Below are 57,671 nucleotides of genomic sequence, written 5' to 3'. Positions count from 1 at the left end.
CGGCATAAATCACGACATCGTCTTCGACAATCGGATGGCGCAAATTTCCTTTTACCAATGCACCGTTCTCATCCACCGGAAAACGTTTCGCACCGAGTGTCACCGCCTGATACAAGCGGACGTTCTGCCCGATGATCGCGGTCTCGCCGATCACCACGCCGGTGCCGTGATCGATAAAAAAACTGCCGCCGATTTGCGCTCCGGGATGTATCTCTATACCGGTCGCCGAATGCGCGATTTCGGAAATCATGCGTGCAATCAACGGCACACCCAAGCCATGCAGAACATGCGCCAGGCGGTAATGCATAATCGCCATAATACCGGGATAGCACACCAGCACCTCGTCGACGTTGCGCGCCGCCGGGTCGCCTTCGTACGCCGCTTTGATATCGCTTTCCAGCAAACCGCGGATTTCCGGTAAGCGCTTGGCAAACGACTGCGTAACCGCAATTGACCGTGCACGATCTGCGTCGCTGAGAACTTCCAGCCCCGAGTTGTAGTGCAATTCATGCTGAATTTGCACCATCAGCTCGCGCAAGGTCATATTCAAAGTATGGCCGACATAATGATCGACGCCTTCATCCGCCAGCTCCGACGACCCCAGCCGGTTCGGAAACATCGCCGCGCTCAAACCTTCCGCGACGCTCGCCAGTATCCTGCGCGACGGCAGCCGGGGCGGACGGTCGTGCCGGTTGCGGCTTTCCAGCGATGCCAACCGCTGCGCACGCAATTCGGTCACGATACTATCCACATCCAAATGGGTGCCGCGCACCAGGAGATCGCGCGTCTTCTTACTCGTGCTCACTATGTGGCCAGACCTTGTTGATCAAACATGCCTTCAAACAGAATACTGCTCAGATAGCGCTCGGCGGAATCGGGCAATATGACCACGATGGTTTTTCCGGCATTCTCGGGACGTTTGGCATGGCGCATCGCCGCCGCCACCGCAGCGCCGCAGGAAATACCAGCCAGAATGCCTTCCTCACGCGCCAGGCGCCGCGCATACAGGATGGCTTCCTCGTTGCTGACCTGCTCAATTTCATCGACTAACGAAAGATCCAGGTTATCCGGCACAAAGCCTGCACCGATCCCTTGAATTTTATGCGGCCCGGGTGCTAAAGAAGCACCGGCGCGCTTTTGCGACAATACCGGACTGGCCGTGGGTTCGACCGCTACGGATGTGATCGCTTTGCCTTTGGTCTGTTTGATATAACGGGAAACACCGGTAATCGTTCCGCCCGTACCGACACCAGCGACAAAAATATCGACCGCACCGTCGGTATCGTTCCAGATTTCCGGGCCGGTGGTTTTCTCATGAATCGCCGGATTGGCCGGGTTTTTGAACTGCTGCAGCAACACATAGCGTCCCGGATCGGAAGCGACGATCTCGTCCGCTTTCGCCAAAGCACCGCTCATGCCGCGCGCGCCTTCGGTCAATTCGAGCTTGGCGCCGAGCGCCACCAGTAATTTGCGCCGCTCCACACTCATTGTTTCCGGCATCGTCAAGGTCAGCGGAATGCCTCGCGCCGCCGCCACAAACGCCAGCGCGATCCCGGTATTGCCGCTGGTCGGTTCGACAATTTCTTTTCCCGGCCCCAGCAAACCCTTGCGCGCGGCATCATCGATCATCGCCGCACCGATGCGGCATTTGACCGAATACGCCGGATTGCGCCCCTCGATTTTCCCCAACACCAAAGCCGCCGCGCCGTCAGTCACCCGATTCAGGCGCACCAACGGAGTGCGCCCGATCGACAATGCGTTATCTTCAAACCAATTTGCCATGATTTTTCCTTTTTGTATGTGATCGCTCGTGCTTACGCATCATAACCAAACTCCGCCCGCGGAACAATTTCACTATAACGCATCCATTCCGCAGCGGAAAGTACAAAACAACCAACTGGTGCTATCGCGAAGCAGCCTAGAATACAATTAGCATGCATGAAAACGACACTTTCTCTTCCGGTCAACGCCGTCAATTTTTCAGAAAATAATCCCCTGGGCTTCCCAAAATGGCGCGATACGGCCGATTCTGGGAAGCTTGGTTAAAAGCTAAATCAATAATGGGGGAGGAGGACTGGAAAAACCTCCCGGATTGCGGGCGCTAACTCAGCACACTGACATCGCCCCAGCTGATTTGGCCGGGTGTGACACCGACCAGCGTGATGGATACATCGGAACCAAAGTTTACGACGAGATCCGAGCCTTCATAATGAGCATCGGTAACAAAACTCTTCAGATGATCCACTGAAGTTAAGCCCAGGCCGGTATCGAACTTCAGCGAATCGTGTTCCGACGAGCTGAAGTCCTGAATACGCAAATGGGCCGCTTCGCGGATGACAAAATCATCGGCACCGTGCCCGCCGGAGCTGTCCTCACCGCCGCGAACCGCGATGTGATCATCGCCATCCGACGGCGAGAATGAGAGATCCCCCTCGAATCTGAAGTGATGCCTGTCATCCGGACTTCCCGTTGCACTCTGCCACTGCTCGGATACGCGCAAATAAAGGCCATCGCCGTCCGCATCCGCGTAGCGGGTTATTTCCGTGCCAAATGGCTTGACCTCGGTACGCACGACCTGGCTGCCATCCACGGTATAGGTTTCGCTACCGTCGTCATCGATCGATTTCGGTTCCAGCACACCGTCTTTAAGCTCAAATACAGCCGTCACTTTGCCACCCTCAATGGTGAATTTGAAGGCTTTGTGATCGTGTGTTGATGAATCATCATTCAATTCGTCATGCCCTGAACTCATTTTTTTCCTTTTTAATAAAAGTACTGTACAGCGTTTAAATTAATACAATATTTCCGACCAATTTCACCAACCCGTGATGCGGTCATTGGATCGGATTTTGTTGCGCCGGGGTCAGCTGACTACGCCATACTGCGGGCAGATTCTGCACCCAGCCATTATAAACCAGCGGAACCGGCAGAATGCCTTGCCCGCCCATGCCGGGATTAGCTGTGATGGCGTCATCCCGCGCTGTGGTGCTTGCGGCAAAAAGCCCGACTTGACCTGCGATCCTGGCGTCGGATGGATCGCCGTCGCCATTGGGATCAGGATCTACGACCAGCATCCGGTTTGAAAATTTACTCGTGACATACGCATAATAGCCGCCGCCTTTCTTGGCGCCATACTGCACGCCATGACAACCGGGATCGCACGGCAGCATGGCAACCACTTCATCGGTTGTCGCCAAATCGGGCCGCGTATCGACGATGGTGATGGTACCAGTCAATGTGTTCGCCGTAACCATATTTTTCCCGTCCGGCGATACCGGGGTTTGAATCGGTAATGCGCCGACAGGCCCGGAAATCGCTCCGGATACGGGATCGTAATGTTCGATCAGGTTGATATGCTTGATAACGGTATGCGTTACCATATCGACCGCCGTGATGGTGCTGTCCAGCAAATTAGCGACGTAATATTTGCTGGCATCCGGCATCATGCCGGTGGCCAACGGATGGCTGAAGGGTCCGCTCACCGGCAAAATGGCTTCGATACGATTGGTTCTGAAATTATATTGCGTGGTATCACCGCTCAGCACATTCGGCGTCACCATGGTTTTGCCGTCATGGCTCATCCAGTGCGCATGCGCGTTGCCTCTCCCGATATCCACCCGGCGCAGCACTTGGGCGGCCAATGGACTCAGCTCCATCACGGAATCCGTGCGGGTATCGCCATTGTTGGTAATATGCAGTCTATCCGTATCGGTCAGCGTCATCACATGCGCGGGCGCTTCACCTACCGATACGTTGCGGATCAGCGCGCCGGTTTTGCGGTCATAAACCGTCAGTTTCTTGTCAAACCATTGCGTCACGTAAATCACATTCTGATCCCTGTCCGTCCACATGTTATGCGGATTGTTCATTTTGATCGAGGGTAGCGCCACTTTGCGCGTGACTTGCCAGGAGTTACCGTCAATCGCCGATACCGTACCTGGTTTTTCTTTTCCCGCCGTCATCTCAAATTGCGTCGCCGCCCAGATTTCTCCAACCGCAGGTACCGCAGGATTTTGCAAAGCGGATAGATTGATGTCATTGCCGTAGCGTGCATTCAATACGGCGGGCAAATTGACAACGCCGATGTCGACACGCACGTCAACGTTCGGATAGGTGACATGCCACGGGGTATTTTTCGCATAATCCTGCCAGTTGGCGGGATTGGTCGCGATGAAGAAAGTACGCAACAAACGTGTGGCCAGATCGCTGCTGCTTGGAACCGTAATACCGTTGATCAAACTGAGCGAAGACCCCAGATCAAGACCGCCGGTCGCCGGATCATCGACAATCACGGCACCGAACATGTACGGGTGAATACTGCACGTAAACACATATAATCCCGGCGTGGTCAGTGTCAGACTGTCACCGCCTTTCTTCGGCTCGGTATTGAACGGCATACCGACGGCCCCGGTGGGATAGATCAAGCTGCTTCTGGTGTGCACGGTGTTCGAATCACCGGAAAAATTGACCCGCACACCCGGTGCAGCAATGGCAATCGAACGGTTACCTGCGATCGCCGCTCCGGTATCAAACCAGCGCCCCGGAATATCGGTCAACGCAAAATTGATCTGACTGCCGCCGGCAAACACGGTGTTTGCCGATAAAACCGAGGCTGCAGCGCAATAAAAAACGGCATTTGTGATCTTTGCGACGATTGATTTTTCAAACATATAAAACCTCTCTTTTGGATTCTCTGAAAACAGTTGATTTCAATACAATCAGTTATTTGTGAAAGCATTCTTGTGTGATATTTTCCCGCACACGCGGCACTATACGTGGGAGAAAATCCCATGTCAATGAATTTGTGTGACATTTTCCCGCATTATGCTAGAATCGCTCGCAATCAATCAGATCCGCATTCATTGACCAGTCAACAGATCTCATGCATGGCGTGCATCCAACCCATTCCACCCCTTCACCTGCGCTGATCACCGCGTTGCGCCGGGTGCTGCGCCCCTTTGTCAAGTTGATGCTGGCGAAAGGAATTACCTATCCGTTCCTGGCAGAAATGCTGAAAGATTTATTTGTCGAAGTCGCGGAAAACGACTTCAAAATTGGCGGAAAACCATCCAGCGACAGTCACTTGAGCTTGCTCACCGGTATCCATCGCAAAGACATCAAACGCTTGCGCCATGATTACTGCGCGGACGCCGAAACCGCCCCGCAAGCGGTATCGCTCGGTGTACGGCTGGTCAATTTGTGGACCACGGATCCGCGTTATCTGGATGAAAACAATCAACCCAAGCGATTGCCCAGGTTCGCTAGAGAAGGCGGTGACATCTCCTTTGAAGGATTGGTAGCCAATATAAGTTGCGATATCCGTTCGCGCGTTGTGCTGGACGAATGGCTCAGGCTCGGTATTGCCCATTTCGATGAGGAAAATCGCGTCTGTCTCAATACGGCAGCGTTCATACCAGCACACGGCTTCGACGAAAAAGTTTTTTATTTTGGCCACAACGTGCATGACCATGCGGCAGCCGCAACCAGCAATCTGCTCGGTCAAGCTCAACCGTTTCTGGAACGCAGCGTGTACTACGACGGATTAAGCGCGGATTCCGTCAAAACACTCGCAGAAAAATCCGAACAACTGGGCATGGAAACGCTGCTCGCCGTCAATAAAATCGCCATGGAACTGGAAAGAAACGATGTGCAAAAGAACGAGCCTAAGCAGCGCATGACTTTCGGCATCTATTATTACAGCGAAGCGGTGGAGCCGGAAAAAAACGGTACGGAAAAAGACCTGACGATCACATGAAAAAAATTCACCAAGAACAATAAGCCGAAGCGGCACCTGGAAACTAGGCATTCTCGCTTTAACATTTCTCTGTACCATCAACGCATTCGCAAAAAACAACTGCGATAGCCACGCTTCGCCGATCAATCCCGCTAGTCTGGCGCCGGCATCAGCGGCACGGGCATCATTGGCGCCAAACATCTGTGTCAACGGTATCGAAATTCACTACGACCGGCATACCGCCATCTCTGTGGACGGACGGCTCACTACATCACGCAAACTCGCGATTGGACAAGTGATTGCGGTACTTTTTGAAACTGCTACGCCGAATTCACAGCAAGCCATCGGCCTTGCGCTTCGCCAGCAAGCAAATCAGATCGCAGGCGATATGCGCGGCGGCGAGCGCCGTGATCTGGCTGTGGTCGTAGGGCGGCGAGACTTCGACGATATCCATGCCGATCAAATTGATCGCGGTAAAGCCGCGAATGATCGCCAATGCTTGCGCAGTGGTCAGTCCGCCGCACACCGGCGTGCCGGTGCCGGGCGCATACGCCGGATCGAGGCAATCGATATCGAAGGTAAAGTACGCCGGACGATCGCCGACGATACGTTCAACTTCGGCGATCACCGCATCGCTGCCATGCCGGTGCACCCAGGTCGCATCCAAGACATGTATGCCCATGAAATCGTCATTCCAGGTGCGAATACCGATTTGCACCGAGTGCCGGGGATCGATCAATCCGTCCTGCACGGCTTTATAAAACATCGAGCCGTGATTCAGCGAACTGGGTGAATTGTCCGGCCAGGTATCGCTATGCGCATCAAAATGAATCAACGCCAGCGGTGCGCCGAACTTTTCCGCATGCGCTTTCAACAATGGATAACTGATGTAGTGATCGCCGCCGAACGTCAGCATGCGCGCACCCGATGCCAGGATATGCCGGGCGTGATCGGCAATCGCCTCATGGATCGTCATCGGATTATGTACATCCAGATAACAATCGCCAAAATCGATCACGGCAAGATTCTCGAATGGATCAAAACCCCACGGATAGGGTTTCAGCGACGCTACTTCCGCCGACGCCAAGCGGATTCCCTGCGGCCCGAAACGCGCGCCGGAACGGTAGGACACCGCCAGGTCCAGCGGCACGCCGCTGATCACCAGCTCGGCTCCGGCGATATCCTTACTGTAATTGCGCCGCATGAAGGAAAGCACCCCCGAGAAAGTCGGTTCGCGCAACATGCCGTGAGGATTCTCGCGTGCTATCGCGCCATTAATTTTGATCTGGCTGTTATCCGTCATCGTTCAATCCCTCTTCCTTTGTCGTTGAATGCGCTGGCGCAGTCTTGCAACTTCAGCACCGGCTTGCGATGATAATATGATCAGCCGGTGCAGATTCAAGATTTTGTGATGCGAACAAAAACTCATGCCATGGATCATAGTTAATGGCCGTTATAATCAACCGCGTTTTGGGAACTTGTGAATGACAGACACCCCGCAACAGTCAACCTATCGCAAGCATATCGGTGTGATGCTATTAACCGCCGGTTTGATCAGCGGCTGCGCTTCGATGTTTTCCGGTACTTCGCCGCGTTCGCCGGACACGGGCAGCCAACGCAACCCCAATCTCACCGCACCTTACAACAAACCCTACACGATAAACGGCGTCACTTATTACCCGATGCGCTCGGCTGCCGGCTACCGGGAGGTTGGCCATGCCTCGTGGTATGGCTCGGAATCGGGCAATCGCACCGCCATGGGAACACGCTTCGTTCCGCACGGCTTAACCGCTGCGCATAAGACTTTGCCATTGCCGTCGCGTGTCCGGGTGACCAATTTGCAAAACGGCCGTCATGTCGACGTTCTGGTCAACGATCGCGGGCCGTTCAAAAAAGGCAGAATCATCGATCTATCGCACGGCGCGGCGAAAAAGATCGGCTTGCACGGCGTGGCCAGAGTCAGAATCGAGCATCTCGACGAGAAAATCAGCCAGAAATAGAGCGTTTGATAATTTGCCAATAACATTCACCGCATTACCGCTATGCCGCACAAATGCCATAACGCGGCAACAGCTCATGAATCACATAAAACCGGTGCAACTGCAATGCGTCGTGGAACAATTTCCAGTTGCTGGTCAGAAAGCTAGACCTGATTTCGAACTTTTCATCCTTACCATCGGTAACTTTGAGCGTACCCAGTGCTTCATATTTCCATGAACCAGGCCCTTTTGCGCTATACGTGAGATTAACCGGCGGGAAATCGAAATAACCGGTGGCGATACGCTCCAGCCATGGCTTGATACCGGGCATTCTCCTCATCGTACTTGATGTTGCGGAAATCGGGACGGAACGTTTCGGCAAAGCCGCAGTGCAGACTGAGCGTAGCCGTGATAGTAATCAAGACCGCTCGTGCGGCTTGTTTCATCATACCAATCGGCCGTTTCTTGGCTATCGGCAGCACCTTTCGGCGATTCTTCCAGGATGAACGTGGTGAATTTACGATTGAGCGCTTCGTCTTTTTTCCAGCCTTCAACCCAATCGGTGATTTCCGGCTAGTGCTGCGCTCCAGCCGTTGCCGTTTGCGCTGCTTCCGGCTTGCTTGAAATGGCTGCCGTTTGCACATATCCCAATTCGCTGAAGCCGATTTCACCCGGACGCGGACGCAATTGCGGAAACGCATCGTCTGCATAAAATGCCTTGGCATAAGCCGGATCGACCATCAGGAAAAACCCGTTATTCTGATAGCCGTATGGATCTTTTTCATCCACCCAGCCCACGGGAAAAATTCGTTTGATATTGTCGATCATCGAACGATAAGGATAGTCATCGCCGATCGATACGACTTGGCCATTCGGCAAGGCAAAGGCTCCCAAGCTGTAATGCTGCATGGCGAACACCAATTGCCCCAGATAAATACCGTCGTCGATGCGAACGATTTCATCGACCAAACGCGTCATGGGATACACCGGACCGAGGTCAGGCCAGCGGTAGTTCAGCTGATACACTTTTTTACCCTGCATTTCCGCAACCACGGAAGTCCCCATGTTACAGAGAAAATAGCCACCCGTTTTACTGTATGGAATCGCTTTCTCTTTAGCCAAATTTTCCGCCCGCAACTCGCCGTCAAATCCGGCCGTATCGAAACGCATCGGACGGTCTTTCAGCTTCCATAATTGGATCAGCGCCGGCAAACCGACGGCTTGCAGCGCGTTGGGATCGGGCGGCTCGCGGAAAAAATTGCGCCCGATACGCACCGTGGCCGGATTATAGTCATCCATTGCTTTGTCATCATTGCGGGTCTTTTTTGCCACCGTCTCACGCGATACCGGCTCAAAGGTTTTTCCCATCCATAAACCGGTATCGGCATAAGTCGCATTCCAGGCGGTCGCCATCCATTCGATAGTGGCCATCCTGGATCTTTCTTTACCGAGCCATTGAGCCGCTTCCTTGAAATAATCGCTGTCGCGGATGGAAACGGGGATGCCGATCATCGGTCCGCTGATGACTTCCGCAGTGCCGCATTTGAATAAGGTATCGAGCTTTTTATGAATCTCCGCCCAGCGCTGACGCTGATGATTATCCGCCAGAATACGCTGGTACATGCCCAGCAATGCAAAGAAATTGCCCTGATAATCGTTTTTAAGAATATCGTCTAAAGCATCGGACAGTGACTGCTGCTCATCACCGGAGCGGGCTGCGAAATTTTTGCTATTCAAAAAGGTTGTCATGAATTTCTTCCTCCCCCTTTTGCATTTTTGCATATCAAGCGAAACGACTGACTCCAACTTAGCAAGCGCCAGCTTATTAAGCCGCTCTTATAATATATTCCAATCTTTTCTTTAATTCAAAATAGCCGGGATGATGAAAAGAATGTTGATCATTATCAACGAATCCTGATTGTTTCCTGCGACACTAACTGAAGTTCTCCTAGTGCCAGCACTGCGACTTTTTGTTTTCACGGACATTACAGAAGTTCTTTATCTGGTTCGACTTTGATATATCATTATCGCCATGAGGGGAAAAACGTTGGCTTAGGGAAACGCTGATTAATTCGGCGGACGAGATGAAGCACGAGGCGCACGGAACGCAGCAACCGAGACATATCAAAACAAGATAGGCGAGGAAGCAAGTACCGCGTAACGAAGTGATTCGCTCGTATAGTCAATTAATCAGCGTTCCTTAGGAAAGATCTGGAAAACTGCTGCTCCCGGCCATGCTGTGTTGAAATCAGGCTCAAAATGCTCACTTACCGTTCGTACACTGCGCTTTTTCACTTGATCTCGCCTTGCCTGACCATCGCTCGCCATCTTTTTCAGAGTTTCCTTAGAAGCTGAAAACAGCAGAAGACTTTTTTACAAGCGGGAGAAAATGAGTACGCGAAACATATCGCCTGAACGCGCCATCGCCATGCTGACGACAATCAAAGAGTTTCAGCACCTGTCAACCGAAGACATGGCAAAGATTGCAGCGGCTTGTCAGTGGCACCGCTATGATGCAGGCAATGAAATTGTGCGCTATCACGATCAAAACAACAGCGTTTTTTTCATTGTGCAAGGAGAAATCCGTATTTTGTATCACGGTCTGTCGGGGCAGGAAGTTATTCTGTGCGACTTACCAACAGGTGAAATGTTCGGCGAATTGACGGCGATCGACGGCCATCCCCGCTCCGCCACGGCAATCGCCAAAACCAGCGCATTGCTGGCATCGATGTCGGCATCGGATTTTCAGCACCTGGTGTACTCCAACCGGCAAATTGCCGAGACCATACTCAAGCGCCTGACCGGACAAGTCCGCCGCCTCACCGAGCGGGTTTACGATTTCAGCACGCTGGCGGTACGCAACCGTATTCAATCGGAGCTGTTGCGCCTGGCCAGAGAGCACATGACTTCGGCAAATGCCGCAATCATTTCACCATCGCCAACCCAGACTGAAATCGCCAATTTGGTCAGCACGCACCGCGAAGCGGTCTCACGCGAACTGAAAAAACTCGTCAAAGACAACCTTATCATGCGCCAAGGACATGATTTGCATGTGCTCGATATCGCCAGATTGACTCAAATGGTCAACGAAGCACGCGGCAGTTTATAGCGGAAATCCTGCGGTCACAATTGCGGCGTACGATGCCTGATTATTTGTTAAGTCCCGCTTAAATGTGGCAAACTTCGCAATTGAACTAATTATGGGTATTTTAATTCGTGTCTCCCTACGAGCTTTTCATCGGCTTGCGTTATACGCGCGCCAAAAAACGCAATCACTTCATCTCGTTTATTTCGCTGATTTCCCTGATGGGGATTACACTGGGAATGACGGCGCTGATTACCGTCATGTCGGTCATGAACGGTTTTCAAAAAGAAGTGCGCACTCGCATTTTGGGTGTGGCGTCGCATGTGCAGATCGCTAGTCCTTATGGCAACCTGAGCCACTGGCAGCAGATCGCCGATGAAGCCAGCAAACATCCGGCCGTCGAAGCCGCCGCGCCATATGTCAGCGCACAAGGTATGCTGTCGCATAACCAGATCGTGCAAGGCGTCATGGTGCGCGGCATTTTGCCGGTGATGGAAGACAAAGTCGCCAATTTCTCCCATTCGATGGTCAGCGGCAAACTGGACAACCTGGTGCCGGGAGAATTTGGTATCGTGATCGGCATGGAACTGGCACGCGTGCTGGGCACTTTCGTCGGCGATAAAATCGTGTTGATCTCACCACAAGGTCAAGTCACGCCGGCGGGCATTCTCCCTCGGCTGAAGCAATTCACCGTGGTCGGTATTTTTGAAGTGGGGCATTTTGAATACGACTCCGGATTGGTCTTGATTCACATGTTCGACGCGCAAAAACTGTATCGCATGGAAAACGACGATGTGTCCGGCGTGCGCCTCAAACTGACTGATTTGTTTCAAGCGCCCAAAGTAGTCCAGGAATTACCTGCATTGCTGACCATCGACAGTCATATCAGCGATTGGACCAAACAGCACGCCAACTACTTCCGCGCCATCCAGATCGAAAAACGCATGCTGTCGCTGATTCTGGCGTTGATCATTGCCGTGGCGGCGTTCAATATCGTCTCGACCTTGGTGATGGCAGTAACCGATAAAGAATCCGACATTGCGATTCTGCGCACATTGGGCGCAAGCCCTCGCAGCATCATGAAGATCTTCATCGTACAGGGAACGTTCATCGGCGTCTTCGGCACCGTTCTCGGCGTTGCCGGCGGCATGCTGCTGGCCTACAACGTCGGCGAAGTGGTGGCGTTTATCGAAAGCTTGTTCAACGTGCAATTCCTGTCGCGCGAAATTTATTACATCAGTAAAATCCCGACCGATCCGCAGATGGCGGACATCACCACCGTCGCTGCAACGTCGTTCGTGCTGAGTCTGCTGGCCACGATTTATCCCAGCTACCGTGCATCCAAAGTAAATCCGGCGGAGGCGCTGCGTTATGAATGATAGCGTCATTTCCTGCCGCAACTTGGTTAAGCAGTTTTCGCAAGGCGATTTAGCGGTTCCGGTACTGAAAGGGGTTAATCTGGATTTGGCCGAAGGCGAGATGCTGGCGATCGTGGGCGCATCCGGCTCGGGCAAAAGCACGCTGCTGCATGTGCTTGGCGGATTGGACGCGCCGAGCAGCGGCGATATCCGGATTCTCGGGCAGAATATCGCGCAGATCGGTGAAGAGGAGCGCTGCCGCTTGCGCAACGGTTCGCTCGGTTTCATTTATCAGTTTCATCATTTGCTGCCGGAATTCAGCGCACTGGAAAATGTGGCCATGCCGTTGCTGATCCGTCGTCTGTCCAATAAAGAAGCGTACGGGCGCGCCGCCGATATGCTGAACCAAGTCGGTTTAAGCCATCGTCTGACGCATACGCCCGGCGAACTGTCCGGCGGCGAACGCCAGCGCGCCGCCGTGGCGCGCGCATTGGTGACACAACCCGCCTGTATTCTGGCGGATGAACCCACCGGCAATTTGGACCGGAAAACCGCCGAGCATGTTTTCGATTTGATGCTGGAGTTAAATCATAAAATTAACGCCAGTCTGGTCATCGTCACGCACGATACGCGTCTGGCCAATCGCGCACAGCGTATCCAGCAGCTGATCGACGGCGTTCTGTGCGGCATCGATCAAGCATCATGAGACTGCAACCGACAATTTCCGATTCATTTTTATAACCGGCTTATGCGGACTTTATTTACGTACATCATGGTTTTCCCCCAGCGCAGCGCCTTTGTGCTGGTTGCACTACTGATTGCCGGTATTGCCGAAGGGTTGAGCCTGACTGCGCTACTGCCTTTGATATCGATTGCCGTCGGCGATGCTGGCGGATCGAATGAATCCGGCATTGGTAAATTCATGGAAAAAATGCTGTTGGATATCGGTATTGATCCGACGCTGGATACGATTTTGATCATCATCGTCGGCGGCATGTTTTTCAAAGGATTGGTGCTGCTGCTGGCCAACCGTCAGGTAGGTTATACCGTCGCGCACGTGGCCACCGCTTTGCGCCTCGATCTGATCGAAGCTTTGCTGGCCAGCCGCTGGCAGTATTATCTGCGCCAGCCGGTCGGTTCACTCGCCAATTCCATTGCCTCGGAAGCTTATCGCGCAGCCAATGGATTCGAGCATAGCGTTAATGTGCTGGCGCTCGTAGTGCAGGTGCTGGTGCACGCCATCGTCGCATTATTCATTTCATGGGAAGCAACCCTCGCTTCGTTGGTTATCGGTTCCTTCCTGCTCTATGCGCTCAACAGCTTGGTCAACGCAACCCGCCGTGCAGGCACGAAGCAAACCTATTTGTTACGCGATCTGCTTGCTTACCTGTCGGATGTGTTGAGTTCGGTGAAATCACTCAAAGCGATGGCGCGCGATAACGTGGCCGATGCCATTTTGCGCGAGCAAACGCAGCAACTGGAAAAAGCCACGCGCCGCGAGGTGATGAACCGGGAAGCGCTAAACTCGCTGCAAGAGCCCATCCTGGCTGCTCTGACAGCCAGCGGCCTATACCTCGCACTGGTCGTTTGGCAGTTATCCCTGCCGGAAGTCATGCTGATGGTATTTTTGCTGACGCGTATCCTGGGTTTGTTAAATAAGACACAACGCCGGCACCAGCAGCTGGCCGCGCAAGAGAGTGCTTACTGGGCTTTGCGCAAAGCCGCCGAAGGTGCGCGCGCGGCAGCGGAGAGAGCGACCGGAACATTGACTCCCACACTGCAAACAGGCATCACGCTGCATCATGTCAAATTCAATTATGAGCGCAAAGTCATCTTCCGCGATTTGCATATCGACATTCCGATCAATACGTTTACCGCCGTCATGGGGCCATCCGGTGTTGGCAAGAGCACCTTGCTGGACCTACTGTGCGGATTAACCGAGCCGCAATCCGGCGAAGTGTGCATCGACGGCATCTCGCTGCACGACCTCAACCTGCGCCAATGGCGCCATATGATCGGCTATGTCTCGCAAGACACCATTTTGCTGCACGATACCGTGCTGAGCAATATTCTGGTCGGTGAACCGACGCTCACCGCCGCCGATGCCGAGCGGGCGCTGCGCCAAGCCGGTGCGTGGGATTTTGTCAGTGCGCTGCCGGATGGATTGCAAACCGTGGTTGGCGAACGCGGTGGCCTGCTGTCCGGCGGACAGCGTCAACGCATTGCGATTGCGCGGGCGCTGGCGCACAAACCGTCGTTCCTGATTCTGGACGAACCCACCAGCGCGCTCGATCCGGAAAGCGAACGCACCATCTGCGAAACGCTGCAAAATCTGGCGCAGGATCTGACGATTATCGCCGTCTCGCACCAGCCGGCGGTCATTAACGCCGCCGATCGCGTATTCATACTTTCCAACGGTGTTGCGGAACCGCTGTCGCAGCAAGTAGCGCACGTGTAATCACACTACCCGAACTGCTGGCGGCGGAAAAATTGCCATCGGCTGCGTTTAGGAGTAAAACAAATCCCTCGGTGACAAGATTCATTGCTTCACTACCGGAGGGATGATCGATGAAAACACCATTCGCGAACGACATTCTGCAACAAGCGCTGCCGCGCAGCGTGCAATCCGATGTACCGTTACCGCGCCGCCAGCATTATTATGCTTCCCCCGCAGACTGGCGCGATGAAGCACTCTATTTTTTGCTGGTCGACCGCTTCAGCGACGGCCGGGAAAACAGCCGGCCGCTACTTGATCGGAACAACCGCGCGGCCGCGCGGCCCCATGGATCGGATGGGCAAAACTGGCGCTGGGACCGCTGGGCGGAATCCGGCGCTTTCCGCTGGCAGGGCGGCACACTCAAAGGTGTCGAATCGAAGCTCGATTATCTGCAAACACTCGGCATTACGACGATCTGGCTCAGCCCGGTTTTCCGCCAGCGCGGGCATCTCGACACCTTCCATGGCTATGGCGTGCAGCACTTCCTCGATGTCGATCCGCACTTCGGTACGCGCACCGACTTGGCCGATCTGGTCGCTGCCGCGCATCAGCACGGCATCCGCATCATTCTGGACATCATCTTCAATCATTCCGGATTCAATTGGGTTTATCCCGGCGGCGTGGAAATGCCGGCATTCAAACCCTTCCCGCAGCGCTACGATTTCGGCTCATGGCTGGGGCAGACCGGGCAGCCGATCGGCACTACAATTCGTGCAACCGACGAAGGCGTTTGGCCGCAGGAATTGCAAGCTCCGGATTGCTACAGCCGCGCCGGATTGGGCGATCTGGGCGGCGGCAGCCTGGACGATCCGCACGCGGAGCATAAACGCACCGATTTCTTCACCTTGCGCGATTTCGACCTGGATTACACCGGCGTGCTGAGCCACCTGGCCGAATGCTACAAATACTGGATCGCGCTGACCGATTGCGACGGCTTTCGCATCGATACGCTGAAGCATGTCTCGTTCGAACAAGCACGCAACTTCTGCGGCGCCATCAAGGAATTCGCCGCCAACCTCGGCAAAGCGAATTTTCTGCTCGCCGGTGAAATCGCCGGAGGCGACTTTGCCGAAGACCGCTACCTCGATGTGCTGGGTCGCAATCTCGACGCCGCGCTCGATATCGGCGGCATGCGCCCGACCCTGCACAATGTCGCCAAAGGCTTGCTGCCCGCGGCAGCGTATTTCACCGGATTCGATCCGGGAAAGGCCGAAATGGGGTCGCACCGCAATCTGGGACAAAAACATGTATCGATTCTGGATGATCACGACCAAGTCAGCGGAGAAAAAGTCCGCTTCAGCAGCGAAGCCGCTTCCGACCGGCAAGTCGCCGCCGCCGTGGCGATTCAACTGTTCACGCTCGGCATTCCCTGCATTTATTACGGCACCGAACAATCCTTCGCCGGGCCGGAAGAATCCGAACGGCGGTTCCTGCCGGGATACAAAAGCGGCGATCATGCCGACCGTTATCTGCGCGAAGCGATGTTCGGGCCGCTGCATCCCCGACGGGCCGGTCTCGCCGGACTCACAGCTGGTGTCAACAGTGAAGATCCCGATTTACCCGGCTTCGGTGCGTTCGGCACCGCCGGAGCGCACTGCTTCCAAAACGATTTCCCGGTTTACCGGCGCATCGCCGCTTTAGCCGCACTGCGCAAACAATTTCCGGTGCTTCGCCAAGGGCGGCAATACCAGCGCCTGATCTCGAATTTTGATGCACCGTTCGAATCCGGCGCAGCCGGTGAAATCATCGCCTGGTCACGCATACTCGACGACGACGAAGCACTCTGCATCGTCAATCCGCACGGCTATGAAATGCGCGGCGGCAACGTGATCGTCGACGCCAACCTCAGCCCGCCCGGAAGTGAACTGACAGTCGTGATCAACACACAGCAAACGGTGGCGGAATCAACCGCTGGTATCACCCATCCGATAAATTCCCGGTTACGCGTTAAACAAACGAGCGACGGCACAGCCTACGTGGAAATCCGCAATGTGCCGCCGTCCGAAACGCTGGTGCTGGTCAATCATCCGTAGCAAAGCTGCATCGCTACCTGCAAAACAAAACGGCGAATCGGAAGCATGAGCTTCGATCCGCCGCTTAACGAAATTACCCTCAACTACGGTTGAGAAACCAATCCGGCAGGGATTTGAGTTTCTCGTGCCACGCTTATTTTGCTTTTTTCAGTTCATCGCATTTAGCAATAAAGGCTTCGCGTGCAGCTTCGTTGTTTTTGAAAGCGGTAAGCGCTGTTTCCATTCCTCTTCCTGAGCAATTCTCCGAACTGGGTTCGGGGACTCCGCCACAGCCGATCAACAAGATACTGAGACCAATAATGCCAACAACGCTATATTTAAAATTCATCGAAAAAATTCCTTTTTAAAATACTTACCATGGCCTGATGTATCGATCTGATTTCTCAATCGCTTGATGCCGGTCCGGCCACACGAACCTAACGTTATAATTCTACCTGAATTCTTACGGTCTTAGTCTTAGTATTGGCGGTATTATTTTTATTTTATGCAGCGATCCCCGGTACTGAATTATCTTCCGCTATTTCGTCTAAAGACGTGGTACGAGCGAATCGAAGCTGCCCTCAGGAGATCACCCTTATGTCATGGAGTTTAACAAACTGGCGCCGGAACCGGATTCTTCAGCACGAAGGTATACCCGATGCCATCTGGCAAAAATTAATTCATTTGCGTTGCCTGAAAGGACTCAATTTGGACGAGTTTGTGCGTCTGCGCGACTGCGTCACGCTTTTTCTCCATGACAAGCAATTTTACGGTGCGCATGAACTGGAAATCACCGAGGAAATGCGCGTGACGATCGCTCTGCAGGCGTGCATCCTGATTCTGAATCTCGATTTTGATTACTACCGCAATTGGAGCCAGATCATTGTGTATCCCGGCGAATTCATGCTGGATTATGATTACGAGGATGAATTCGGCATCGTGCACCACGTGCATCACCCGGCCTCGGGCGAGGCATGGTCTGCCGGGCCGGTGATCCTTTCCTGGCAGGATGCGGCGGAACCGGGTTCACACTGGGGAGAAAACGTCGTAATCCACGAATTCGCGCACAAGATCGACATGCTGTTCGAAGGTTCCAACGGTTGCCCGGAATTGCACACCAACATGAGCGCGTACACCTGGCATGACGTGTTCAGCAAAGCCTACAAAAAATTCTGCCGTCAGGTCGACCGGCAGCAGGAAACCGTGCTCGATCCGTATGCGGCGGAGAGTCCGGCGGAGTTTTTCGCGGTGTTGAGCGAAGCGTTTTTTGAACTGCCGCTCGTTACGCAGGAACATTTCCCCGCCGTTTACGAACAGCTCGCGCTGTTTTACCGCCAGGATCCGGCGCAACGCTGGCGTTGATTCCCGTACCGGTCAATTCATTCCTGAAAATGCAAACTGATTCACTGCGGCAAGGTCGATCTCCGCGTAGGAATCGACGACAAAATCCGCTTGCTGCAATTTCCCTGCATCGTACGTGGTACTGAGCGCGATGCACCGCATCCCGGCCCGTTTTGCCGCATCGATGCCATGCGGCGCATCCTCGATGACCACGCAATTTTCCGGTGATGACCCGAGCTGCTGCGCCGCATACAAAAAAATATCCGGATTCGGCTTGGAGCGGTAGCCGACTTTGTCGAGTGTGTAGATTTTGTTTGCAAATAGGGCCGACAGGTTGAGGTGCCGGTCGACGAGCTTGAACAGATCCTCATCCATCGATGTTGCGATGCAGGTTTTATAGCGGCCGCGCACGGTTGCAAAAAAGGACAGAAAACCGTCGATGAAAGTCGTTTCATGAACAAACAGCTCGCGTACGATGTCGGCACGTTCGTGCGCCAGCGCCTCGGTGTCGCCGTCGAATCGATACGCCTGCTTCATGACCTCCACACCTTCGGCCAGCGTCCGCCCGGTGAGCAGCGGTTTGATCCGCTCCCGGTCGTAGACAAACCCTCGGCGCTGCAGAAAAATCGCCTGCCCTTTGTCCCAGATCGTTTCGGTATCGATGACAATCCCTTCGGCGTCGAAAATGATGGTATCAATCATGCTGCCAACCTCAAATGCACGCTATCGCTTCGCATCGTTCTTTTTCAGCAAACTGCCAACGGTACCGAACAGCTCGCTGAAAGTCTTCTCGCCGATGGCGCCGTACGCCAGCAGCGCCGCCAGCATCATGACGACAAAAAAACTGAATTCCAGCAAACCGAATTTTTCGTTGACCATCAGATAAAAACCCAGCCCGGATAGCAAAGTTACGAACCCGATGATCACCGGACCGGTTTTCCAGCGCCCCGACTCGGTGCGGGATTCCGGTGCGCGCGCCGGAAGGTCAGGATATTCCACGCCCGCATGCTTCTGTAACACGACCAATGCCGGTAGCGCCTTCGATGTGGCCCAGGAAAATAATCGCGGCCCGTAAAAAGCGCCGGTGCTGTCGTCGATCTTGTCCTTGAGGCTATGCATCGCCTCATGCGCCAGCGCGCTCTTTTTGTCATCGATGTTTTCCGACCCCAGCAGCAGCTTCATCAGTAACGTATCGGTCATCACCATGAAACCGTAGCCGCCGGTTTGACCGTCGCCAACATCGGCTTGATCGATTTCCACCCATTCCTCGCGCAGCCGGATAGCCTCATCCGGATTGCGCAGCAGCCATTCGATCGCCTGCTTTTCCTGCTCCAAGTAGCAGCTTAAATTGTTGTTGCGCGCGATTTGCAACACCAGCGCGGCATAAATCGTGTGTATGCCCTGCAGCGAACCCGGCGCGCCGAAAGAACCGCGCACCTCGTTACCGCCGTCATTGTAATAAACCTCCACCAGATGCTGCAGACTTTGCAGGATCTCGCTCTGATACGCACCAGGGTACGCATCGTATGCATCCAGCAAAGCGGTCAGCGCAAAACACGTCGGCATCAGCGCATCGGGTTTGCCGCGCGCATACCCCCAGCCTTTGCTGTTTTCATTTCTGCGGCCCAGCAGCCAAACCAGCGCCAACTGCAGCGGCTGCTCGTCGATGCCTTTGCCGGCTTTGATGAGCGCTTGAATCGCGTAGGTAGTGCGCACCAAATCGGGAATATCGACGGTTTCGCCTTCGTCGGTGGTGAGCTCGCGCGGCCATGAACCCGCATCCGGACCATCCAGCGTCTGATGTTTCAGCAGAAAATCCACCGCGCCGCGGATCGATCCTGTGCCGGCGTTGCAAACGCCGCTGTCGATCAACGCGATCACCGCTTCGGCGGTATTCAGCACGTTGACGTGGCTGCCGCGGCGTTCTCCCCATCCCTTGGATTCTTTATCCTGCTGCTGCTCCAGCCAGCGGCCCGCATGATGGATAATGTCAGTGATCTGCGTCATGGAATCCCTCTCTCTCAATTTCTCACCAGCCGGACATTCCGGGTTCACGAAATCATGGCCGGAATAGTGCGAATACATGAGGTTGCAGTATGGCAGGATGTGCGGATGCTGGGAAGTCCATCGCTGGTTAGAAATTTTTACAGGCAGCCAGTGAAAATGACAGAATACCGGTTTGGCACTTACCGCGACAAAATGAAAAAAACCGCCTGGATACTCACCGTCGCCGTTCTGGCTCTGATCGCGTATCTCTGCATTTGGCCGGTGCCAATCCAACCGGTGAGCTGGCAAGCGCCCTCTGCGCCGGGGTATAGCGGCCCGCATGCCGCGAACAACCGGCTCGCCGGTATCCAACTTATCGCACTGAGCGGTGAAAGCGGGCCGGAGCATGTCGTGCTGGCGCGTGACGGCAAGCTGTACGCCGCGATGGCGAGCGGCAACATCGTGCGCATGAATCCCGACGGCGCGGCGCAGGAAGTATTCGTCAACACCGGCGGACGCGTGCTGGGCTTCGATTTCGATGCCGCTGGTAACTTGATCGCAGCCGATGCCATAAAAGGATTGCTGTCGATCGGGCCGGATCGAGCCGCCAGCGTTCTGGCGAATGCCGTCAATGGCGACCCGATCCGCTACGCCAATGCGGTCACGGTAGCGGCTAACGGCAAAATCTACTTCACCGACGCCTCAACCCGTTTTGCACCGCAGGACTGGGGCGGCACCTTCACCGCCAGCATTCTCGACATCATGGAGCAATCGTCCACCGGCCGTGTGCTCGAATACGATCCCGCTAGCAAAACGGTGCGCATCGTCGCTAAAGGTTTGAGTTTCGCCAACGGAATCGCACTCTCGCAAGATGAGCGAACCTTGTTTGTCAACGAAACGGGCCGGTACCGGATATGGAAAATCGCTGTCCATGCACACCGGCTCGATATTACGCAAGATTCTCCGCAAGCCGCCGTGCTGCTCGACAATCTGCCCGGCTACCCTGACAACCTGATGCGCGGGCTTGACGGCAAGATCTGGCTCGGCTTTGCCAAACCGCGCAATCCGGTGATCGACGCCATGAGTGATAAGCCATTGCTGCGCAAAATCACGCTGCGTCTGCCGCGTGCGCTATGGCCGGTACCCAAGGCTTATGGTCATGTGATCGCTTTTACCGAAGATGGAAAAGTGGTCGCCGATCTGCAAGACCCGGCGGGCGCTTATCCCGAAACCACCGCAGTCACCGAAACGCGCGACCGGCTGTACATCCAAAGCTTGCATGCCGGAAGGCTCGGTTGGCTGGCGCGCGAAGAATAAAAGAATATTAAATCAGCGCGGTACCGTATAACGCCGGTATTCGCAGTTACCGATATGGAGGTCGCGCAACCGCGCATCTTCAATGCCGCCTTCGAAGTAAGCGACAAATACCCGCAGCGTTTCTTCATGAGCAACGACCAGCAATACTTCATCCTGCTGCACTTTCAACCAGTCGATAAAGCGCAGCACGCGTTGTTTGTGATCCAGCAGCGACTCGCCGCCGTTCACGCGCGCCCGCAGCGGATCATGGCTAATCGCCGCAAAATAATCCGATACCGGCTTACCCTCGAATCCCGAGCGGATGTCGGCCAAATCGGCGTGCACCTCGATCGGCACGTCGTGATACCGGTTCACGATCTCCGCCGTTTGGCGCGTACGCGGCAGCGATGAGACGAGGATGCGATTCAATGCCACGGCCCGCAGCTCACGTGCCACCGATTGCGCTTGCGCGATACCGGTCTCCGTTAAATACACATCCCGGTCGGGATCGTCGTTGCACAAACCGAGGTCGTTGTAATTGGTGCGCCCGTGACGCATGCAGTAAAAATCCATGATATTCACTCCTAAATTAGCTTCTGATTCCGAAACCCTGAAATAGCGCCCGGTTCCTTAGCGCAACAGTATTCAAGCGCTATTTTATTGAACAAGCAATATTATTTTCCGGTGTGCATGGACACATCCCTCGATCGATCATATATTTTGCAGCACCATTAAGAATACGATTAATCATGATTACAGCCAACGATTTAAAAACCAAAGGGATCGCCTGCGTGGAAGAAAGCCTGACGGACAAAACGGAAGACATCATCACCGTACGCGGCAAAGAGTGTTACGTCGTAATGAAAATCGAGCAATACCATTATCTGCGGGAAATGGAACTGGAAGCCTCGCTGCACGAAGCACGGCGCGACATGGCAAACGGCCAATTCAGCAAGGATACGATCGATCGGCACGTCGATGATGTTTTCACCCAATGAGCTCACGCTCATTTTCACCGACAGCTACAAGAAGCGCACCCGGTGCTTCGCGCAAAAACACCCGGAATTAAAAGAACCCTACCGCAAAGTGCTGGAATTGCTCAGCTACAACCCTTTTCATCCTTCGCTGAGAATTCATGCGCTCTCAGGCAAACTGCCCGGATTGCATGCGGTATCGATCAATCTCAGTTACCGCATCACGATGGAAATCATGCTGACCGATCATGAAATCATTCTGGTGAATGTCGGGAGTCATGAGAAGGTGTATCGGGTAGGGTGAGAACGCTGCTTTGTCCGGCGTCTGCATGTATTGCAGCAGCCCATTTCTTATTACTTACCATCATTTTTTGTTGTAAATGGTTACCCCCACCCGGTCGATATGCGCGATCAGATCGATGTTCTCCAGTTGGCGATACTGCGACAAATCGACGGTATACGGCAGCATCAGATCGTCAATCTGGTCTTCAATCTGCATAAACTCGGCGAATGGAATTTCATCGCCTTTGATGGTCAGGTCGATATCCGAACCGGCGCGGAAATTTCCCTTGGCGCGCGAACCGTAGATCAGCACCAAATCTATGGCGTCGTGCTGTGCAAACACGTGATTGAGTTTTTCCAATGTCGCGGGCGATAGGCCAAACTGCCATTCTCCGGTCATGGCCGGTATTTTTCCATTTCGGTTTTCAGCGCAACAAACAACGGGTAGTAATCGCAGATAATGACTTGCACCAACTGTTCGGCGGTACGTTCATCATAAGTATGCGATGAAACATTGCGGCTCTGAATCATCGCCATCCACTGCTCGCCGTCGCCGATCAGCTCAACTTTAAATGCTTCCCGCGTTGCATCCTTTGACCCTTTGATATTTTGGTTGCCTTGATCCTGCAAGAAATCCTTCAACATATTCCAGGCTAATTCATGCGTGAATTCGAATGCCTGAATCACCCCCTGTTTTTCCAACAGAGTGAGTGTGCGCTGCGAACTGAGCTCGACAGCCCCTTGCAGTTGCAGCAAGGCTTTTTGGTAACTGGAGAAACACTGCTGCCAGCGGATATCGGGGTTGGTCATTTGAAGTTTATAGATTAATTGGCAGGAAATTCTTTATTGTTAAAATAACTTCGGTGTATCCCTAGTGAATTAGCTCTACTTCACAATTGTTGCTTTGATTCTATTCAATAGCCTTTCTTTTAATTGTTCTTCTGTTTCATAAACGATGTGATTATATTGACGGGTATCAAAATGAACACTTGCTAAATCATTTTGATGAACCGTCCAGATTACGGGAATACCCAGCCCATATGCAAACCCAGCCTCATAGTAAACACCGCCCCGATTACCAGTAAAATCAGCTACTAGATAATTGCTTCTTCTAATTTCCGCAATGATTTCATCGCAAATTTTATTGTTATGTTCGTGAAGATCAATCCTCATACATTTTGTACCGTCGGCTTCAATCGCTAGCTTGATACCATTTTGGTAAAAGCTATCCATCGTTTTATCAAACCACATTGCAACAAAGGCTTGTTTTCTGAATTTATTAAGATTTTTCTGTAACTGAGATAACATTCCACCCACCAGCTTCAATAGTAAATCTTTGTTTTCCTGGCCCATTGAAGGAGAATTTGATGAATCCTAGTTGTTCAAATTGTCGCAGCATATATGAACTAGAATAAAGGTCATATGAATAAAGATACCAAACCTCATTCTCAGTTATAGAGATATCGTCGCTAGGATGTTTTATCAAATAAGAAATATTTATCAGTACCTCATCAAGTATTTCTAAAGGCGATAATGGATATTGAGAGAGCAAGTCATGAAACGATTCCTGGTACCAATCACCATCTCTTCCTTGTTCATTGGATGTTATCCGGACACAAACATTAATTCCTCGACATTTTTTCTGGGCCAGGATATTTGCAATCTTCCTTTTGTCTTCTATATTCGCACTTAATTTGGAAACAGCATCATCAGTAATCGAGTATGTTCCACAGATAGGATCCCAGAAACAATCGGCCCATTTAAGTTTATCTCGATTAAAGTCGCACTCTATATCTGTTAAGTAGGATCTCTTCTTATTCATGGTCTTAGCAGACAAAATTTTAGTTTGCAGTTAAAAAGGATTAACCCGCCTTCCCATCCACTCTCGCCCGCCAATAAATCGGTGCAAACTTGATCGCCCACAATCCAAAACACGTCAACCAAACCAGCGCCGCCAGCACGTAGAACATCGATGCGACCGCTGCTGGGATAATATCGGCCAGAATCCGGATTACGGCAGTTGCCTGGAAGCCCAGGAACAGCAGCCAGGTGAAGCGGTCGAGTTCCAATGGCCGTCCGGAGTGGCCGAGGGTGACGCGCGAGGCCATGGCGAGGATCATGCCGGAGAAGAAGCCAATACCGAGCGCGTGCAGCGGGGCGAGGCCCAGGATCAGGTTGCCGAAGGCGAAATACACCAGGCTTTGCACGGCGTAGAGCAACATGGCGATGCCAAACCAGGCGAACGAGATATGCAGCACCGCCAGCAAGCTCACCTGAAAACTGCGCTGGAGTCCCCAGCGGTACGATAAATACAGCGCGCATCCGGCCAGCGGGAAATCGGCGAGCCACAAATAGGTGGTGAGTTCGAAGCATTGCAACAAACCGTGCGCGGCGATGCAGGCGAGCATCAGCCACAGCATCCAGAACGGTCTTACCATTTCGTAGTTTTCCAGCACACGGCTGGAGAAAAATGGAATCATACGGTGCGACACCGTCAGTACGATCGGCAGCAGGAAAAACCAGAGTCCGGCAACGCGCGCGCAATCGAGTGCCAGCGCAGCGCCGGTAACCAGCCATACCAGGTACGCCAGTACACCGAGCCAACCCATCACCAGCGCAACGCTGGTGACCCGGGCGTGACGCTTATCCTCCACCGGTGCAGTCAACAGGATGCGCAGTAACACGTAAAGCGCGATGCCCCAGCCGGACAGCATCAATTCCACACCGGTGATGCTGATGACTTTATGCGTCAGCAGTCCGGCATAAAACAGTACAACGCCGCTCACCATCAAGATGCAGGTAGTGACATATTCTTGCGGCTTCACTTTTTCACCGTTCATCCAGTTTGGGTAGGTGGTAAACAAAAACCCGAAAATAAAAAACGGGAAAAAACCGTAAACCATCAAAAACGCATGCGCCCAGGTGGGCGCGACGCTCCAAGCGGTCATCGAACCGGCGATACCGTAGCGCCCGGTCAAGTCGAAGATCCACCACAACACGGTCAGCACGCCTTGCAGCGCACCGGCTAGAAAAAGGCTGCGATGCGGCGCAGCGGAAAGATGATCGCGTACAGTCGACAATATATTCATTCGGATTCCTTGTAAAACGTGTTTACTTTCATGGTACTAACAATCTGTTTCATCGTCCGGTACGATAATTTCTCTTCAATGCGGTTATTTGTTATGATGCGTGTCCCGCTTCGCGCAACGAATTTTCATGCTTAATATTGATTTACATTGTCATTCTTCAATTTCTGACGGCGTATTGACACCGGCACAACTGGTCGAACGCGCTGCTGAGCGCGGCGTGGAAATTCTCGCATTAACCGATCACGATGATATCGCAGGCCTCGCCGAAGCGCGTAAGGCCGCTGAGGCGAAAAGTATCACATTTATAAACGGCGTGGAAATATCCGTCAGCTGGCGCGGCCGCACTTTGCATATCGTCGGCTTGGACATCGATCCCGATTATGCGCCGCTGGCTGAAGGCTTGACGGTTGTGCGCGCCGGACGCGCCCAGCGCGCCCGGAACATCGCCGCGGAACTGGAAAAAATCGGCATTCAAGGCAGCCTGGAAGGCGCCTACACTTATGTTGGCGTGCGCAGCTTGATAGGACGCACGCATTTTGCCCGCTTTCTAGTCGCGCAAGGATATGCCAAGGATGTTAAATCGGTATTCAAAAAATATCTGGTCAAAGGTAAACCGGGATATGCGCCGCACGAATGGGCATCGCTCGACGATGCAGTGAGCTGGATCTGCGGCAGCGGCGGACGTGCGGTCATTGCCCATCCCGGGCGTTACGATTTGGGCAAAAACGTGCTGAACGATCTGCTCGATGAATTTTGCGCTCTAGGCGGATCGGCGCTCGAGGTGGTGACTTCGAGCCACACGCCGGAGCAAATGCAGCATTTCGCCCGGCACGCCAACAACAGGAATTTGCTGGCTTCCTGCGGCTCGGATTTTCACGGACCCGGCGAAAGCCATTTCGATCTCGGGCAATTGCCGGAATTTCCGCTGGGTTGCACCCCGGTCTGGCAGCATTGGAAAAACACCGTGAATGCAGAATTGATCGATTGAGACACTGATTTTAACAACCCCTGCCGTGGCGCAATTTTTCTCTATCCACACCGACACGCCGCATCTGCGGTTGATCAAACAAGCAGTTGCCATTGTACGCAGCGGCGGCATTATCGTGTACCCGACCGATTCGTGTTATGCCCTTGGTTGCCATCTCGGCGATAAAGATGCCATGACGCGCATCCGCACCATCCGGCAAGTAGACGAGCGCCATCATTTCACGCTGGTGTGCCGCAATCTGGCGGAAATCGCCAATTACGCCAAAGTCGATAACAGCCAGTACCGTCTGCTGAAAGCGACAACGCCCGGCAGCTACACCTTCATCTTGCAGGCGACCCGCGAAGTGCCGCGGCGCATGCAGCACCCGAAACGCAATACCATCGGCCTGCGCATCCCCGATCATCCGGTAGTGCAAGCGCTGCTGGAAGAACTCGGCGAACCGCTGCTCAGTTCCACGTTGATACTGCCGGAAGACGAGTTTCCGCTGAACGACGCGGAAGAAATCCGCGAACGCCTGGAGCACCAAGTGGAATTGGTGATGGACGCCGGTTCCTGCGGCATCGACATGACCACTGTGATCGATTTGACGACCGATGTGCCAGCGCTGGTACGGCAAGGTAAAGGTAGTCTTGAACCGTTTGGAATCAGCCATGGATGAAATCATTCAAGGCATCGCCATTTACGCGCTACCGGTGATTTTCGCCATTACCATGCACGAAGCGGCGCACGGCTATGTCGCCAAGAAATTCGGCGACCTCACCGCTTACAGCGCTGGCCGTATCAGTCTCAATCCGGCGCGGCATATCGATCCCGTCGGCACGATCCTGGTGCCGCTATCGCTCTTCGTTCTGAGCAAACTAACCGTTGGCGCGGGATTCTTATTCGGCTGGGCCAAACCGGTACCGGTCAATTTCGCCAATCTGCGCCACCCCAAGCGCGATATGCTGTGGGTCGCCGCAGCCGGTCCTGGCGCCAATCTGCTGATGGCATTTTTCTGGGCGCTGATGATCAAGCTGGCCATCGCCTTGCCCGGGAGTGGCTTCGCCAAGCCGCTGGCGCTGATGGGAATCGCCGGAATCGAAATCAATGTCGTTCTGATGGTGCTCAATCTGCTGCCGTTGCCACCCCTGGACGGCGGCCGCATGGTCATGAGTCTGCTGCCGCATCGTTTGGCTTACCAATTTTCCCGGATTGAGCCTTACGGCTTTATGATATTACTGGTATTGTTATTCAGCGGAGTTCTGGGTGCCGTCGCCGGACCGGTTATTCTGGGAGTTAAAATTATCATCGCGTCCATTTTCGGGTTATACATCTAACATCTTACATTTGGAATATCAACATGTTTGCTGATCGCGTTTTGTCCGGTATGCGCCCCACCGGCAGCCTGCATTTAGGGCACTATCACGGCGTGCTAAAAAACTGGGTGAAGTTGCAGCAGCAATACGAATGCCTGTTTTTTGTCGCCGACTGGCATGCCCTGACGACCCATTATGACACACCGGAAATCATCGAGCAGAATGTTTGGGACATGGTGATCGACTGGCTGGCTGCGGGCGTCGACCCATCGCAAGCGACGCTGTTCATACAATCCAAAGTGCCGGCGCACGCCGAACTGTATCTGCTGCTGTCGATGATGACGCCGCTCGGCTGGCTGGAACGCGTACCGACCTATAAAGACCAACAGGAAAAATTATCCGAGAAAGACCTCAGCACCTACGGTTTTCTCGGCTATCCGCTGCTGCAAAGCGCGGATATTCTGATTTACCGCGCCAACCGGGTTCCGGTCGGTGAAGACCAGGCGCCGCATCTGGAATTCACGCGTGAAATTTCGCGCCGCTTCAATCATATCTACGGCAAGGAACCCGGTTTTGAAGAAAAAGCGGAAGCTGCGATCAAAAAGCTGGGATCGAAGAAATCCAAACTGTATACCGAATTGCGCACGCTGTACCAGGAGCAGGGCGACGAAAACGCACTGGAAGAGGCCCGGTCGTTGCTGAACGAGCAGCAGAATTTGAGTCTGGGTGACCGGGAACGTTTATTCGGTTACCTGGAAGGCGGCGGAAAAATGATTCTGACCGAACCGGAAACATTGTTGACCGAAGCCTCCCGAATGCCAGGGCTGGACGGTCAAAAAATGTCCAAGTCGTATAACAACACCATCAGTCTGCGCGAAGACCCGGAAAGCATCCGCAAAAAAGTGCGCACTATGCCGACCGACCCGGCGCGCGTGCGGCGCAGCGATCCGGGCGATCCGGCCAAATGCCCGGTGTGGCAGTTCCATCTGGTGTATTCCGACGACAAAACCCGCGAATGGGTGCAATGGGGTTGCAAGAATGCCGAAATCGGCTGCCTGGATTGCAAAGCGCCGGTGATCGACAAAATCCTCGCGGAACAAGAACCGATGGCCGAACGAATCAAAAAATATGAAGAAGACCCGACGCTGGTACGCAACATCATCGCCGACGGCTGCGAAAAAGCCAACAAGCTGGCGGAAGAAACCATGCGCGATATCCGCGAAGCGATGGGGCTGAGTTATTCCTGATGCATCACCACATTACACGACACGGTGAATTTGGTACCTGATGCAAGTTGAACCTCAGCCGGTCGCTACCATCTGCGGCGAGCCGCTGCTGGAGATCCCACAGGACTTATATATTCCGCCGGATGCGCTGGAAGTTTTTCTGGATACGTTCCAAGGCCCTTTGGATTTGCTGTTGTATTTGATCCGCAAGCATAATCTGAACATTCTGGATATTCCGATGGCCGAGCTCACGCGGCAGTACATGGCCTACGTTGAGATGATGCGCGTGGATCAACTGGAGTTGGCCGCTGAATACCTGCTCATGACTGCGCTACTGATCGAAATCAAATCGCGCATGTTGCTACCGAATCCCAAAACAGAAACGGCAGAAGAGCATGATCCGCGCGCCGAACTGGTGCGGCGCTTGTTGGAATACGAGCAAATGAAAAAAGCCGCCGAACGCCTGAACGACATTCCGCAAGCCGAGCGCGACTTCAATATCGTGCAAGTCTGGATCGAACAAAAAACCGCGACACAATTACCCAATATCAATAGGGACGATTTACGCAACGCGTGGGCTGCCATTCTGATGCGCGCAAAAGTTAACCGGCACCATCAAATCAAGCGCGAAACCCTGTCCGTGCGTGCTTATATGAGCCAAGTGCTGCGTGATTTGCGCGGCCATCAGCAAGTTGAGTTTTATGATTTGTTCAGCCCTGCAGCTACAATCGCGGAAGTCGTCGTGACCTTTCTGGCCGTTCTGGAATTGGCCAAAGAATTGCTGCTGGAAATTTCGCAATCCCCCGATAACGGAATGATTTATGTCCGCACCATTGACATCGCTCAGTCCTAGCCAGTTGGATGCGCCGGATGCCCTGGACTCGCTGAGTCCTGAGAAAACCAAACAGATCCTGGAAGCGGCCTTGCTTACAACCCAAGATCCCTTACCCATCAGCGAATTACGAAAATTGTTCAATAATGAATTAAGCGCTGCAGTTTTGGCGAATTTGCTGCAAGAAATCCGTGACCATTGGCGCGATAGCGGTGTGGAACTGGTAAGAGTGGCCAGCGGCTGGCGCTTCCAAACCAAGGCGGATATGCAACTGTATTTGGAACGTTTGACGCCGCAAAAAGCGCCGCGTTATTCACGCGCGGTTTTGGAAACGCTTGCCATCATCGCTTATCGCCAGCCGGTCACCCGCGGCGATATCGAAGAAATCCGCGGGGTCAGCGTTTCCGGTTCGGTGCTCAAAACACTGATGTCACGCGGCTGGATTGAAACAGTCGGCCATCGTAACGTACCGGGAAAACCGGCACTGTTTGCTACCACAGCTCACTTTCTGGACGACCTGAATCTGCGTTCCTTGGATGAGTTGCCGCCACTGGAAGAAATGAGATCGTTACTTGAATCCGATGGCGATAACCAAGCGTTACCTTTACCGGAGCCGGAGGAATTATCCGGTCATTGAGATTTTGCCGCCTGCTGCGCTTCGATGAGCGCGCGTGTGAGATGCGGCGCGATCACTTGCAGCAACTGTCCGAAAACCCTTGGGTTCCCTGCCACGATCTGGCCGCTTTCCAATTGCGTTTCATTGCCTTCCAAGTCGCCAACCAAACCTCCGGCTTCGGTGATTAGCAAACACCCGGCAGCCATATCCCACGGCGCCAGACCGATTTCCCAAAAACCGTCGTAACGCCCGGCTGCGACATAAGCGAGATCCAGCGCGGCGGATCCCGGCCGGCGGATCCCGGCGATACGCGGCACGAGGTCTTTCAACATGGCAAAATAAGCATCGATATGCGTCAAATCACGAAACGGCAAGCCAGTACCGATCAAACAATCATCCAGCTTGGTGCGTTTGCTGACACGAATGCGGCGGTCGTTCAGAAAAGCGCCGCCACCCCGGCTGGCGGTAAATAATTCATTCAAGTTCGGGTCGTAGACCACTGCGTGCGTGAGCACTCCTTTGTGCTTAACCGCAATCGAAACCGAATACTTGGGAAAACCGTGCAGAAAATTGGTCGTGCCGTCGAGCGGATCGATAATCCACTGATATTCTGATTTTTTCTGATCTCCCTGATGACCGCTTTCTTCCGCCAAGATCGCATGATCCGGATAAGCCGTCAGCAGCACTTTGATAATCGCTGCTTCGGCTGCACCGTCGACCTCGCTGACATAGTCGCTGTGCGACTTCTTCGATACAGTGAGTAAATCCAGATTCTGGGATGCCTGATTAATAATATTACCGGCACGGCGCGCGGCTTTCACCGCAATGGTCAGCATAGGATGCATAGTGTTGATTCAGAATTTACAAAAAGCGCGATTTTAATATGAATCGATCCCGCCCGCTTGATTTTAGATTTAAGAATTGTTGCGACACAGTCAACTCTACTTGCCGCAGAAAAACGAACAGAAAATAAAAAAACCGCATTCCAACAACGGAATGCGGTCCTTCTAGCGAACTAAAGCTATGCTTTAAGCGCTGATACGGCGACGTGCTGAGAAACCGATCAAACCGAGACCAGCCAGCAACATAGCATAGGTTTCTGGTTCTGGAACGGCCAGGATGTACTCGTAGCCGAATGATACAGAATGACCGCTACCAATGGTACCAAGATCGTAAGCCAAGTTGATTGAATTATCAGCAAAACCATAACCTCCAACCGCTTGTCCTGCGGCTAACATAAGAGCTGGATCAACCGGGCTGCAGCAGGTCGATAGATCAATGTAAGGTGCAATTGAAAATGCAGATGCACTGGTTGTATTATGGAGAGTTACATTATAACCGTCCAAACTGGTAGCTCTCACAGCAGAATCGCCACCTAATGCGAGGATTTCGTTCGTAGTGCCAAATCCGAGACCGGCTGGTACACCTTGGTCCGGGTCAAAACCGACACCCCATTGTACGCCCGTAGCAGCCGCTCCAGTGTTGTTCGTAAGAATAATACCGACTGCGATATGACCATCTGTAGGAATGGTAATTGTTTCTGTCAGCGCCCAGCCACCTCCTCCACCACCGAAATTGGTTGTGACAGTCACGCTTCCACCAACTCCAAAAGTGGTAGTAGCTAATGGATTGCTTGAAGTTACTTCATCGGCAACCGCAACAGATCCGCCATTGGCATTCAGTGACCAGTTGGAAGCGAAGGTGCCGAGATTTACAAATTCCCTGCCCGCATAGCTCATTCCCAGAGGTGAAGAAGAAGAAAAATAACCCGCATCATCGATGGTAGCTGATGTCAAACCAGAGCTGATTACGGTAGGCGCAGCGTTCGCTGCGGTAGCAAACGTACCGCACAGAGCTAACGCTACAGCAATGTGGCTTTTTTTCATTTCGAATTTCATAATTATTACTCCTTATTTTAAATTCTAAGACCACTCAATTTAATTAATTTCATATATGTATCCCCCCTTTTTTCAGGGTATGCATATTCTGTCTACAAAATATCCTTATTGCAATAAGGATATTGCTTATTTTTGCAAATTTCTTGCTTTACAAAAATTCCCACTGCCAAAATTAATGGCAAATATTTTATATTCAAATAGTTATAATATTATTACTATAGTAATAATTATCAACTATATTTCATAAATTCTGACATCATATTCATATTTCAGTATGAAAATTTTTTATGTCATCCGGAATTTTTGCAACCTCAATTAACAATCCCCTACCAGCACTAGCAAATAGCACTGTCAATCTGCATCTTTTTAAACAATTAACCGGTCGGACCCCTTCATAGAATGTCGTGCTAAATTTAACGTGCAAGAAATCTCAGTTCAAATTCTTCAAATAATCCTACTGAATCGGGATATTTTGTCAGAGAAAATTTCAAAAATGACACTTCTTCGGGATAAATACCCTCTATTTATCAAAATGTAGATTTGATAAAATTTACGCCAAATTAAATAGATAGAATAATTAATCTTGATAATCTATTTATACATAATAATTCTTGCATGAATGCAAGATGACAACAGCTTCTGATCGGGCTCCGTGAATAATTCAACCCTTCCTACCAAGGGTTTTATACAACTTTATTAAAATACTAAAAACATGGTTGTGGAGTCTCACGTAAAAATACGCCTCTTGGTGGCGGAAAGTTTTGAGCTTGTTCGCATGGGCTTGCGCTCACTGTTCGAGAATCATTCGGCAATTCGTCTTGTCGCCGAGGCCAGCTCAATCGAAGACTTATTCAAATTAGCGATGCATCACAAGCCGGATGTCGTTCTTATGGACCTGCAACTGAGCGGCGGCAACTATGCGGAACATATCGCCAAATTGCTACGCACCTGTCCGCACAGCAAGGTGCTGGCTTTTTCTCACCAAAACAGCGAGCAAACACATCTGCAAACCTTCCGTTCCGGAGCAATGGGCATCATCAGCAAGCACCATTCTTCCGATTTGTTGCTGAAAGCCATCTATGCCATTCATGCAGGGCAAATTTGGTTTGATCGCAACGTGACCAAACTGCTGTGGCAAGCACAGTTCGGTTCCCATTTACCCACTACGGAAATAGCGGCGGAAGGACGCGCATCACAGCAGCAACCTAAGTTAAGTGATAGTGAGCGTCATATCGCCTACTTGGCATGCAAAGGCTTATCGGCGAAAGAAATCAGCGCACAGCTGCTCGTTACGGAAAAAACAGTGCGCAATCAATTATCGGTTATATATAGAAAAATAGGCGTCAAAAAACAAATCGAGCTATGCCTGAAAGCCCCCATGTATAACTATTTCAAAGAATCTTATCTGCTCGGGACATTCATCCCCCAAGATAACGAAAAATAACCAACCTTTAAAACAAATGATATCTATCTAATAACAAATAAATTTGACAAACCCTCCGCATGACAACGGATCGAGAGCGATCATCAATTTCTGCAATTTATTGAACCAGTCCTGCATCACAAAAATATTTGGGATATTTTATCTCATGATAATGAAAAATAGCATAACTTTATCGACAATTAAGGACAAATGACATCTATTTAACAGAAAATAGATTTGATAGACTCCCGCCTGCATTAATAATAAATAGAAAGCGATCATCAACTTCCGCGATCTATTGACCCAATCGTGCATCACAAAAAAATCGTAAGTTACCGGCATTCAATGGCCGGATGTTTCTTATGACTTTTCCATTTGTACTGCACTTTTTCACACAAAGGAGGGTGTTTATAATGATGTTTCAATCCAATCAACTGTGGCATGCCAAGGAATTCCCCGAGGATTCCCCAGCAATGTCAAATAGCGCTTTGTTAAAACAATCGCTTGCTGCAATCTGTCTTGTATCCGCCATGTCGTTTTTACCTATGGTGGAGAGTTCTGCGGCCAATCACATCATACGTTTAACAGCGGAAGAAACGCGCAACGACGGGTTCGGCAACAAATTGATGGCTTACAAAATGCTAAGCCACATAGTTGATGGTGCGGACATCACCGATCGCTACAGTCCCGATGCGACCATTCCCGGACCAACAATCGTGCTGACCGAAGGCGATGTTGTTCATATAACGCTGGAAAACGCAATTCCGGGCGCCTACACAAGCTCACCTAGGACTCCCAGCAAACAAGTCAGCGTGCATGTGCATGGCGTTCACTACGACATACTGAGCGACGGCACACTCAAAGTGATTAACAATCACGACGACGAAGGCTCAGGCGACGGTCTGGAAGCTTCGCACGCCACCTACGAATACAAGTGGAATGTAGCACCCGGAACGGCAGGCACCTGGGCCTATCACGATCACAATTTCGAAACCCATAACGGAGCCGAAACCAAAGGTCTATTTGGCGCCATCATCGTTAATCCCGCCCATTCGGCCGGTTACGCCAAGGAATATGTGCTTTATCTTGGCGATGATGCTTTCTGGGGTATGGAAATCGATGGCGCAAGCAAACAGCAATCGAAACATGGTGTTAATCCATCATTATCCGCTGAAAAAAACAGTAATGTCAGATTTCATCTGATTGCATTGGGTACCGATATCCACAATTTTTCATTAAACGGCTATAAATGGTTCGATCCGGGCACTCAAAACCTTATCGATCAGGCTGCGATCGGCCCGCTCGAGAAGCACGTATTTACCGTCAAGGCTAAAAGCAGCACGCAATACGTTGATAACAACTTCTCCAACAAACTGATGGGTATGGCCGGTCAATTTATCATCAAGTAGGTAATTGAAAAACATACCTGATAAGGAAAAAGACACTATGAATAAAAAGATTTCTTGGATTAAAAATCCATTTCCGATGCTGACAGCTGTAATGCTGATTGCCATTACTGTGTTGGCTTCTCCGGCGGCATTTTCGGCGATGCAAAGTTTTAATGTTACAGCCAAAACCCTGCCGAACGGCCAGCTAGCTTATGCCTTGGGTAGTGACGCGGAAGCTGTCGTTCCGGGTCCGGCTTTGTTTGTAAGACAAGGCGACACGATCAATGTAACGCTGACCAACAACACAGCGGTTGCGGTCGGCTTTAGCGTGCCCGGCTTGCAAGATAAGGGCAAAGGCACTGCGAACGCACTGCCAGGGCAAACGCAAAACTATACTTTTCATGCCAATAAATCCGGCACGTTTGTTTATCATGGCAATGGCAAGGAAATGCTCGGCTTGTTCGGTGCACTGATCGTCGATCCCGCCAGCGGCCCAGTCGATAAATTCGTCGACGACAATGGTGCGATCGTCCCAGTTTCGCATGCGGACATCGATAAGCAATTTGTGCTGTTCATGGTTGGCTCAACCTTCTGGGGCACCGAGATCTCCGGCGATGGCGCAACGCAAAAACCGTTGTGGGCAAATCCGAATCCTGGCGCAGTAGAAAACGACATCGTCCGTTTTCATATTTTATCGGTAGGACCCGGCCATACTTTCCATTTGCACGCGCACCGCTGGCTTAAAACCGGAACCAATGCGACCATCGACGTCAAATTACTGCAAGACGGTACCGATACTCATACCTTCACAGTCAAAGCGGGTAGCGGTGTTGGCGCGGGCGATTGGCAATATCACTGTCACCTGGTTTCACACATGGAAGCCGGTATGCACGGCAGCTTCAAAGTAGCGCCGGCCGGCGGCAGCGGCGCAAGCGTCGTCGGCGCATCGCCCTACGGACGGATTCTGCTTGGTCCTAAAGACGAACCCGGTTTGGTGACATTTGAAGTCAGCGATGAACCTGCCAGCTGGTTTAGAAGTGCGCGTGGAGATGCTATCGTCGGACTACCCTACGATATTAAAACCAAATCTTTGGAAGTTATGTCTCCAGGCAGCAGCGTAAATTTTGTCATGTCGGACACCAATGCTGTGCACACCATAAGCTCTCTGCTCTGGCCTTCAGGAGCGGCTCACATGCCTTTCAACCAAACCACTGCTTACCGGGGCGGCGGTATTGTCAAACTCGACACACCGGGCCTGTATGTCTTTACCTGTAAAGTGCATCCGTTTATGTTTGCCGCAATCATCGTCGACGATCCTAATACCGAAGGTCTTGATTTAGGTAACCCGGACGCCGATTATAAAATCGATCTGGTGACCGGCATCAAAGGGCTACCAACTAGCTCTGATCTGGCAGTTCGCTTGCTGAAAACATTTTTTATCGCCACTGCACCGGACAATTGGCAAGATTATTCAACCGGACATTGGAGCGTGAAGTTTCCAACCCTGCCGGTCAGAATCTCCGGCGCACCTTTTGGCAATATCGCCAGCGGCGGATTGGCGGCACCGTTATCAGCAGTTTTAAATAGTAACCAACCGATTGCGTTCGGCTCTAAACCAACAGTGCCCGGCGTAGGTGAAGTATGGGTTGATACGCAGTTCGAAAAAACCACCGGAAAATATAAACCAGGCACCATTTCAGTAGTCGATACGGCAAACTGGACTGTTAAACGCAAGATCGCATTACCCGAGATCAACATGAATAACCCGCATAATATGTGGACCAACCGGGATCAATCGGTCGTTTATCAGACTCAATGGTTTGATAACAAGTTAACCCTGGTTAATCGGGCCAATGGTAAATTGATCAAAAACATCCAGGTGGGGTATTCGCCTTCTCATGTGATGACATTACCGTCCACGGACGATGTCACGATCGCGAACAACGGCGAAGATAGCATCATGATGATGTCGGCCGGCACCGATTATGTCTTCAAGGCGCTGCCTACGCAAGCCGCCGGACAAAGCACGGCTCATCCGCACGGACATTGGATCAGCGCGGACGGCAGCAAGATCGTAACGCCGAATATCAGCACCGGTGATGTCGGGATTTACGGCAGCAAGGGTGGTATTGAAGCCAGAACCCCCACAGGAAACAATGTGCCAGGTGCGCACCCGGTTGCTATCGGTATGATGCCGGATTCAAGCAAAATTTATGCGACCAATCTGCTGCATCACACTCTGAGCGTGCTGGATGGAACGGGCAATTTGCTGAAAACCGTCAATCTCATTGCTGACTATAATCCAATTGATGGCACCTTCGCGGACAATGACGGAAATGGAAAAATTGCCGTCGGCGTATTGCCGATTCAGACACCAGTTGCTCCGGACGGCAAGTCTATGGTCATTGCTTCAATGGGCGGGCAAATCGTGGTCGTTGATACCGCAACCGATACCATCGCCGCAATGTTGGAATGCGATCCCGGTTGTCATGGCGCAAACTTCGGTGCTAAAAAAGGTGGCGGATACTACGCTTATGTCACGAGCAAATTCTCCAACCGGCTTATCGTAGTCGATACGGATCCGAATGGTGATGGCAACATTAGCGATGCTACGATCGCTGGGTATGTTCCTCTCGTAGCCGACGGAACCACTACAGCAATCGATGATACGGTTAGTCGCTTGCCTGGATTCGGCGGCCAAGGTGTATTGGCGATTCCTAATGTCTATAACGGTTGGGTGCAAAACCTGCCGGAAGCATGGAAAGTCGGCCTCACAGCCGCACAGAAAAATCCTGTAGGGCATTAATCGGAAACGCAACTGCCAGCAAAGCTGGCAGTTGCGTTTTTATCAGTCAAAAAAATGCAGCGGAAAGATTGTGTAATGGAATTACAAATCCAAAAGCGCGCTTTTCACCCGCTTGATCGAATTGAAATTGAGCATCGGTCAGTTTTCCGAACATATCTGTAGAAATGTTCATAAAAAAACACCTCACTAAACGAATAGTGAGGTGCCAAGGCTTCGTTCCGCATTCATACTCTTCTGGCGGTCAACGAGCAAGAGTGGTCGAAAAATTATAAAGGGATACTAATCATAGTGTTAACTCATTCTCTTTCTTTCAAGAGTTCCTTAAAACCCGATACCGATATAACCACCGGCGGTCATACCACTCAAATTGACACCGTCCGCTTTACCGGCGGTTAATTGATAGCGGCCATCAATGCCAATGAAGAAATCTTTCCAGATGTTGTAATCAACACCGGCACCAAACTGAACGCCAGGCACTATGTAAGTAATGGACTCAGAGGGTGGACTCATTACATGAACGGCAAAACCAGCAGGAATAACCCAAGGTCTCAATTTTGAACCTTCAAAGAATTTGACTTTAGGTGATGCTGATACCGTAAATTGACTGACGGTTACATTAATCGGATTCAGCGCACCGCCTGCTAACATACTGGGTACATTACCGACAGCACCGTTACCCAACACATGAGAACCAAACTGTTTATATTCAAACATTAATTCAGCAAAGACGGTGGTTTTTGGCATAAAACCCCATACATCTCTGGTTAATGCCCAATCTATACCCGCACCCGCATACCAGCCTTGCTTATCGGCTTGATCCTGAGCTCCTATGGGCAAGACATCACTTTGTATGGTAACCCCGTTGCGATGATTCATCATATGTGCAAAGCCGCCACGGAAGAACAACATGCGGGTTTTTTCAGTCACATCGACACCGATACGTTTCGTTATCGGGTCAACCCGTTCTACAAATGCGGCTTTTCTATCTTCAAGATCATTAACTTTCTGTACTGTCTGATTGGTGGTTTGTTCAATCGTGTTTACCTTTTGCACCGCTTGAGAAGATTCGGATTTTACTTTTTCCAGTTCCGATTGAATGGCTTGCAGTCTTTGCTCTAGAAGCCTGATACGTTCAGCCGCTGCATCAGCAGCCACAACTTGAGGTGCAGCCAATGTAAAAGCGGTCAAAAGCGAACCGGCAATAAAATTGAGGGCTAATTTTTCCTTTTGCAAAAAATACTTCATATAATTCTCCTTAGAGGTTTGGTTTTTTTTAGCTGACTTCAAAACTGTCACAGCATAAAAAAAAAGATTTGCAGCAGCATTGATCTGCGTCAACTTGATTGAAGAACGCAGTGAATATCCCGCTGCTTGCGGGCGAGATATTCATTTCAAACAATCTCATAAAACAGGGCATTTATCCATAAATAATAGGATATTTATCATGCAATTACCCCTACCAAGGTATCTTTTTCGGTACAAATGACACATATTTCCCTAAGTGACGGGCTTGATAAAATCATTGATCAATTAGATAGATAGAAAATTAATCGCCAGAATGAGTTCTTTGACACTGTTTCCACCCGTAGAGAATGCACTTACCGAACCTAACGGATTATTGGCCGTGGGGGGCGATCTTTCACCGCAACGCTTGCTGGCGGCTTATCACAAAGGCATTTTCCCTTGGTTCAATGAGAACGATCCGATCCTGTGGTGGAGTCCGGATCCGCGGATGGTGCTGTTTCCCGATGAACTGAAAATTTCCCGGTCGTTGCACAAAACACTCAAAAAAGATCATTACCAAATTTGTACGGACCATAGTTTTACTCAAGTGATGGAAGCTTGCGCCGCACCGCGCAAAGGACAGGCAGGAACTTGGATACACCCGCAAATGATTGAAGCTTACAGTGCTCTTCACGACATGGGACTGGCGCACTCGGTGGAAACCTGGGTCAATGGTGAGCTTGCGGGTGGACTTTATGGTGTGTCACTGGGGAAAATGTTTTTTGGCGAATCGATGTTTTCACGCCAGCCGGATGCCTCAAAAATCGCCTTCGTGCACCTGGTAAAGCAGCTACAATACTGGGAATATGGCATGATCGATTGTCAGGTCAAAACCAGTCATTTGGCGTCATTGGGTGCGCGGGAAATTTCAAGAACGGAATTCAGCCAAAGACTCGATGCTTTAATAACCGGAATCGAACCAGGGGAAAAATGGAACTTTGTTCGCACGTTGATCGAATAATTGAAGATACCTGTGCTTAAATTTCATACCACCAATCCTTATTCGTGCAGCTATTTGCCCGATAAACTGGCTTGCTCCGAGGTCGTTACACCGGAGCATCTCATCGATGCGCAAGCTTACGGGCAATTGGTGCAGGCGGGCTTTCGCCGCAGCGGCCATTACACTTACCGCCCCTGTTGTGAGCATTGTCACGCCTGCGTTTCGGTACGGGTTGATGTAAAAGCTTTCGTGCCCAAGCGCGCGCAGCGCCGCGCCTGGAAACAACATCAGCATTTAACCGCCTCTGTGCATCCGCTGCATTACAAACCGGCGCATTACGCGCTCTATCAACGCTATCAGACCAAGCGTCATTTTGGCGGCGGTATGGATAACGACTGCCGCGAGCAGTATCACAATTTTCTGTTGCAAAGCCATGTGAATTCGAAATTGATCGAGTTTCATGAAGATGAACAGTTGCGCATGGTCAGTATCATCGATTTGCTGCCGGATGGACTTTCCTCGGTCTATACTTTTTACGATGCCGGAGTTGTGCACGCAAGCTTCGGCACTTACAACATCTTGTGGCAGATCGAGCAGTGCCGGAAGCTTGATTTGGACTACCTCTATTTGGGCTATTGGATTAAAGAAAACCGGAAAATGCGCTATAAAGCCAATTTTCAGCCGCTCGAAGTCTTGATAAACAATCAATGGATCGTGCTGGATAACAACATCACTGCGTAAAATCAATCTATCATGGCAACCCGTTCCAGATAAAATTCCGGCATGCTTTACACACTCCTGCGTCCGCTGCTTTTCAAGCTCGATCCTGAATCCGCGCATCGCGTCACTTTCCGCGCAATCGAGCAAGCCAGAAAACTCGGCATATTAAAAATCGTTTCAATTCCCTGCCGGTCGCGCAATGTCATGGCGTTGAATTTTCCCAATCCGGTCGGCCTTGCTGCCGGATTGGATAAAAATGGTGAATATCTGGATGCGCTGGCCGCGCTCGGATTCGGCTTTATTGAAATCGGTACCGTCACACCGCGCCCACAACCGGGCAATCCGTCTCCACGCATTTTTCGCATTCCCGAAGCACACGCGATTATTAATCGCCTCGGTTTTAATAATCATGGCGTGGATCAATTGGTTGAGAACGTCAAACGCTCAACTTATGGGGGCATACTGGGCATCAATATCGGCAAGAATTTCGATACCCCGCTGGAAAAAGCAGTAGACGACTACCTGATCGGTTTACAAAAAGTTTACCGGCATGCCAGTTATGTGACAGTCAATATTTCGTCGCCGAACACACAAAATTTGCGGCAGCTGCAAGCCGCCGATGCGCTCGATCAGTTACTCGATCGATTAAAATCCGAACAAGCAAAACTGGCGCAAATTCATGGAAAATATGTGCCGATGGTAGTCAAAATCGCGCCTGATCTTGACGAAATGCAAATCGAATCGATCGCCGCGCTGCTGATGAAACATCGCATCGACGGCGTAATCGCTACCAACACTACGATCACCCGAGCAGGCATCGAGCACTTGCCGGCAGCCCAGGAAAACGGCGGATTGAGCGGCGCACCGTTAACACAACGCGCCACGGCGGTCATCCAGCAATTGCATCACGTATTGCAAGGTGCGATGCCGATTATCGGCGTCGGCGGCATCATGTCGGTACACGATGCGCAAGACAAGCTATCGGCCGGCGCAAACTTGGTACAGTTATATACCGGCCTGATTTATCACGGCCCGGATTTGATTAAGGAAATTATTCGAGCCGTTTGCATCGAGCAAAAAAAATAAGAATCAATTAAAAATGAATGAGTTGCTAATAGAAGCAATCGATGCACTGTTACCGCAAACACAATGCGGAAAATGCGGTTTTTCCGGATGCAGGCCTTATGCGCAAGCGATTGCGGAAGGCCGCGCGGATATCAATCAATGTTCGCCCGGCGATCAAGAAGGCATTGATAAGTTGGCGCAATTATTAGGAGTACCGCCCAAACCGCTGAATACAGCGCATGGCTCTCCCCGTTCCGCTATGATGGTTGCCCGGATTGACGAGGAATTGTGTATCGGTTGCACGTTCTGTTCCCGGGTTTGTCCGGTCGATGCTATCGTCGGAACCGGCAAACAAATGCACACCGTTATCGCCGCGGAGTGCACCGGCTGCGAATTATGCATCGCACCTTGCCCGATGGATTGCATCAGCTTGGTACCCACCGGTGAAAAAAAAGGTGATGATAAGAAACAAATGGCCGATAACGCGCGCACCCGCCACCAATTCCGCTTGCTGCGCTTGGAGCGGGAAAAACAAGCCGGCAAGGCGGGATCTAAGCATAAACCCGTCGTGCAAGCAGAAAAAAGCCTGACATCAGCGGATGAGCGTAAGAAAGCGATCGTTCAAGCCGCAATCCAGCGCGCCGCGATAGCGCGAACCCATCCTTATTCACCGGTAAAACCACATGAACGCAGCTAAGCGCCATGAAATTTTTGCCTGCCTGAAATCAGCCAATCCGCATCCGACGACCGAGCTGGAGTACAACTCCCCTTTTGAACTGCTGATCGCGGTCATTCTTTCGGCGCAGGCGACCGACAAAGGCGTGAATCGGGCAACACAGCGATTATTTCCTCAAGCGAATACACCGGAAACGATTCTTGCACTGGGTGAAACGGGTTTGGCTGAATTCATCAAAAGCATCGGGTTATATAAAACCAAAGCAAAGAATATCTTGGCGACGTGTCAATTGCTGATACAGCAGCATTACAGCGAAGTACCCCGCACGCGCGAACAACTGGAAAAATTGCCCGGTGTCGGACGCAAAACCGCGAACGTCATTCTGAACACCGCATTCGGCGAACCGACAATCGCGGTCGATACGCATATTTTCCGGGTCGCCAATCGCACCGGCATCGCACCTGGGAAAAATGTACTCGAGGTAGAATTGAAACTATTGAAAGTGGTACCGAAAGAATTCCGGCACGATGCGCACCATTGGCTGATTCTTCACGGCCGCTACGTCTGCAAAGCAAGAAAACCGGCTTGTGCAATTTGTAAAATAAATCACTTATGTGAATTTAAAGATAAAAATATTTAGCTTCCATCACATCATCATGTTTAAACCATCGAGAGAACAAGTGCGGCAGTTATTTTTTGAAACTTGGCGCAAATACCGCCAGCGGGAAATATTATCCGGTATCGAAACAATCGCACTCGAGGTAATTTTGTCGCACCCGGAATACCACGACATTCTCGGCGACCCGGAACGCCATCAGGATAAGGATTATTTACCTGAGATGGGGAATATCAATCCATTTCTGCATATGAGCATGCATGTTGCAATCAAGGAGCAATTATCCATTGATCAACCGAAAGGTATTTGCGAACGGTTTACACGATTGCGACAGAACGCTGGAGACGAACACGCAGCCACTCATCGGATGATGGAATGTTTGGCGGAAATGATATGGCAAGCGCAACGCACGCAATCCGCGCCGGATGCCGATATCTATTTTTCCTGTCTGGATAGACAGTTGGATTCAATAAATTAATGAAAACGGGATAAACACTATTATTTGTGTTTATCCCGTTCTTAATTCGTTATTGATTCAAATAAAAATATTATTTGTTTGAATTCAGATTACCTGACTGACTGGAATAGTAAAAAGCCAGATTCTCAATATCTGCTGGTGTCAGATTAGCAGCCATTCCTGCCATAACAGGATCTTTTCTGTTGCCGGATTTGTAATCATTCAGCACTTTTTCTAAATATGTTCTATATTGCCCACCGATTTTGGGGAAATTAGGTGCAGGGCTATTACCGTCAGCACCGTGACAGGAAGCACAAACTTCCGCTGCTTTACTTTTACCTGCGTCGAGGTCAGCAGCCATCAACTGGCCGGAGAGTATCAAAGCCGCGCCACTTAATGCAGCAATTACATAATTCTTCATAATTCTTTCCTTGCGTAAATGACTCAATTAATTTTTAGAATAGTATGCAGCAAAATCTTCCATATCTTGTTGCGATAATGTTTTAGCTAAGCTTGTCATGGTAGGGTGGCTACGTGTGCCATTTTTGTAGCCTTCCAATGCCTTAACGATATAATCCGCATGTTGTCCGCCAAGCTTTGGAACACTATATGCGCTGGGGAAAGCTGTTTTATAGCCTGGAATCCCGTGACAACCTTCACACATTGACAACTTATCTTTTGCTGCTGCTGCATCTCCAGCCGCTTGAGTCACCCCTGAAAACGCCATAAGCATACCCAAGGCAAGTAATAAATTCATAATCAATTTTTGTTTCATGTAAGCCTCCTTCTCTCAAAAGTTGAACTTTAAACGATGCGCCCGATTTGGTCAATGAATAAGTGCAAGTATGTCCATGTTGTTTATATGGAAATTGTCATCGGAGCTACGATTTCTCAGCCGTTTTCGATTCTAATTCTTCCCATCTTGCAAAGCAATCTATCAATTCTTTTTCAATCACAGTAATGCGAGTTTGTAATGCTTTTGCTTCATCCGGATAATCGCGGTAAATCGCCGGTTGACTCAAGCGCAAAGTAATATTTGCCTGTTCTTGTTCCAACACATCGATTTTACTGGGTAATGTTTCCAGCTCGCGCGCTTCCTGGTAACTCAGTTTTTTAACCCGAGGAAACCTTGGCGCTTTGGAACTGCTGGTTGGTGAAGTTTCTGACTGCTTCGATAATATTTTCTGCTGACCGATATTATCTTCAAACTGTTTTGCACGTATCCAATCTTCATAACCGCCAATATATTCACATAATTTTCCATTTCCTTCAAATGCAATTACTTGAGTGACGACATTATCCAGAAATTCGCGGTCGTGGCTGACCAGAAACAATGTACCGGCATAGTCTTGCAGCAAGGCTTCCAGCAATTCCAGCGTCTCGATATCCAGATCGTTGGTGGGTTCGTCCAGCACCAATACATTGGCAGGGCGGGTAAACAATCGTGCCAGCAGCAAACGATTCCGTTCACCACCCGACAACGATTTGACCGGAGAACGGGCGCGTTCCGGAGGAAACAGGAAATCCTCCAAATAACTGATGACATGCTTGCGCTTGCCGTTGATCTCGACAAAATCGGAACCCGGACTGATGGTATCAGTCAAAATCATTTCTTCATCGAGCTGTTCGCGCATTTGGTCGAAATAAGCCACTGATAACTTGGTTCCTTGCTGAATGGTGCCCGAATCCGGCTGTATTTCACCCAAGATCAATTTCAACAAAGTCGACTTGCCAGCGCCGTTGGGCCCCAATAATCCCACCCGGTCACCACGCATGATGCGGCAGGAGAAATCGTTGATGATCACTTTGTCGCCGTAGCGTTTGCTGACATGCTCCAGCTCGGCAACCAATTTCCCCGAGCGCTCTCCGGCATCGAGATTGATATTCGCTTTTCCAGTTTTGTCCCGCCGCGCCGCGCGTTCCAGCCGCAATGCTTCCAGTCTGCGAACCCTGCCTTCATTGCGCGTGCGCCGCGCTTCGACACCTTTGCGTATCCAGACTTCCTCTTGTGCCAGGAATTTATCGAATTTCTGGTTATGGATCGCCTCGACTTCGAGCATTTCCGCTTTCTTACGTTGATAATCAGTGAATTTTCCAGCAAATGACTGCAATTGGCCGCGATCCAACTCGACTATCCGGGTTGCGACATGATCGAGAAAACGCCGGTCATGCGTGATAAACAACACGCTGCCGGGAAAATCCCGCAACAAACTTTCCAGCCACTCGATCGAAGAAAAATCCAGATGATTGGTCGGCTCGTCCAGCAACAGCACATCCGGCGAAATCACCAGTGCGCGTGCCAGTGCGACACGTTTCTTCAAACCGCCGGAAAGATGCTCGATCAATGTATCCGCGGGCAGATTCAGCTTATCGATCACCGTTTCTATCTTGGCCTGCAGATTCCATCCATCTTCCACTTCCAAAGCGGCTTGCAGATCTTGCATGCGAACCAACAGCACATCGGTGTTTTCCGGCGCTTCACCCAAAGCGTGTGAGATGGCATGGTAATCCTGCAAAATCCTGCTGATATTGCCCAAACCGGTGGAAACTTCCTGGTATACCGTGTTCGATGGATTTAACAACGGTTCTTGCGCGACATAGGCCAGTTTGACGTTGGGTGCGCGCCACAGCTTGCCGTCATCGAGCTTGAGCTCACCGGCCAACGCGCGCAGCAAGCTTGATTTACCGCCACCGTTTCTGCCGATCAACCCGACGCGCTCACCCGGATCCAATTGTAAATCGGCATGATCGAGCAAGGCATGATGACCAAAGGCCAAACAGGCATTTTCCAGTGTAATAAGCGGCATCAGGGAATTCTAAGTTTGAATGAAACAGTTTGCGGGACTAATCGATTTTTTGTTTCTGAATTTGGCAAAAATCAAGGGAAGTCATTGTGTCATGCTTTCCCCTGCTTGGCAAAAACAGGGCATGAATAAAAATGGAGCCCGCAGGCTCCATTTTGATCGTCATACTGCGATGCAGCTTATTTCAATCACTCCGCCGAGGTTACATTGATTTTCTTCGGTTGCACCGCTTCACGCTTCGGTATCACCACTTCCAGCACGCCGTGTTTTGACGATGCGGAAATCGCCTCGGCATTGGCGGTATCCGGCAAACTGAAGCGCCGGTAGAAAGAGCCATAGGTGCGCTCCACCCGTTTATAGCCTTCCTTCTCAGTCTTGCTTTCCGATTTTTTCTCGCCTTTGATGGTCAGCACGCCATCTTCCATGCTGATATCGATTTCTTCCGGTTTAACACCGGGAATATCCGCATGAATGACAAATTTATCCGCTTCTTCCTTAATATCCACAGCCGGCGCCCATTCGGCGGTTGCGGTCGAACCTTCCGCAACGCTTCGATCCAGTTCTCTTTGCAGCTGACTCAACAGACCCCAAGGTTCATAACGTGTAATAGCCATACTCAATTTCTCCTTATCGATTAAAAAAGTACATTGCGTAAATCACAGTTACAAGAAATACACTTTCAAATGCAATATAAGGATCATCTATTATTTTTTCAAGCGGTCCGAGAAACTACCCGGCTTTTAAAATGCGACACCGTCATGACCGTACATAGCGCCGCCGCAATCCGTACAGAACCGCAGCCAGTGCGGATAGCAGCACAGTGACTAAGAGTCCGTTACGCTTGATCCACTCCATCGTATTCGACTGCACGGAAACATGCGCTTCGGCAAGGCCCAATACCTTCGTGCCCGTCTGCACATTATTTTGTGTCAATAAATGCAACTGGAATCTCAACTCCTGCTCTCCGGACGATTGCGGTGTCACGCGCCAGCGCCAGCTTGATGCACCGTTGTAACCCGACAACGGTTCCTGCGGTCCCAGCCTGTCAATTTCAAAACCATCACCGACAACTTCAGCTTTCATGTTGGGCGATACGACACCGTTGATTCCTTGAATCCCGGTTCCTTCGGATGCCGTCGCGACAATCTCGTTGACAAACTTGGCCAGATGTTTCGTCTCCAGATTAAGTGTCACCTCAAAGCTTTCGTATTGCTTCGCAGTTGATGGAATCGTGATTGCGGTGCTATCCACCGGCAACTTCATGATCACCGGATTGGCGTGTTTTTTGGACATCAGCATATGCATCAGCGCATTGAACGAAAAAGGCACAATTAATAAAACCGCCAGCATGGCGATCGGCATGATCAGGTTGAAATTAAAACCAGATTCGGGTTCAGAGTTACGCATGATTTCTCCAGCAATGGGTTCATATTCAGGGGCAAATCATATCATTTTGTTGAGAAGGGAATAGAGTAAATCAGGCATCGCTGTTTCCGGAAAGTAACATGTGAAATTTCATTTCACTATCGCGGTGAATGTAACATTCCTACTAAATTCCATTAGCCATATTCCTTAAGTATCCTACGTGCTATTTTATAAGTAGGGCAAAGAAACTCCACAACCTCCCAAAATGCTTTCGAGTGATTCATTTCGATCAAATGCGCCAATTCGTGCACGACAACATAATCCACCAAATGCAGTGGTAGTTGGATCAGGCGCCAGTTGAGGCTGATGATGCCGCGGCTGTTGCAGCTACCCCAGCGGGTTTTGGCTTGGGAGAGGCGGAAGGGCGGAGTGGGGACTGCCAATTTCGGTGCATAAAGTTCGATGCGCTGCTGGAAGCAGGTAATGGCTTGCTGTTGATACCAGCTCATCACGAAGATTTCGATTTGGCGGGGTGTGAGTTCGATGGCGAGCGGTTGCGGTAATTCCTGGCCGGATGATCGCGCCATGGCGATTTCTCCTGAAGGTTTCAATGTGATATGCCACGGTTCGCCGAGCAGCGGATAGACGGCATCCAATGACCAGTCAAGCACCAAGCTTTTTTTGTCCTGCCATTGCGCGAGCTTCTTCGTGATCCATCCGGCTTTTTGCTGCAAAACGCTATCGATATGGGCCAGTGGCGTGTGCAACGGCGCGCTGATGCGCAGGCCATGCTGGCTGATTTGCAGGCCGATCGATCGGCGCCGGCTGCGTGTTAGGGTATAGCTGATGGTTTGACCGTTGAGCGTGGCGGTTTGTGTCGGCACGGCTAGGATTGTTGTGAGCTGTTCCGGCTGATGCGCAGCATTTCAGTCTCGATCCAGGTTTCAACCTGCGCGTTCAGTTCACCGGCTTCCATGCCGGTGGGATCGATCGGCTGACCGATGCTGACGGTGATCGTGCCGGGATGTTTGATGAAAGAATTTCTGCCCCAGAATTCCCCGGCGTTATGCGCGACCGGCACCACCGGCACGTTGGTATGCGTCGCCAGCCACGCGCCGCCGATGCGGTATTTACCGCGCTGTCCCGGCGGAATGCGCGTGCCTTCCGGGAACACCACGATCCAAAAGCCTAGTTTGAGCCGGTCTTTGCCTTGTTCGACGATTTGTTCCAAGGCTTTTTTCTTGGTGCTGCGGTCGATCGCGATCGGGCTGGTCATCGCCAAGCCCCAACCGAAAAACGGGATGCGCAACAGTTCTTTTTTCAACACCCACACTTGCGGCGGAAAGATTTCCTGAAACGCCAGCGTCTCCCACGCCGATTGGTGCTTGGAAAGCACGATGCTCGGGGTTTGCGGAATATTCTCCGCACCGATGATGCGGTAGCGCAAACCGCACAGGTTACGCAGCAGGAACAGCATGATGCGCGTCCAACTCGACGTCACGTGGTAGCGGTTATGCGGTGATAGCGGAAAGCACGCCAGCGTCAGCAGCGCATACGGCGGCGTGATGATGATTTGCAGCAGCATGTACAACGCTGAGCGGAAAAATGCCACGCTTATTCTTCTCCAACCAGTGCGCCGGCGACAGCCGCCAGATTGGCAAAAATCTGCGTATACGCGGGAATTTCCTTGGCCGCGCGCGTCGTTTCCCCGTTACCGGTCAGCACCAGCGCCGGTATCGCGCCAACTGCGGCGGCAGCCTGCAAATCCTTCAACGAATCGCCGACAACCGGAACATTTTTCAAATTAACACCGTAGCGCTGCATGATTTCGTCGAACAAACCGGTCGCCGGTTTGCGGCAATTGCATTTATCCGCGCTGGTATGCGGGCAGAAAAATATCGCATCGATACGCCCGCCCGCATGATTGACCGCTTTGTACATTTTGTCGTTGATGGCGTTATAAGTCGCCATGTCGAGCAAGCCGCGCCCGATGCCCGACTGATTGGTGGCAATCACCACGCGATACCCGGCATGTGTCAAGCGCGCAATCGCCTCCAGGCTACCGGGAATCGCAATCCATTCGTCCGGGGTTTTGATGAACGTGTCGCTGCTCTCGTTAATGACGCCGGTTTGGTCGAGGATGATCAGCTTCATATCAGGTGGCCAGCTTGGAAAGATCGGCGATACGGTTCATGATGCGATGCAACTGTGCCAATAACGCCAGCCGGTTATTACGCAGTTTTTCATCGTCGACATTCACCATGACATGATCGAAAAACGTATCGACCGGGGTTTTCAGCGTTGCCAGCAGTTGCAGCGAAGCAGTGTAATCGCCGGCGGCAAAGGCTTTCTCGGTTTTCGGCTGAATAGCTTGCAGCGCTTGATAAAGCGCCTGCTCATCGGTTTCCTGCAATAAACCGGGATCGACGGGATCGCCGATAGCGCCTTCGGATTTCTTGAGAATATTACCGACCCGCTTGTTAGCCGCCGCCAGACTGGTCGCTTCCGGCAATACGGCAAACGCCCGTACGGCGGCGAGCCGTTTCGGAGTATCGCTCAATTGCTGAGGATTCAGACTGAGTACAGCGTCGACTTCCTGGGCGGTGTAACCTTGCTCGCGCAAAGCGCCAAAAAGCCGCTCGAAAATAAATATCTGCAATTGCTCATCTAACCCCTCTGGAACTCGACGGATTACAGTAGCTCGCGCGCTACTCTGTTTCCCGGTATTCCATTTGTGGAAATATTGCGACCATTGATCTTCAATTACCGGGTCATAGACAATTTTGATGACTTGCTGGATTAACACATTCAGTTCAAGCGACAAGTTTTTCTCAATCAATATGCGAATAACGCCCAGCGCATGACGACGCAATGCGAACGGGTCTTTGTCACCAGTCGGAATTTCACCGATACCGAACATATTGACCAAAGTTTCTAGTTTGTCCGCCAGCGCTAGGCAAATGCCAACTTCATTGCGTGGCAATTCATCGCCGGCAAAGCGCGGTTTGTAATGATCTTCGATGGCAAACGCGACATCATCGCTTAAACCTTCATACTGCGCGTAATAGCGTCCCATGATACCTTGCAACTCAGGAAATTCACCGACCATGTCAGTCAGTAGATCCAACTTGGCTAACGTAGCAGCTTCAAAAGACTGATTACCCAGAGTATCCCCAGCCAATTGATGACCTATCGCAGTTGCGATGTTTCGAACATAAAACATGCGATTGCCCTGGGTACCCAACTTATTGTGATAAACCACCTTACCCAATTCCGGCAAGCGCGATGCCAGCGTTTTTTTGCGATCCTGATCAAAGAAAAACTTGGCGTCGGCCAAACGCGAGCGCACTACGCGTTCGTTACCGGCGATGACTTGCGCGGGATCGGCCGGGCGGATATTGGCAACCAGCAGGAATTTATTGGCAAGCTTTCCGTGTGCGTCGAGCAGCGGGAAGTATTTCTGGTTCGCTTTCATCGTCAGAATCAGGCATTCCTGTGGCACTTGCAGGAATTCGGCGTCGAATGTGCCAATCAGCACATTGGGATGCTCGACCAGCGCGGTGACTTCATCAAGCAGGGCATCGTCGTCAACCAGTGTCAAGTGCTCATGCGCCGCAGCGGCGGCAAGCTGGCGCGCGATTTCAGCGCGGCGCTCGGCAAAACCGGCGAGCACGGCACCTTCAGTTTGCAGTTGTTGCGCGTAACTATCGGCACTGTGCAGTACGATTGGGCTGACTTTGGCTTCAAAGCGATGCCCTTGCGTTTCGCGCCCGGCTTGCAGACCGAGTACACTTACTGGCACGACGTCGGCACCGTGCAGCGCCACCAGAGAATGCGCGGGACGGACAAAATTGACGCTGCTCCAGCCGTCGACTAACTGATATGTCATCACTTTCGGAATCGGCAATTGACTGATCGTTTCCTGCAAGGCTTTTTGCAGCCCGTCGGTCAACAGCGTGCCTTGCACCACGATATCCAAAAACAGGGTTTCTGTTTTACCGTCCAGCGCGCGTTTGAGTTGCAGCACTGCCGAAGCATCGGCGCCGAAGCTGGCGAGTTTTTTCAATAGCGGCGGTGTCGCCTGACCTGCGGCGTCCAGGCCGACTTTGACTGGCATCAGTTTTTGCGTAACCGCTTGATCGGCGGCTTGCGCCGCGACGTTGGCGATATGCACCGCCAACCGTCTGGGGGTAGCATACGGCGTGACGGTTGCATCGGGCGCGATCAAGCCTTGCGCTTTCAGGCTGGCGGCGAGTAATTCAGAGAAACTCGCGCCCAGTTGTTTCAACGATTTCGGCGGCAATTCCTCGACCAATAATTCAACCAGCAGATTTTTGGTCATGATGCAGCTTCCTGCATGTCCGGCATTTGCGCGACCCATTCGCGCGGTGCCATCGGGAACGGCGGATTGAGGTTCTTACGGCTGTCGTAATACGCTTTGGCGACTTGCCGCGACAGGTTGCGGATGCGGCCGATATACGCCGCGCGTTCGGTCACCGAAATGGCGCCGCGCGCATCGAGCAGATTGAAGGTATGTGCGGCTTTCAGCACTTGCTCGTAAGCCGGCAGCGCCAATTGTTTTTCGATCAGGCGATTGGCTTGTGCCTCATACTTACCGAATGCTAGAAACAGAAATTCGGTGTCGCTTTCTTCGAAGTTGTATTTCGACTGTTCGACTTCGTTCTGATGATACACATCGTGGTAGCGCAGCCCTTTAGTCCAAGTCAGGTCGAACACGCTTTCCACGCCCTGCAAATACATCGCCAGACGTTCCAGCCCGTAAGTGATCTCGCCGGTGATCGGTTTGCAGTCGATGCCGCCGACTTGCTGGAAATAGGTGAATTGCGTCACTTCCATGCCGTTCAGCCAGGTCTCCCAGCCCAATCCCCACGCGCCCAGCGTCGGATTTTCCCAATCGTCCTCGACCAGGCGCACGTCGTTTTGCGTCAGATCGAAACCCAGTTCGCGTAACGAATCCAGGTACAGATCCAGGATGTTTTTCGGCGCCGGTTTCAGCACCACTTGAAACTGGTAATAATGCTGCAAGCGGTTCGGGTTTTCACCATAGCGACCGTCTTTCGGCCGCCGCGACGGTTGCACATACGCCACTTTCCACGGTTCGGGGCCGATGGCGCGCAGAAAAGTGGCGGTGTGGCTGGTGCCCGCGCCGACTTCCATATCGTACGGTTGCAGAATCGCGCAGCCCTGTTTGGCCCAGTAGCGTTGCAGGGTGAAAATGATTTCCTGAAAAGTCAATGTCGGCATGAAGCGTCAAGTATTTGCATTAAATTAGAAACAGGCGGATTTTACCGGGTTTTCCATGCTGCGCGGAAGGTGGATAGCAATCCGATGCTTAAAAGTAGAACAGCCAATCCCAGCACCGGATGATTACCCACACGCACATACGGCGTTGCGCCGGTGAAACCTTGCGCCGATCCGTGCAACGCCGCGGTGGTGAAAATTTCGATGGTATCGAGCACGCGTCCGCGTTCGTCGATGATCGCGGTCACGCCGGTGTTGGTGGCGCGCAACATATAACGACCGGTTTCCAGCGCGCGCATTTGCGAAATCTGCAAGTGTTGCTGCGGCCCGATCGAGCGCCCGAACCAGGCATCGTTGCTGACATTGACCAGCATCGTCGCTTGCGGCAGTTGATGGATGATCTCTTCGCCGAACACGTCTTCGTAGCAAATATTGATCGCCACGCGCTGCCCGGCGATGGCCATCGGTTGTTGATCGAGTCCGCCCCGGGAGAAATCCGATAATGGGATTTGCAGCACCTGAATCACCCAGCCGAATAGCGGTTTAAACGGAATGTATTCACCGAACGGCACCAGATGATGCTTGCGGTAGCTTTGCTGCGGCGAGGAGCCGTAGCTGAACATGGTGTTGTAATACTCGTTACCGTCATAGCTGGTGCGCTCGGCCAGGCCGATCAACACATCACCGTTGTTTTGCTTGGCGTGCGCAGCCAAGTACGCCAAATACGACTGCGGCATGGCGTCACTGAATAGCGGAATGGAAATTTCCGGTGTCACGATCAAGCGGCTATCGCTTTCCAGTATCAGCTTGGCGTAAGTTTCCATGGTGCTTTCCAAGTGATCCTCGCGCCACTTCATATCCTGCGGGATATTACCCTGCAGCAAACTCACGCTGACTGGTTCTCCCGAGGGCTTGACCCAATCGATAAACTGCAAGCCATACCCGCCGCACCAAATCAGCAGCAAAGGCAAGCCGTAACGCCATTTTCCCAAACCTTTCTCAACCCAGAAAAAAAGCAGTGCGGCACTGAATATCAACAAAAGCGAAATGCCGTAAACGCCCACGACCGGCGCAAAACCCGCCAAGGGGCTGAAAGGCGCTTGCGAATAGCCTAACGCCAGCCACGGAAAACCGGTAAACAACGTGCCGCGCAACCATTCGGACAACATCCACAACGCCGCTGCAAGCGCTGCCCAGAGAAAAGGCGACGTCACACGAGACTTGGTCAGCAGCCAAAAACCCAGCGCCGGGAACAACGACAGGTAAGCGCAGAGAATAATCAGTGCAACCACGGCAATCGGCATCGGCATCGCGCCAAAATCGTGCAAACTGACATAGATCCACGTGACCCCGGCGCTAAACAGTCCCATGCCGAAACAAAATCCCAGCGCGGCGTTTTTGAACGCGCTTTGGCTTTTATGACAAAATGCCAGCAACAATGCCACGGTAACAACCGGCACCGGGAATAGATAGAATGGCGCAAAGCCGAGTACGGTCAGCATACCCAGCATAAAAACAACGGCCAGCTGCAAAAAAGGATTTTTCAATCGCGTCAACATTCGAGATGATGAAAGTGGAAAAAATTACTGCGCCCCGGAAATGACCGGAAGCAATCTGAAACTCCACTGAACTTTCATAATTCAATGATGTTCTCAGGATTTGCTTTATCATAAATTAACCGGTGCCATCTTGGCACGCGATTTTAATTCCACTGTCCGAGGTGACATTCCCTGCGACTTATGCTAAATAATTATTTATTCACTTTATTGGCGGTATAAAAGTAGAATATGCGCATTATGTCGCAGAGGATCCGGGACATTGCCGCATGAAAAGTGACTGAATACCGGATAATCTAATGAATCTTTCCGGATGTTGCGCAAAAGTTGCGCGTTTTTCTTATAGTTGAAAATCAATCGGATTTCTCATGAAATTTAAAATTCTATGCGTGTTATTGCTGTCCGGACTTACTGCCTGCGCGCAGCTTCCCTCGAACAAGGAGGCAGAAAAAAAGGGAGAATCCGCTGACCCAGAAGAAATCAGTCAACAAAATTTACCCAAGCAGGAGCTGACTGCGCCGATCCTGTTTGATTTTTTAGTCGGCGAAACCGCGTTGCAGCGCGGTAATTTGGATATCGCAGTCAACCGCTACGTCAAGCTGGCTAAAACGACACGCGATCCGCGCATCGCCAAGCGGGCGACCGAAATTTCGCTGCATGCAGGCAATCCTTTTGCGGCAGAACAAGCAGCCACGATGTGGGTTGAGCTTGAGCCTGAATCGGCTGATGCCCGGCAAACAATCGCCGCACTGCTGGTCAATCTTGGCAAGCTGGATGCCGCACGGCCTCATCTGGAAAAACTGCTGGCTTCGGAAAAAGAAGGGGTCGGCAATGCCTTTATGCAGCTCAACCAGTTGCTGGTGCGCAATCCGGATAAAGCGGCAACTTTGAAACTGATTCAACAGCTCTCGCGACCCTATAAGGATTTACCGGAAGTTCATTTCGCCATTTCCCAAGCGGCATGGTTTGCTAATCAACATCCGCTTGCTCAGGAAGAAATGCAGCGCGCCTTGGCGTTGCGTCCGGAATGGGAAATCGCCGCCGTTCATAACGGCAGAATATTGCAGCGCAATTCCGTTGATAAAGCAAGCGAATTTTACCGCGACTACCTGGATAAATACCCGGCATCCAATGAAGTGCGAGTCGCTTATACCCGGCTGTTGATCGGCGCCGGTGAAACCGCCCAAGCGCGTGAGCAAATACAATGGCTATTGGATAAAAATTCCGAAGACGCCGAAATCATGCTGGCAGCGGGACTATTGGCCACGGAAATGGGCGATTTCGCTACCACCGAAACCAGTTTTAAAAAAGCGCTGGCGCTGGGATATAAAGACACCAATGCGGTGAACTTTCATTTGGCGCAGATTTACGAAGAAACCAACCGCCCCGATTTGGCCATGGAAACATACCAGCTGGTCAAAAGCGGAGGGCGTTATTTACCCGCGCAAATCCGCTATGCGGACTTACTGGCGCTCAAAGGCCATTTGCAAGAAGCACGCGAACATCTGAAAAAACTTCCCGCCGCGAACGATCAGCAGACGGCGCATTTGATTTTGGCGGAAGCGCAGATTTTACGCAGATCCAAAGCGCATCAAGAAGTTTTTGATTTGCTCAACGACGGCCTGAATAAACTACCCGATTATCCCGAGCTGCTTTATGATCGCGCCTTGGCAGCCGACAAGCTGGGCAAATTTAAAATCCTGGAACAGGATTTGCGCAAACTGATCAAGCTCAAACCGGACAATGCGCACGCCTATAATGCGCTGGGTTACAGCTTCGCCGAGCGCGGCACGCACTTGCCGGAAGCATTGAAACTGATCAGAAAAGCCGTTGAGCTTTCGCCGGAAGATCCCTATATCATGGACAGTTTGGGTTGGGTATACTACCGTATGGGAAATTTCACCGAAGGTCTGAATTTCCTGAATCTGGCTTTTGCCGCCCGCCCCGATCCGGAAATTGCCGCACACTTGGGCGAAGTGCTTTGGGTGAAAGGTGCAAAAGACGATGCCAAGAATATCTGGCGCTCCGCTTTGGAAAAAGATCCGAGCAATGAAATCTTGCTGGAAACATTGCAACGGCTGACAAAAAAGAAAGTAATTGATTAAGCCCAACCCGTTTTCATCGGCGCCGGCACATTTTCAAATATCGTCAAGCAGTGCGTAATGTATCTCTGTGAGCCTGTCAATCAACAATTAAAATGCTAAATACTTCTCCTGCGCTGGAATTTAAAAGCAGTACCTTTTTCGCGCCCATCCTGATTCTTTTTACCAACGACCTCGCAGCAATTGAACAGACGCTGCACGAAAAAATCAATCTGGCGCCGGAGTTTTTCAAAGATTCCCCGTTGATTATCGATCTGCGTGAATTGAACAAACAAAATCTGGATTTGGATTTTTCCCAGGTCATACAGCTGTTGCGCAGAGTAAACTTTTTTCCGGTCGGCATCCGCGGCGGCAACGAAAATCAGAATCAACAGGCACGCGCGTTATTCATTCCGATCGATACGGTACGCGAGCAAGGCAACACCCTCATGATCGGCACGGAAGCAGCCAAACAGGAAACGGCCCCGCAACCGGCCGCACAACCGGAAACTGCCGCGGCCAAGGAATCTGCCCGGCCGGTTCCGATTCCGCCGGTTTCCGCAGCGGCAACTTTGGTCACGCAGCCGATCCGCTCCGGGCAGCGTATTTACGCATCCGGCGACTTGATCATTTTATCGCAGGTCAGCGCAGGTGCGGAAATTATGGCTGAAGGCAATATACACGTCTATAATACGCTCAGAGGGCGCGCACTGGCGGGTGTGCACGGCAACACAGCCGCC

The 57,671-nt window shown here is 51.5% G+C and carries 57 protein-coding genes and 1 pseudogene (2 of these 58 cut by a window edge); 28 read left to right on the top strand and 30 right to left on the bottom strand.

Going from position 1 to position 57,671, the window contains the following annotated elements; all coding sequences use genetic code 11:
* The 4 genes from HRU78_00555 to HRU78_00540 all read right to left on the bottom strand — a co-directional run.
* Positions 1-757, bottom strand: partial view of a serine acetyltransferase gene (locus HRU78_00555; protein QOJ24847.1) — the 5' portion only. It extends 146 nt beyond the left edge of the window; only the first 757 of its 903 coding nucleotides appear in the window; the start codon lies at positions 755-757; its stop codon lies off the left edge, out of view.
* A 47-nt stretch (positions 758-804) separates the two neighbouring features.
* Positions 805-1,782 (bottom strand): cysteine synthase A, encoded by a 978-nt coding sequence (cysK, locus tag HRU78_00550; GenBank protein ID QOJ22318.1) that lies wholly within the window; start codon positions 1,780-1,782, stop codon positions 805-807.
* A 319-nt stretch (positions 1,783-2,101) separates the two neighbouring features.
* Positions 2,102-2,752, bottom strand: coding sequence for a hypothetical protein (locus HRU78_00545; protein ID QOJ22317.1), 651 nt, complete (start codon positions 2,750-2,752; stop codon positions 2,102-2,104).
* Positions 2,753-2,834: 82 nt separating this feature from the next.
* Positions 2,835-4,670: a copper oxidase gene (locus HRU78_00540; protein QOJ22316.1), complete on the bottom strand. Its 1,836-nt coding sequence runs from the start codon at positions 4,668-4,670 to the stop codon at positions 2,835-2,837.
* A 278-nt stretch (positions 4,671-4,948) separates the two neighbouring features.
* Here HRU78_00540 and HRU78_00535 point away from each other — a divergent pair, with 278 nt between their 5' ends.
* Positions 4,949-5,755, top strand: coding sequence for a hypothetical protein (locus HRU78_00535; protein ID QOJ24846.1), 807 nt, complete (start codon positions 4,949-4,951; stop codon positions 5,753-5,755).
* Positions 5,756-6,065: 310 nt separating this feature from the next.
* Here HRU78_00535 and speB read toward each other — a convergent pair whose 3' ends face one another.
* The gene (speB, locus tag HRU78_00530; GenBank protein QOJ22315.1) at positions 6,066-7,037 is read right to left on the bottom strand and encodes an agmatinase; all 972 of its coding nucleotides are present in this window, start codon (positions 7,035-7,037) and stop codon (positions 6,066-6,068) included.
* Positions 7,038-7,218: 181 nt separating this feature from the next.
* On the opposite strand from speB, the gene HRU78_00525 reads away from it, so the two are divergent.
* Positions 7,219-7,734, top strand: a complete 516-nt coding sequence (locus HRU78_00525; GenBank protein QOJ22314.1) for a septal ring lytic transglycosylase RlpA family protein — start codon at positions 7,219-7,221, stop codon at positions 7,732-7,734.
* A 40-nt stretch (positions 7,735-7,774) separates the two neighbouring features.
* Here the strand turns inward: HRU78_00525 and HRU78_00520 are convergent, their stop codons facing one another.
* Together HRU78_00520 and HRU78_00515 are read right to left on the bottom strand one after the other, a co-directional pair.
* Complete coding sequence (locus tag HRU78_00520) at positions 7,775-8,044, bottom strand: hypothetical protein (GenBank protein QOJ22313.1); 270 nt, start codon at positions 8,042-8,044, stop codon at positions 7,775-7,777.
* A gap of 242 nt (positions 8,045-8,286) precedes the next feature.
* Positions 8,287-9,462, bottom strand: a complete 1,176-nt coding sequence (locus HRU78_00515; protein ID QOJ22312.1) for a hypothetical protein — start codon at positions 9,460-9,462, stop codon at positions 8,287-8,289.
* 640 nt (positions 9,463-10,102) lie between these two features.
* On the opposite strand from HRU78_00515, the gene HRU78_00510 reads away from it, so the two are divergent.
* The 5 genes from HRU78_00510 (at position 10,103) to HRU78_00490 (ending at position 16,686) form a co-directional block, all read left to right on the top strand.
* Positions 10,103-10,822 carry a Crp/Fnr family transcriptional regulator gene (locus tag HRU78_00510; GenBank protein QOJ22311.1) on the top strand — a complete coding sequence of 240 codons (720 nt, stop codon included), beginning with the start codon at positions 10,103-10,105 and terminating at the stop codon, positions 10,820-10,822.
* 107 nt (positions 10,823-10,929) lie between these two features.
* Entirely contained in the window at positions 10,930-12,177 is a 1,248-nt protein-coding gene (locus HRU78_00505; protein ID QOJ22310.1) for a lipoprotein-releasing ABC transporter permease subunit, read from the top strand.
* On the top strand, positions 12,170-12,862 hold the full coding sequence (gene lolD / locus HRU78_00500) for a lipoprotein-releasing ABC transporter ATP-binding protein LolD (protein ID QOJ22309.1): 693 nt from the start codon (positions 12,170-12,172) through the stop codon (positions 12,860-12,862). The genes HRU78_00505 and lolD overlap by 8 nt, the downstream gene beginning before the upstream one ends.
* Positions 12,863-12,904: 42 nt before the next feature.
* Complete coding sequence (locus HRU78_00495) at positions 12,905-14,614, top strand: ABC transporter ATP-binding protein (GenBank protein QOJ22308.1); 1,710 nt, start codon at positions 12,905-12,907, stop codon at positions 14,612-14,614.
* 110 nt (positions 14,615-14,724) lie between these two features.
* Positions 14,725-16,686 (top strand): alpha-amylase, encoded by a 1,962-nt coding sequence (locus HRU78_00490; protein ID QOJ22307.1) that lies wholly within the window; start codon positions 14,725-14,727, stop codon positions 16,684-16,686.
* A gap of 133 nt (positions 16,687-16,819) precedes the next feature.
* On the opposite strand, the gene HRU78_00485 is transcribed toward HRU78_00490, so the two are convergent.
* The gene (locus HRU78_00485; protein ID QOJ22306.1) at positions 16,820-17,014 is read right to left on the bottom strand and encodes an entry exclusion lipoprotein TrbK; all 195 of its coding nucleotides are present in this window, start codon (positions 17,012-17,014) and stop codon (positions 16,820-16,822) included.
* Between the two features lie 248 nt (positions 17,015-17,262).
* Between HRU78_00485 and HRU78_00480 the strand changes: the two genes are divergently transcribed.
* A complete protein-coding gene (locus tag HRU78_00480) occupies positions 17,263-18,027 on the top strand; it encodes a zinc-dependent peptidase (GenBank protein ID QOJ22305.1) in 765 nt (254 codons plus the stop codon).
* Positions 18,028-18,039: 12 nt separating this feature from the next.
* On the opposite strand, the gene HRU78_00475 is transcribed toward HRU78_00480, so the two are convergent.
* Positions 18,040-18,708, bottom strand: coding sequence for an HAD family phosphatase (locus tag HRU78_00475; protein QOJ22304.1), 669 nt, complete (start codon positions 18,706-18,708; stop codon positions 18,040-18,042).
* 21 nt (positions 18,709-18,729) lie between these two features.
* Positions 18,730-20,013 (bottom strand): terpene cyclase/mutase family protein, encoded by a 1,284-nt coding sequence (locus HRU78_00470; protein ID QOJ22303.1) that lies wholly within the window; start codon positions 20,011-20,013, stop codon positions 18,730-18,732.
* Positions 20,014-20,205: 192 nt separating this feature from the next.
* On the opposite strand from HRU78_00470, the gene HRU78_00465 reads away from it, so the two are divergent.
* Positions 20,206-21,309: an SMP-30/gluconolactonase/LRE family protein gene (locus HRU78_00465; GenBank protein QOJ24845.1), complete on the top strand. Its 1,104-nt coding sequence runs from the start codon at positions 20,206-20,208 to the stop codon at positions 21,307-21,309.
* Positions 21,310-21,321: 12 nt separating this feature from the next.
* On the opposite strand, the gene HRU78_00460 is transcribed toward HRU78_00465, so the two are convergent.
* Complete coding sequence (locus HRU78_00460; protein ID QOJ22302.1) at positions 21,322-21,861, bottom strand: histidine phosphatase family protein; 540 nt, start codon at positions 21,859-21,861, stop codon at positions 21,322-21,324.
* Between the two features lie 176 nt (positions 21,862-22,037).
* Between HRU78_00460 and HRU78_00455 the strand changes: the two genes are divergently transcribed.
* Positions 22,038-22,286, top strand: a complete 249-nt coding sequence (locus HRU78_00455; protein ID QOJ22301.1) for a type II toxin-antitoxin system Phd/YefM family antitoxin — start codon at positions 22,038-22,040, stop codon at positions 22,284-22,286.
* Positions 22,270-22,566, top strand: a complete 297-nt coding sequence (locus HRU78_00450) for a type II toxin-antitoxin system mRNA interferase toxin, RelE/StbE family (protein QOJ24844.1) — start codon at positions 22,270-22,272, stop codon at positions 22,564-22,566. The genes HRU78_00455 and HRU78_00450 overlap by 17 nt, the downstream gene beginning before the upstream one ends.
* Positions 22,567-22,626: 60 nt before the next feature.
* On the opposite strand, the gene HRU78_00445 is transcribed toward HRU78_00450, so the two are convergent.
* The 5 genes from HRU78_00445 to HRU78_00425 form a co-directional block, all read right to left on the bottom strand.
* Positions 22,627-22,944 (bottom strand): nucleotidyltransferase domain-containing protein, encoded by a 318-nt coding sequence (locus tag HRU78_00445; GenBank protein ID QOJ22300.1) that lies wholly within the window; start codon positions 22,942-22,944, stop codon positions 22,627-22,629.
* Positions 22,941-23,354, bottom strand: coding sequence for a nucleotidyltransferase substrate binding protein (locus HRU78_00440; GenBank protein ID QOJ22299.1), 414 nt, complete (start codon positions 23,352-23,354; stop codon positions 22,941-22,943). The genes HRU78_00445 and HRU78_00440 overlap by 4 nt, the downstream gene beginning before the upstream one ends.
* Positions 23,355-23,429: 75 nt before the next feature.
* The gene (locus HRU78_00435; protein ID QOJ22298.1) at positions 23,430-23,852 is read right to left on the bottom strand and encodes a nucleoside 2-deoxyribosyltransferase; all 423 of its coding nucleotides are present in this window, start codon (positions 23,850-23,852) and stop codon (positions 23,430-23,432) included.
* The gene (locus HRU78_00430) at positions 23,824-24,366 is read right to left on the bottom strand and encodes a hypothetical protein (protein ID QOJ22297.1); all 543 of its coding nucleotides are present in this window, start codon (positions 24,364-24,366) and stop codon (positions 23,824-23,826) included. Before HRU78_00430 ends, HRU78_00435 begins: the two co-directional genes overlap by 29 nt.
* Positions 24,367-24,406: 40 nt before the next feature.
* A complete protein-coding gene (locus HRU78_00425) occupies positions 24,407-25,633 on the bottom strand; it encodes an NnrS family protein (GenBank protein QOJ22296.1) in 1,227 nt (408 codons plus the stop codon).
* Positions 25,634-25,760: 127 nt separating this feature from the next.
* On the opposite strand from HRU78_00425, the gene HRU78_00420 reads away from it, so the two are divergent.
* Genes HRU78_00420 through scpB form a run of 6 tightly spaced genes read left to right on the top strand, consistent with a single transcriptional unit; the run spans position 25,761 to position 30,611 of the window.
* Entirely contained in the window at positions 25,761-26,621 is an 861-nt protein-coding gene (locus HRU78_00420) for a PHP domain-containing protein (protein ID QOJ22295.1), read from the top strand.
* A gap of 25 nt (positions 26,622-26,646) precedes the next feature.
* Entirely contained in the window at positions 26,647-27,279 is a 633-nt protein-coding gene (locus HRU78_00415) for a threonylcarbamoyl-AMP synthase (protein QOJ22294.1), read from the top strand.
* Positions 27,272-27,937 carry a site-2 protease family protein gene (locus tag HRU78_00410; protein QOJ22293.1) on the top strand — a complete coding sequence of 222 codons (666 nt, stop codon included), beginning with the start codon at positions 27,272-27,274 and terminating at the stop codon, positions 27,935-27,937. Before HRU78_00415 ends, HRU78_00410 begins: the two co-directional genes overlap by 8 nt.
* Positions 27,938-27,960: 23 nt before the next feature.
* A complete protein-coding gene (locus HRU78_00405) occupies positions 27,961-29,163 on the top strand; it encodes a tryptophan--tRNA ligase (protein QOJ22292.1) in 1,203 nt (400 codons plus the stop codon).
* 40 nt (positions 29,164-29,203) lie between these two features.
* Positions 29,204-29,995 carry a segregation/condensation protein A gene (locus HRU78_00400; GenBank protein ID QOJ22291.1) on the top strand — a complete coding sequence of 264 codons (792 nt, stop codon included), beginning with the start codon at positions 29,204-29,206 and terminating at the stop codon, positions 29,993-29,995.
* The gene (scpB, locus tag HRU78_00395) at positions 29,964-30,611 is read left to right on the top strand and encodes an SMC-Scp complex subunit ScpB (protein ID QOJ22290.1); all 648 of its coding nucleotides are present in this window, start codon (positions 29,964-29,966) and stop codon (positions 30,609-30,611) included. The genes HRU78_00400 and scpB overlap by 32 nt, the downstream gene beginning before the upstream one ends.
* On the opposite strand, the gene HRU78_00390 is transcribed toward scpB, so the two are convergent.
* Complete coding sequence (locus HRU78_00390; protein QOJ22289.1) at positions 30,605-31,435, bottom strand: inositol monophosphatase; 831 nt, start codon at positions 31,433-31,435, stop codon at positions 30,605-30,607. The genes scpB and HRU78_00390 overlap by 7 nt on opposite strands.
* 183 nt (positions 31,436-31,618) lie before the next feature.
* Positions 31,619-31,711 (bottom strand): annotated as a pseudogene (locus HRU78_00385) (PEP-CTERM sorting domain-containing protein).
* A 1,489-nt stretch (positions 31,712-33,200) separates the two neighbouring features.
* Here HRU78_00385 and HRU78_00380 point away from each other — a divergent pair.
* The 3 genes from HRU78_00380 to HRU78_00370 all read left to right on the top strand — a co-directional run bounded on the left by HRU78_00380 (position 33,201) and on the right by HRU78_00370 (position 38,105).
* Positions 33,201-33,932, top strand: a complete 732-nt coding sequence (locus HRU78_00380; protein QOJ22288.1) for a response regulator transcription factor — start codon at positions 33,201-33,203, stop codon at positions 33,930-33,932.
* A gap of 392 nt (positions 33,933-34,324) precedes the next feature.
* Positions 34,325-35,320: a multicopper oxidase domain-containing protein gene (locus tag HRU78_00375; protein QOJ22287.1), complete on the top strand. Its 996-nt coding sequence runs from the start codon at positions 34,325-34,327 to the stop codon at positions 35,318-35,320.
* A 76-nt stretch (positions 35,321-35,396) separates the two neighbouring features.
* On the top strand, positions 35,397-38,105 hold the full coding sequence (locus tag HRU78_00370; protein QOJ24843.1) for a multicopper oxidase domain-containing protein: 2,709 nt from the start codon (positions 35,397-35,399) through the stop codon (positions 38,103-38,105).
* A 321-nt stretch (positions 38,106-38,426) separates the two neighbouring features.
* Here HRU78_00370 and HRU78_00365 read toward each other — a convergent pair whose 3' ends face one another.
* Positions 38,427-39,350, bottom strand: a complete 924-nt coding sequence (locus HRU78_00365) for a porin family protein (protein QOJ24842.1) — start codon at positions 39,348-39,350, stop codon at positions 38,427-38,429.
* Between the two features lie 313 nt (positions 39,351-39,663).
* Here HRU78_00365 and HRU78_00360 point away from each other — a divergent pair, with 313 nt between their 5' ends.
* The 6 genes from HRU78_00360 to HRU78_00335 are packed head-to-tail and all read left to right on the top strand — an operon-like array spanning position 39,664 to position 43,884.
* Positions 39,664-40,350, top strand: coding sequence for a leucyl/phenylalanyl-tRNA--protein transferase (locus tag HRU78_00360; protein QOJ22286.1), 687 nt, complete (start codon positions 39,664-39,666; stop codon positions 40,348-40,350).
* Positions 40,351-40,362: 12 nt separating this feature from the next.
* On the top strand, positions 40,363-41,070 hold the full coding sequence (locus HRU78_00355; GenBank protein ID QOJ22285.1) for an arginyltransferase: 708 nt from the start codon (positions 40,363-40,365) through the stop codon (positions 41,068-41,070).
* A 42-nt stretch (positions 41,071-41,112) separates the two neighbouring features.
* The gene (locus tag HRU78_00350) at positions 41,113-42,135 is read left to right on the top strand and encodes a quinone-dependent dihydroorotate dehydrogenase (GenBank protein ID QOJ22284.1); all 1,023 of its coding nucleotides are present in this window, start codon (positions 41,113-41,115) and stop codon (positions 42,133-42,135) included.
* Between the two features lie 13 nt (positions 42,136-42,148).
* A complete protein-coding gene (locus tag HRU78_00345; protein QOJ22283.1) occupies positions 42,149-42,811 on the top strand; it encodes an RnfABCDGE type electron transport complex subunit B in 663 nt (220 codons plus the stop codon).
* Entirely contained in the window at positions 42,798-43,430 is a 633-nt protein-coding gene (nth, locus tag HRU78_00340) for an endonuclease III (GenBank protein ID QOJ22282.1), read from the top strand. Before HRU78_00345 ends, nth begins: the two co-directional genes overlap by 14 nt.
* A 16-nt stretch (positions 43,431-43,446) precedes the next feature.
* The gene (locus HRU78_00335; GenBank protein ID QOJ22281.1) at positions 43,447-43,884 is read left to right on the top strand and encodes a DUF1841 family protein; all 438 of its coding nucleotides are present in this window, start codon (positions 43,447-43,449) and stop codon (positions 43,882-43,884) included.
* 70 nt (positions 43,885-43,954) lie between these two features.
* Here the strand turns inward: HRU78_00335 and HRU78_00330 are convergent, their stop codons facing one another.
* The 11 genes from HRU78_00330 to lnt all read right to left on the bottom strand — a co-directional run bounded on the left by HRU78_00330 (position 43,955) and on the right by lnt (position 54,853).
* Positions 43,955-44,284: a cytochrome c gene (locus tag HRU78_00330; GenBank protein QOJ22280.1), complete on the bottom strand. Its 330-nt coding sequence runs from the start codon at positions 44,282-44,284 to the stop codon at positions 43,955-43,957.
* Between the two features lie 27 nt (positions 44,285-44,311).
* Positions 44,312-44,638, bottom strand: a complete 327-nt coding sequence (locus HRU78_00325; GenBank protein ID QOJ22279.1) for a cytochrome c — start codon at positions 44,636-44,638, stop codon at positions 44,312-44,314.
* Between the two features lie 106 nt (positions 44,639-44,744).
* On the bottom strand, positions 44,745-46,670 hold the full coding sequence (locus HRU78_00320; protein QOJ22278.1) for an ATP-binding cassette domain-containing protein: 1,926 nt from the start codon (positions 46,668-46,670) through the stop codon (positions 44,745-44,747).
* Positions 46,671-46,855: 185 nt separating this feature from the next.
* Positions 46,856-47,281 carry an Hsp20/alpha crystallin family protein gene (locus tag HRU78_00315; GenBank protein QOJ22277.1) on the bottom strand — a complete coding sequence of 142 codons (426 nt, stop codon included), beginning with the start codon at positions 47,279-47,281 and terminating at the stop codon, positions 46,856-46,858.
* Positions 47,282-47,423: 142 nt separating this feature from the next.
* Positions 47,424-48,074 carry a hypothetical protein gene (locus HRU78_00310; protein QOJ22276.1) on the bottom strand — a complete coding sequence of 217 codons (651 nt, stop codon included), beginning with the start codon at positions 48,072-48,074 and terminating at the stop codon, positions 47,424-47,426.
* A gap of 152 nt (positions 48,075-48,226) precedes the next feature.
* Positions 48,227-48,916 (bottom strand): M48 family metallopeptidase, encoded by a 690-nt coding sequence (locus HRU78_00305; protein ID QOJ22275.1) that lies wholly within the window; start codon positions 48,914-48,916, stop codon positions 48,227-48,229.
* A gap of 2 nt (positions 48,917-48,918) precedes the next feature.
* Positions 48,919-49,644 (bottom strand): 1-acyl-sn-glycerol-3-phosphate acyltransferase, encoded by a 726-nt coding sequence (locus HRU78_00300; protein ID QOJ22274.1) that lies wholly within the window; start codon positions 49,642-49,644, stop codon positions 48,919-48,921.
* A gap of 2 nt (positions 49,645-49,646) precedes the next feature.
* Positions 49,647-50,186, bottom strand: a complete 540-nt coding sequence (gene gmhB, locus HRU78_00295; protein QOJ22273.1) for a D-glycero-beta-D-manno-heptose 1,7-bisphosphate 7-phosphatase — start codon at positions 50,184-50,186, stop codon at positions 49,647-49,649.
* Position 50,187: 1 nt separating this feature from the next.
* Positions 50,188-52,374: a glycine--tRNA ligase subunit beta gene (locus HRU78_00290; GenBank protein QOJ22272.1), complete on the bottom strand. Its 2,187-nt coding sequence runs from the start codon at positions 52,372-52,374 to the stop codon at positions 50,188-50,190.
* Positions 52,371-53,297 (bottom strand): glycine--tRNA ligase subunit alpha, encoded by a 927-nt coding sequence (gene glyQ / locus HRU78_00285; GenBank protein ID QOJ22271.1) that lies wholly within the window; start codon positions 53,295-53,297, stop codon positions 52,371-52,373. Before glyQ ends, HRU78_00290 begins: the two co-directional genes overlap by 4 nt.
* Positions 53,298-53,338: 41 nt before the next feature.
* A complete protein-coding gene (lnt, locus tag HRU78_00280) occupies positions 53,339-54,853 on the bottom strand; it encodes an apolipoprotein N-acyltransferase (GenBank protein ID QOJ22270.1) in 1,515 nt (504 codons plus the stop codon).
* A gap of 365 nt (positions 54,854-55,218) precedes the next feature.
* Between lnt and HRU78_00275 the strand changes: the two genes are divergently transcribed.
* Both HRU78_00275 and minC read left to right on the top strand, forming a co-directional pair.
* Complete coding sequence (locus tag HRU78_00275) at positions 55,219-56,955, top strand: tetratricopeptide repeat protein (protein QOJ22269.1); 1,737 nt, start codon at positions 55,219-55,221, stop codon at positions 56,953-56,955.
* A 92-nt stretch (positions 56,956-57,047) separates the two neighbouring features.
* On the top strand, positions 57,048-57,671 hold the 5' portion of the coding sequence (minC, locus tag HRU78_00270; protein ID QOJ22268.1) for a septum site-determining protein MinC. Its footprint extends 147 nt past the window's final position; only the first 624 of its 771 coding nucleotides appear in the window; the start codon lies at positions 57,048-57,050; its stop codon lies off the right edge, out of view.

Source organism: Gammaproteobacteria bacterium, from assembly GCA_015709635.1.
Taxonomy (GTDB): Bacteria; Pseudomonadota; Gammaproteobacteria; order Burkholderiales; family Nitrosomonadaceae; genus Nitrosomonas.
This window is presented reverse-complemented; position numbering and strand designations above follow the sequence as displayed.

Excerpts from the sequence above, each read along its gene's own strand:
- HRU78_00515 (QOJ22312.1), bottom strand. The coding sequence starts at position 9,462 with ATGACAACCTTTTTGAATAGCAAAAATTTCGCAGCCCGCTCCGGTGAT.
- HRU78_00315 (QOJ22277.1), bottom strand. The coding sequence starts at position 47,281 with ATGGCTATTACACGTTATGAACCTTGGGGTCTGTTGAGTCAGCTGCAA.
- HRU78_00425 (QOJ22296.1), bottom strand. The coding sequence starts at position 25,633 with ATGAATATATTGTCGACTGTACGCGATCATCTTTCCGCTGCGCCGCAT.
- HRU78_00525 (QOJ22314.1), top strand. The coding sequence starts at position 7,219 with ATGACAGACACCCCGCAACAGTCAACCTATCGCAAGCATATCGGTGTG.
- HRU78_00460 (QOJ22302.1), bottom strand. The coding sequence starts at position 21,861 with ATGGATTTTTACTGCATGCGTCACGGGCGCACCAATTACAACGACCTC.
- HRU78_00370 (QOJ24843.1), top strand. The coding sequence starts at position 35,397 with ATGCTGACAGCTGTAATGCTGATTGCCATTACTGTGTTGGCTTCTCCG.
- HRU78_00400 (QOJ22291.1), top strand. The coding sequence starts at position 29,204 with ATGCAAGTTGAACCTCAGCCGGTCGCTACCATCTGCGGCGAGCCGCTG.
- HRU78_00480 (QOJ22305.1), top strand. The coding sequence starts at position 17,263 with ATGTCATGGAGTTTAACAAACTGGCGCCGGAACCGGATTCTTCAGCAC.
- HRU78_00325 (QOJ22279.1), bottom strand. The coding sequence starts at position 44,638 with ATGAAACAAAAATTGATTATGAATTTATTACTTGCCTTGGGTATGCTT.
- HRU78_00470 (QOJ22303.1), bottom strand. The coding sequence starts at position 20,013 with ATGACGCAGATCACTGACATTATCCATCATGCGGGCCGCTGGCTGGAG.
- scpB (QOJ22290.1), top strand. The coding sequence starts at position 29,964 with ATGTCCGCACCATTGACATCGCTCAGTCCTAGCCAGTTGGATGCGCCG.
- HRU78_00420 (QOJ22295.1), top strand. The coding sequence starts at position 25,761 with ATGCTTAATATTGATTTACATTGTCATTCTTCAATTTCTGACGGCGTA.
- HRU78_00450 (QOJ24844.1), top strand. The coding sequence starts at position 22,270 with ATGTTTTCACCCAATGAGCTCACGCTCATTTTCACCGACAGCTACAAG.
- HRU78_00495 (QOJ22308.1), top strand. The coding sequence starts at position 12,905 with ATGCGGACTTTATTTACGTACATCATGGTTTTCCCCCAGCGCAGCGCC.
- HRU78_00320 (QOJ22278.1), bottom strand. The coding sequence starts at position 46,670 with ATGCCGCTTATTACACTGGAAAATGCCTGTTTGGCCTTTGGTCATCAT.
- HRU78_00335 (QOJ22281.1), top strand. The coding sequence starts at position 43,447 with ATGTTTAAACCATCGAGAGAACAAGTGCGGCAGTTATTTTTTGAAACT.
- HRU78_00435 (QOJ22298.1), bottom strand. The coding sequence starts at position 23,852 with ATGTTATCTCAGTTACAGAAAAATCTTAATAAATTCAGAAAACAAGCC.
- HRU78_00390 (QOJ22289.1), bottom strand. The coding sequence starts at position 31,435 with ATGCATCCTATGCTGACCATTGCGGTGAAAGCCGCGCGCCGTGCCGGT.
- gmhB (QOJ22273.1), bottom strand. The coding sequence starts at position 50,186 with ATGAAGCTGATCATCCTCGACCAAACCGGCGTCATTAACGAGAGCAGC.
- HRU78_00405 (QOJ22292.1), top strand. The coding sequence starts at position 27,961 with ATGTTTGCTGATCGCGTTTTGTCCGGTATGCGCCCCACCGGCAGCCTG.
- HRU78_00330 (QOJ22280.1), bottom strand. The coding sequence starts at position 44,284 with ATGAAGAATTATGTAATTGCTGCATTAAGTGGCGCGGCTTTGATACTC.
- HRU78_00475 (QOJ22304.1), bottom strand. The coding sequence starts at position 18,708 with ATGATTGATACCATCATTTTCGACGCCGAAGGGATTGTCATCGATACC.
- HRU78_00380 (QOJ22288.1), top strand. The coding sequence starts at position 33,201 with ATGGTTGTGGAGTCTCACGTAAAAATACGCCTCTTGGTGGCGGAAAGT.
- HRU78_00545 (QOJ22317.1), bottom strand. The coding sequence starts at position 2,752 with ATGAGTTCAGGGCATGACGAATTGAATGATGATTCATCAACACACGAT.
- nth (QOJ22282.1), top strand. The coding sequence starts at position 42,798 with ATGAACGCAGCTAAGCGCCATGAAATTTTTGCCTGCCTGAAATCAGCC.
- lnt (QOJ22270.1), bottom strand. The coding sequence starts at position 54,853 with ATGTTGACGCGATTGAAAAATCCTTTTTTGCAGCTGGCCGTTGTTTTT.
- HRU78_00310 (QOJ22276.1), bottom strand. The coding sequence starts at position 48,074 with ATGCGTAACTCTGAACCCGAATCTGGTTTTAATTTCAACCTGATCATG.
- HRU78_00540 (QOJ22316.1), bottom strand. The coding sequence starts at position 4,670 with ATGTTTGAAAAATCAATCGTCGCAAAGATCACAAATGCCGTTTTTTAT.
- HRU78_00290 (QOJ22272.1), bottom strand. The coding sequence starts at position 52,374 with ATGACCAAAAATCTGCTGGTTGAATTATTGGTCGAGGAATTGCCGCCG.
- HRU78_00445 (QOJ22300.1), bottom strand. The coding sequence starts at position 22,944 with ATGACCGGAGAATGGCAGTTTGGCCTATCGCCCGCGACATTGGAAAAA.
- HRU78_00465 (QOJ24845.1), top strand. The coding sequence starts at position 20,206 with ATGAAAAAAACCGCCTGGATACTCACCGTCGCCGTTCTGGCTCTGATC.
- HRU78_00510 (QOJ22311.1), top strand. The coding sequence starts at position 10,103 with ATGAGTACGCGAAACATATCGCCTGAACGCGCCATCGCCATGCTGACG.
- HRU78_00520 (QOJ22313.1), bottom strand. The coding sequence starts at position 8,044 with ATGCCCGGTATCAAGCCATGGCTGGAGCGTATCGCCACCGGTTATTTC.
- HRU78_00440 (QOJ22299.1), bottom strand. The coding sequence starts at position 23,354 with ATGACCAACCCCGATATCCGCTGGCAGCAGTGTTTCTCCAGTTACCAA.
- HRU78_00350 (QOJ22284.1), top strand. The coding sequence starts at position 41,113 with ATGCTTTACACACTCCTGCGTCCGCTGCTTTTCAAGCTCGATCCTGAA.
- HRU78_00410 (QOJ22293.1), top strand. The coding sequence starts at position 27,272 with ATGGATGAAATCATTCAAGGCATCGCCATTTACGCGCTACCGGTGATT.
- HRU78_00365 (QOJ24842.1), bottom strand. The coding sequence starts at position 39,350 with ATGAAGTATTTTTTGCAAAAGGAAAAATTAGCCCTCAATTTTATTGCC.
- HRU78_00455 (QOJ22301.1), top strand. The coding sequence starts at position 22,038 with ATGATTACAGCCAACGATTTAAAAACCAAAGGGATCGCCTGCGTGGAA.
- lolD (QOJ22309.1), top strand. The coding sequence starts at position 12,170 with ATGAATGATAGCGTCATTTCCTGCCGCAACTTGGTTAAGCAGTTTTCG.
- speB (QOJ22315.1), bottom strand. The coding sequence starts at position 7,037 with ATGACGGATAACAGCCAGATCAAAATTAATGGCGCGATAGCACGCGAG.
- cysK (QOJ22318.1), bottom strand. The coding sequence starts at position 1,782 with ATGGCAAATTGGTTTGAAGATAACGCATTGTCGATCGGGCGCACTCCG.
- HRU78_00275 (QOJ22269.1), top strand. The coding sequence starts at position 55,219 with ATGAAATTTAAAATTCTATGCGTGTTATTGCTGTCCGGACTTACTGCC.
- HRU78_00490 (QOJ22307.1), top strand. The coding sequence starts at position 14,725 with ATGAAAACACCATTCGCGAACGACATTCTGCAACAAGCGCTGCCGCGC.
- HRU78_00430 (QOJ22297.1), bottom strand. The coding sequence starts at position 24,366 with ATGAATAAGAAGAGATCCTACTTAACAGATATAGAGTGCGACTTTAAT.
- HRU78_00485 (QOJ22306.1), bottom strand. The coding sequence starts at position 17,014 with ATGAATTTTAAATATAGCGTTGTTGGCATTATTGGTCTCAGTATCTTG.
- HRU78_00375 (QOJ22287.1), top strand. The coding sequence starts at position 34,325 with ATGATGTTTCAATCCAATCAACTGTGGCATGCCAAGGAATTCCCCGAG.
- glyQ (QOJ22271.1), bottom strand. The coding sequence starts at position 53,297 with ATGCCGACATTGACTTTTCAGGAAATCATTTTCACCCTGCAACGCTAC.
- HRU78_00345 (QOJ22283.1), top strand. The coding sequence starts at position 42,149 with ATGAATGAGTTGCTAATAGAAGCAATCGATGCACTGTTACCGCAAACA.
- HRU78_00360 (QOJ22286.1), top strand. The coding sequence starts at position 39,664 with ATGAGTTCTTTGACACTGTTTCCACCCGTAGAGAATGCACTTACCGAA.